At 70.7% G+C, this 56988-nt stretch carries 57 protein-coding genes, 1 tRNA gene and 1 riboswitch (1 of these 59 running past the window's edge); of the genes, 45 read left to right on the forward strand and 13 right to left on the reverse strand.

The genetic code is table 11. The annotated features are described in order from the left end of the window. A partial coding sequence (locus MWU75_RS13405) for a hypothetical protein (RefSeq protein WP_247091584.1) occupies positions 1 to 1284 on the reverse strand: 1284 nt, incomplete at its 3' end. A 414-nt stretch (positions 1285 to 1698) separates the two neighbouring features. Next, positions 1699 to 2079 (reverse strand): DUF2784 domain-containing protein, encoded by a 381-nt coding sequence (locus MWU75_RS13410; protein WP_247091586.1) that lies wholly within the window; start codon positions 2077 to 2079, stop codon positions 1699 to 1701. 165 nt (positions 2080 to 2244) lie between these two features. On the opposite strand from MWU75_RS13410, the gene lgt reads away from it, so the two are divergent. Further along, on the forward strand, positions 2245 to 3300 hold the full coding sequence (gene lgt / locus MWU75_RS13415; protein ID WP_247091885.1) for a prolipoprotein diacylglyceryl transferase: 1056 nt from the start codon (positions 2245 to 2247) through the stop codon (positions 3298 to 3300). Here the strand turns inward: lgt and MWU75_RS13420 are convergent. Then, positions 3256 to 3873 (reverse strand): hypothetical protein, encoded by a 618-nt coding sequence (locus MWU75_RS13420; RefSeq protein WP_247091588.1) that lies wholly within the window; start codon positions 3871 to 3873, stop codon positions 3256 to 3258. The genes lgt and MWU75_RS13420 overlap by 45 nt on opposite strands. Before the next feature lie 12 nt (positions 3874 to 3885). On the opposite strand from MWU75_RS13420, the gene xerD reads away from it, so the two are divergent. The 10 genes from xerD (at position 3886) to MWU75_RS13470 (ending at position 12352) form a co-directional block, all read left to right on the forward strand. Then, the gene (gene xerD, locus MWU75_RS13425) at positions 3886 to 4869 is read left to right on the forward strand and encodes a site-specific tyrosine recombinase XerD (protein WP_247091590.1); all 984 of its coding nucleotides are present in this window, start codon (positions 3886 to 3888) and stop codon (positions 4867 to 4869) included. Positions 4870 to 5069: 200 nt separating this feature from the next. Then, on the forward strand, positions 5070 to 5885 hold the full coding sequence (locus MWU75_RS13430) for an AAA family ATPase (RefSeq protein ID WP_247091887.1): 816 nt from the start codon (positions 5070 to 5072) through the stop codon (positions 5883 to 5885). A gap of 86 nt (positions 5886 to 5971) precedes the next feature. Continuing rightward, on the forward strand, positions 5972 to 6865 hold the full coding sequence (locus tag MWU75_RS13435) for a ScpA family protein (protein WP_247091592.1): 894 nt from the start codon (positions 5972 to 5974) through the stop codon (positions 6863 to 6865). Then, on the forward strand, positions 6858 to 7538 hold the full coding sequence (scpB, locus tag MWU75_RS13440) for an SMC-Scp complex subunit ScpB (protein ID WP_247091601.1): 681 nt from the start codon (positions 6858 to 6860) through the stop codon (positions 7536 to 7538). The genes MWU75_RS13435 and scpB overlap by 8 nt, the downstream gene beginning before the upstream one ends. Continuing rightward, complete coding sequence (locus MWU75_RS13445; RefSeq protein WP_247091604.1) at positions 7535 to 8578, forward strand: pseudouridine synthase; 1044 nt, start codon at positions 7535 to 7537, stop codon at positions 8576 to 8578. The genes scpB and MWU75_RS13445 overlap by 4 nt, the downstream gene beginning before the upstream one ends. 40 nt (positions 8579 to 8618) lie before the next feature. Continuing rightward, on the forward strand, positions 8619 to 9347 hold the full coding sequence (cmk, locus tag MWU75_RS13450; protein WP_247091607.1) for a (d)CMP kinase: 729 nt from the start codon (positions 8619 to 8621) through the stop codon (positions 9345 to 9347). Then, entirely contained in the window at positions 9344 to 10213 is an 870-nt protein-coding gene (locus tag MWU75_RS13455; protein ID WP_247091610.1) for a sulfurtransferase, read from the forward strand. The genes cmk and MWU75_RS13455 overlap by 4 nt, the downstream gene beginning before the upstream one ends. Next, a complete protein-coding gene (locus MWU75_RS13460; protein WP_247091612.1) occupies positions 10213 to 10695 on the forward strand; it encodes a SufE family protein in 483 nt (160 codons plus the stop codon). Before MWU75_RS13455 ends, MWU75_RS13460 begins: the two co-directional genes overlap by 1 nt. Positions 10696 to 10697: 2 nt before the next feature. Next, complete coding sequence (der, locus tag MWU75_RS13465) at positions 10698 to 12155, forward strand: ribosome biogenesis GTPase Der (RefSeq protein ID WP_348647769.1); 1458 nt, start codon at positions 10698 to 10700, stop codon at positions 12153 to 12155. Positions 12156 to 12275: 120 nt separating this feature from the next. Continuing rightward, positions 12276 to 12352 (forward strand) — tRNA-Pro (locus MWU75_RS13470). 77 nt (positions 12353 to 12429) lie between these two features. Here the strand turns inward: MWU75_RS13470 and MWU75_RS13475 are convergent. Further along, positions 12430 to 12918 (reverse strand): VOC family protein, encoded by a 489-nt coding sequence (locus MWU75_RS13475; protein ID WP_247091617.1) that lies wholly within the window; start codon positions 12916 to 12918, stop codon positions 12430 to 12432. Between the two features lie 137 nt (positions 12919 to 13055). Here MWU75_RS13475 and MWU75_RS13480 point away from each other — a divergent pair, with 137 nt between their 5' ends. The 11 genes from MWU75_RS13480 to MWU75_RS13530 all read left to right on the forward strand — a co-directional run bounded on the left by MWU75_RS13480 (position 13056) and on the right by MWU75_RS13530 (position 23401). Next, a complete protein-coding gene (locus MWU75_RS13480) occupies positions 13056 to 13664 on the forward strand; it encodes a CDP-alcohol phosphatidyltransferase family protein (RefSeq protein ID WP_247091620.1) in 609 nt (202 codons plus the stop codon). Beyond that, complete coding sequence (locus MWU75_RS13485; RefSeq protein WP_247091623.1) at positions 13661 to 14527, forward strand: DUF881 domain-containing protein; 867 nt, start codon at positions 13661 to 13663, stop codon at positions 14525 to 14527. The genes MWU75_RS13480 and MWU75_RS13485 overlap by 4 nt, the downstream gene beginning before the upstream one ends. After that, positions 14524 to 14856, forward strand: coding sequence for a small basic family protein (locus tag MWU75_RS13490; protein ID WP_247091626.1), 333 nt, complete (start codon positions 14524 to 14526; stop codon positions 14854 to 14856). The genes MWU75_RS13485 and MWU75_RS13490 overlap by 4 nt, the downstream gene beginning before the upstream one ends. Before the next feature lie 2 nt (positions 14857 to 14858). Next, positions 14859 to 15893 (forward strand): DUF881 domain-containing protein, encoded by a 1035-nt coding sequence (locus tag MWU75_RS13495; protein ID WP_247091628.1) that lies wholly within the window; start codon positions 14859 to 14861, stop codon positions 15891 to 15893. Positions 15894 to 15938: 45 nt separating this feature from the next. Further along, positions 15939 to 16328: a glycine cleavage system protein GcvH gene (gene gcvH / locus MWU75_RS13500; protein ID WP_247091630.1), complete on the forward strand. Its 390-nt coding sequence runs from the start codon at positions 15939 to 15941 to the stop codon at positions 16326 to 16328. A gap of 93 nt (positions 16329 to 16421) precedes the next feature. After that, positions 16422 to 16808 (forward strand): FHA domain-containing protein, encoded by a 387-nt coding sequence (locus tag MWU75_RS13505; protein WP_281497251.1) that lies wholly within the window; start codon positions 16422 to 16424, stop codon positions 16806 to 16808. Continuing rightward, positions 16805 to 17530, forward strand: a complete 726-nt coding sequence (locus MWU75_RS13510) for a MerR family transcriptional regulator (protein ID WP_247091631.1) — start codon at positions 16805 to 16807, stop codon at positions 17528 to 17530. Before MWU75_RS13505 ends, MWU75_RS13510 begins: the two co-directional genes overlap by 4 nt. A gap of 10 nt (positions 17531 to 17540) precedes the next feature. Next, positions 17541 to 18035, forward strand: a complete 495-nt coding sequence (locus MWU75_RS13515) for a bifunctional nuclease family protein (protein WP_247091633.1) — start codon at positions 17541 to 17543, stop codon at positions 18033 to 18035. 59 nt (positions 18036 to 18094) lie between these two features. After that, entirely contained in the window at positions 18095 to 18667 is a 573-nt protein-coding gene (locus tag MWU75_RS13520) for a MerR family transcriptional regulator (RefSeq protein ID WP_348647772.1), read from the forward strand. A gap of 123 nt (positions 18668 to 18790) precedes the next feature. Next, positions 18791 to 18881: riboswitch (glycine riboswitch) on the forward strand. Positions 18882 to 18932: 51 nt separating this feature from the next. Beyond that, complete coding sequence (gcvP, locus tag MWU75_RS13525) at positions 18933 to 21743, forward strand: aminomethyl-transferring glycine dehydrogenase (protein ID WP_247091635.1); 2811 nt, start codon at positions 18933 to 18935, stop codon at positions 21741 to 21743. Between the two features lie 101 nt (positions 21744 to 21844). Further along, a complete protein-coding gene (locus MWU75_RS13530) occupies positions 21845 to 23401 on the forward strand; it encodes a glutamate--cysteine ligase (protein ID WP_247091637.1) in 1557 nt (518 codons plus the stop codon). Here the strand turns inward: MWU75_RS13530 and MWU75_RS13535 are convergent. Then, positions 23391 to 23972 carry a histidine phosphatase family protein gene (locus MWU75_RS13535; RefSeq protein WP_247091639.1) on the reverse strand — a complete coding sequence of 194 codons (582 nt, stop codon included), beginning with the start codon at positions 23970 to 23972 and terminating at the stop codon, positions 23391 to 23393. The two genes, MWU75_RS13530 and MWU75_RS13535, sit on opposite strands and share 11 nt — an antisense overlap. Positions 23973 to 23990: 18 nt before the next feature. Between MWU75_RS13535 and MWU75_RS13540 the strand changes: the two genes are divergently transcribed. From MWU75_RS13540 to MWU75_RS13575, 8 genes are all read left to right on the forward strand, one after another. Continuing rightward, positions 23991 to 24413 (forward strand): OsmC family protein, encoded by a 423-nt coding sequence (locus tag MWU75_RS13540; protein ID WP_247091641.1) that lies wholly within the window; start codon positions 23991 to 23993, stop codon positions 24411 to 24413. Then, positions 24410 to 25648, forward strand: coding sequence for an APC family permease (locus tag MWU75_RS13545; RefSeq protein WP_247091643.1), 1239 nt, complete (start codon positions 24410 to 24412; stop codon positions 25646 to 25648). Before MWU75_RS13540 ends, MWU75_RS13545 begins: the two co-directional genes overlap by 4 nt. 43 nt (positions 25649 to 25691) lie before the next feature. Next, positions 25692 to 26624 carry a GNAT family N-acetyltransferase gene (locus tag MWU75_RS13550; RefSeq protein ID WP_247091646.1) on the forward strand — a complete coding sequence of 311 codons (933 nt, stop codon included), beginning with the start codon at positions 25692 to 25694 and terminating at the stop codon, positions 26622 to 26624. Between the two features lie 102 nt (positions 26625 to 26726). Beyond that, positions 26727 to 27347, forward strand: a complete 621-nt coding sequence (locus tag MWU75_RS13555) for an L-threonylcarbamoyladenylate synthase (RefSeq protein ID WP_247091649.1) — start codon at positions 26727 to 26729, stop codon at positions 27345 to 27347. A gap of 58 nt (positions 27348 to 27405) precedes the next feature. Then, entirely contained in the window at positions 27406 to 28773 is a 1368-nt protein-coding gene (locus MWU75_RS13560) for a hypothetical protein (RefSeq protein WP_247091651.1), read from the forward strand. Positions 28774 to 28775: 2 nt separating this feature from the next. Next, the gene (locus MWU75_RS13565; RefSeq protein WP_247091654.1) at positions 28776 to 30092 is read left to right on the forward strand and encodes a hypothetical protein; all 1317 of its coding nucleotides are present in this window, start codon (positions 28776 to 28778) and stop codon (positions 30090 to 30092) included. After that, a complete protein-coding gene (locus MWU75_RS13570) occupies positions 30089 to 31639 on the forward strand; it encodes a CHAT domain-containing protein (protein WP_247091656.1) in 1551 nt (516 codons plus the stop codon). The genes MWU75_RS13565 and MWU75_RS13570 overlap by 4 nt, the downstream gene beginning before the upstream one ends. Next, positions 31636 to 33045, forward strand: a complete 1410-nt coding sequence (locus MWU75_RS13575) for a hypothetical protein (RefSeq protein ID WP_247091658.1) — start codon at positions 31636 to 31638, stop codon at positions 33043 to 33045. Before MWU75_RS13570 ends, MWU75_RS13575 begins: the two co-directional genes overlap by 4 nt. Positions 33046 to 33070: 25 nt before the next feature. On the opposite strand, the gene MWU75_RS13580 is transcribed toward MWU75_RS13575, so the two are convergent. The 4 genes from MWU75_RS13580 to MWU75_RS13595 are packed head-to-tail and all read right to left on the reverse strand — an operon-like array spanning position 33071 to position 37835. Continuing rightward, entirely contained in the window at positions 33071 to 35794 is a 2724-nt protein-coding gene (locus MWU75_RS13580) for a multicopper oxidase domain-containing protein (RefSeq protein WP_247091661.1), read from the reverse strand. Next, the gene (locus MWU75_RS13585) at positions 35791 to 36909 is read right to left on the reverse strand and encodes a hypothetical protein (RefSeq protein ID WP_247091663.1); all 1119 of its coding nucleotides are present in this window, start codon (positions 36907 to 36909) and stop codon (positions 35791 to 35793) included. Before MWU75_RS13585 ends, MWU75_RS13580 begins: the two co-directional genes overlap by 4 nt. Before the next feature lie 14 nt (positions 36910 to 36923). After that, positions 36924 to 37487, reverse strand: coding sequence for a hemerythrin domain-containing protein (locus MWU75_RS20000; protein ID WP_281497242.1), 564 nt, complete (start codon positions 37485 to 37487; stop codon positions 36924 to 36926). Positions 37488 to 37547: 60 nt separating this feature from the next. After that, positions 37548 to 37835, reverse strand: coding sequence for a DUF2249 domain-containing protein (locus tag MWU75_RS13595; protein ID WP_247091666.1), 288 nt, complete (start codon positions 37833 to 37835; stop codon positions 37548 to 37550). A gap of 55 nt (positions 37836 to 37890) precedes the next feature. Here MWU75_RS13595 and MWU75_RS13600 point away from each other — a divergent pair, with 55 nt between their 5' ends. From MWU75_RS13600 to MWU75_RS13655, 12 genes are all read left to right on the forward strand, one after another. After that, positions 37891 to 38661, forward strand: a complete 771-nt coding sequence (locus MWU75_RS13600; RefSeq protein WP_247091669.1) for a helix-turn-helix domain-containing protein — start codon at positions 37891 to 37893, stop codon at positions 38659 to 38661. Between the two features lie 90 nt (positions 38662 to 38751). Further along, positions 38752 to 39993: a NarK/NasA family nitrate transporter gene (locus tag MWU75_RS13605; RefSeq protein ID WP_247091671.1), complete on the forward strand. Its 1242-nt coding sequence runs from the start codon at positions 38752 to 38754 to the stop codon at positions 39991 to 39993. Positions 39994 to 40126: 133 nt separating this feature from the next. Further along, on the forward strand, positions 40127 to 41398 hold the full coding sequence (locus MWU75_RS13610; RefSeq protein WP_247091674.1) for an MFS transporter: 1272 nt from the start codon (positions 40127 to 40129) through the stop codon (positions 41396 to 41398). 235 nt (positions 41399 to 41633) lie between these two features. Beyond that, positions 41634 to 42476 carry a helix-turn-helix domain-containing protein gene (locus MWU75_RS13615; RefSeq protein ID WP_247091676.1) on the forward strand — a complete coding sequence of 281 codons (843 nt, stop codon included), beginning with the start codon at positions 41634 to 41636 and terminating at the stop codon, positions 42474 to 42476. Beyond that, positions 42473 to 46186 carry a nitrate reductase subunit alpha gene (locus tag MWU75_RS13620; protein WP_247091678.1) on the forward strand — a complete coding sequence of 1238 codons (3714 nt, stop codon included), beginning with the start codon at positions 42473 to 42475 and terminating at the stop codon, positions 46184 to 46186. The genes MWU75_RS13615 and MWU75_RS13620 overlap by 4 nt, the downstream gene beginning before the upstream one ends. A 71-nt stretch (positions 46187 to 46257) precedes the next feature. Continuing rightward, the gene (gene narH / locus MWU75_RS13625; RefSeq protein WP_247091680.1) at positions 46258 to 48009 is read left to right on the forward strand and encodes a nitrate reductase subunit beta; all 1752 of its coding nucleotides are present in this window, start codon (positions 46258 to 46260) and stop codon (positions 48007 to 48009) included. Continuing rightward, positions 48009 to 48791 (forward strand): nitrate reductase molybdenum cofactor assembly chaperone, encoded by a 783-nt coding sequence (gene narJ, locus MWU75_RS13630; protein ID WP_247091683.1) that lies wholly within the window; start codon positions 48009 to 48011, stop codon positions 48789 to 48791. The genes narH and narJ overlap by 1 nt, the downstream gene beginning before the upstream one ends. Further along, a complete protein-coding gene (gene narI / locus MWU75_RS13635) occupies positions 48788 to 49543 on the forward strand; it encodes a respiratory nitrate reductase subunit gamma (protein WP_247091685.1) in 756 nt (251 codons plus the stop codon). Before narJ ends, narI begins: the two co-directional genes overlap by 4 nt. Further along, positions 49536 to 50687, forward strand: a complete 1152-nt coding sequence (gene moeB, locus MWU75_RS13640) for a molybdopterin-synthase adenylyltransferase MoeB (protein WP_247091688.1) — start codon at positions 49536 to 49538, stop codon at positions 50685 to 50687. Before narI ends, moeB begins: the two co-directional genes overlap by 8 nt. Positions 50688 to 50697: 10 nt before the next feature. Beyond that, positions 50698 to 51429 carry an NTP transferase domain-containing protein gene (locus tag MWU75_RS13645; RefSeq protein ID WP_247091690.1) on the forward strand — a complete coding sequence of 244 codons (732 nt, stop codon included), beginning with the start codon at positions 50698 to 50700 and terminating at the stop codon, positions 51427 to 51429. Between the two features lie 50 nt (positions 51430 to 51479). Further along, positions 51480 to 51719 (forward strand): MoaD/ThiS family protein, encoded by a 240-nt coding sequence (locus tag MWU75_RS13650; protein WP_247091693.1) that lies wholly within the window; start codon positions 51480 to 51482, stop codon positions 51717 to 51719. 28 nt (positions 51720 to 51747) lie between these two features. Further along, positions 51748 to 52260 carry a GNAT family N-acetyltransferase gene (locus MWU75_RS13655; protein ID WP_247091696.1) on the forward strand — a complete coding sequence of 171 codons (513 nt, stop codon included), beginning with the start codon at positions 51748 to 51750 and terminating at the stop codon, positions 52258 to 52260. 36 nt (positions 52261 to 52296) lie between these two features. Here the strand turns inward: MWU75_RS13655 and MWU75_RS13660 are convergent, their stop codons facing one another. Next, the gene (locus MWU75_RS13660) at positions 52297 to 52788 is read right to left on the reverse strand and encodes a hypothetical protein (RefSeq protein WP_247091697.1); all 492 of its coding nucleotides are present in this window, start codon (positions 52786 to 52788) and stop codon (positions 52297 to 52299) included. Between the two features lie 94 nt (positions 52789 to 52882). Between MWU75_RS13660 and MWU75_RS13665 the strand changes: the two genes are divergently transcribed. Continuing rightward, entirely contained in the window at positions 52883 to 53653 is a 771-nt protein-coding gene (locus tag MWU75_RS13665; RefSeq protein ID WP_247091700.1) for a DUF5995 family protein, read from the forward strand. A gap of 50 nt (positions 53654 to 53703) precedes the next feature. On the opposite strand, the gene MWU75_RS13670 is transcribed toward MWU75_RS13665, so the two are convergent. After that, positions 53704 to 54831 carry a methyltransferase domain-containing protein gene (locus MWU75_RS13670; RefSeq protein WP_247091891.1) on the reverse strand — a complete coding sequence of 376 codons (1128 nt, stop codon included), beginning with the start codon at positions 54829 to 54831 and terminating at the stop codon, positions 53704 to 53706. A 51-nt stretch (positions 54832 to 54882) separates the two neighbouring features. Between MWU75_RS13670 and MWU75_RS13675 the strand changes: the two genes are divergently transcribed. Then, complete coding sequence (locus MWU75_RS13675; RefSeq protein WP_247091703.1) at positions 54883 to 55695, forward strand: alpha/beta fold hydrolase; 813 nt, start codon at positions 54883 to 54885, stop codon at positions 55693 to 55695. Here MWU75_RS13675 and MWU75_RS13680 read toward each other — a convergent pair. Together MWU75_RS13680 and MWU75_RS13685 are read right to left on the reverse strand one after the other, a co-directional pair. After that, complete coding sequence (locus MWU75_RS13680; protein WP_247091706.1) at positions 55692 to 56093, reverse strand: GNAT family N-acetyltransferase; 402 nt, start codon at positions 56091 to 56093, stop codon at positions 55692 to 55694. The genes MWU75_RS13675 and MWU75_RS13680 overlap by 4 nt on opposite strands. A 10-nt stretch (positions 56094 to 56103) precedes the next feature. Beyond that, positions 56104 to 56451, reverse strand: coding sequence for a single-stranded DNA-binding protein (locus MWU75_RS13685; RefSeq protein WP_247091709.1), 348 nt, complete (start codon positions 56449 to 56451; stop codon positions 56104 to 56106). Positions 56452 to 56569: 118 nt separating this feature from the next. Between MWU75_RS13685 and glsA the strand changes: the two genes are divergently transcribed. Beyond that, positions 56570 to 56988, forward strand: partial view of a glutaminase A gene (gene glsA / locus MWU75_RS13690; RefSeq protein WP_247091712.1) — the 5' end (the start) only. Its footprint extends 547 nt past the window's final position; only the first 419 of its 966 coding nucleotides appear in the window; it begins with the start codon at positions 56570 to 56572; its stop codon lies beyond the right edge, outside the window.

Below are 56988 nucleotides of genomic sequence, written 5' to 3' on the forward strand. Positions count from 1 at the left end.
GGTGGCGGTGTCGGTGGGGAGGGTGTCGGTGTCGGTGGGTGGGGGGTTGGTGCGGTGGCCGATGAGGGTGTCGTAGGGGACGACGACGTGGATCTGTGCCTCGGGGAGCCCGTTGAGGACCTTGGTCAGTTGGGCGGACTGCTCGATGGTGATCAGGTCGGGGTCCTCGGGCAGGGTCAGGGTGTCCAGGGTGCCGTGCATCAGCAGGGCGATGCCGACCTTGGAGCGCAGCTCGCGGATCAGCTCGGGGGCGCCAGCGGCCCGTGCTGACTTGGCGGCCTGCCCGATGCGGTCGGCGATCGCGGCGGCCTGCAGGGACGTGCAGCCGATGCTGATCTCGGCGGTGCCGTCGGCGTCCGCCCGTACTCGTAGGTCCTGGTTGGCCCGGGCCCGGTCGGCGGCCGCCTGCTTGGCGTCCTCGTCGGCGGCGGTGTATTTGGCGACCTCCCGGTCCAGGGCCCGGTTGAACTTCCCGGTCCGCCATGGCTCGCCGGTGAAGTCACCGTCGGAGTCCAGCCGGTCGGTGACGCTGGCTGCGGGGTCCTGGCCGAACAGGCCGTTGGCGATGGCGGCGGTGTCCTCGTGGGGCAGGGGCCCGGCGGCCCGGTAGAACCGGCGGGCCGTGGCCCAGGAGGACTCCCCGGTCTCCAGGGAGGACAGGACCGGTGCCAGCGTGGTGGTCGGGGAGGTGGCCAACCCGACCAGGTCCTTGATCTCCGAGGCATACCAGCCCAGGGCCGCTTCCAGCTCGTGCCGGGTCTGGGACTTGGCCGCCCTGGTCCACTTCTGCGCCTGCGCGGAGGTCAGCTCCTCGGGGTCGCTGACGCCCTTCTGGCCCAGCAGCAGTTGGGCCCGGCCCGCGGTCAGGTCCCGCACCGCCCTGACCAGGACCCCGTCGAGCTGCCGGGACACCGTGGTCACCGACTCCACCACACCCAGCAGCTCCTGGGACCGAGCCAGCACCGCAGCCTGGCTGCCGGCGTCGCTGGACTGGCTGCCGGCGTCGCTGGACTGGTCCGGGGTGGCCAACGTCGCGCAGGCCAGGGTCACCTGCGTCAACGGACCGGCCAGGTCACCGACCCCGAGGGCGGCCATCGCTGCCTGCAACGCCTCGACCTTCTCGGTGTGCTCATCACCCAGCTCGACGACAACCACCGGGACGGTCGCCTCGGGGTGGTGCACCCGCATCCGCACCGGCGCCGGCGGCATCACCCCGGTCCGCTCGTAGGACGCTGCGCGGGAGGCGACCTGAGCCTTCAGCTCGGCGAGCACGTCGGCGGGCACCAATTCTTCCAACCGGGTCTCCCACGCACTGGACGCCTGGACCGTCGGTCCGCAGGGCGATGAAGAAGGCGACCCTGGTGCCTGTGTCTGGGCCGACTTCGCCTGCGGTGCCATCCCTACCCCTCCTCCCCGAGTCCCCGTTGACGACAACTTCCCTGATGCCAACCAACCTAGCACACATGTTCGACAAGCCGTCCGGTTTATCCACACCCGGCGTGTCGGTCCCACCCCGGCCACAGACCGCGGTGACGGGCATGATTGCCTGGCTGACGACATACTCCCAGCAGCCACCGACAGTGCATGGGGACATGGCCCGGAGGACTGTGGACACCGCGCTCAGCGTGACGAGATCACGTGGGGCCGGCCGGGGAGTTGGGATGCTGCTCGGACGAGAGGGGGAGTGGGAGGAGTGCCTCAGCGCAGGAGCAGACCGGTCCACGAGGCCAGCAGGATTGCCAGGACGACGAACGGCATCCGTGGCTTCCACGAGGTCGGGTAGAGCACGCCCGTGAAGTAGTGGTCGATATAGCCGGTCTCGGACAGGCGAGGCCATCCGCCGCGGACGCGAGCCCGGTTCTCCCAGTCGGTCAGCGGGCACGGCAGGTCGCGCAGCTGCCCGGCGACGGCCCAGACGACGGCCGGCAGGTGCAGCCACAGCACCCAGGGCTGCCACCAGGCGATGAAGCCACCGAACACCACGAGCAGCGAGAAGGCGAGGTGCAGGATGGTCGTGCCGACGGCCAGGACGCGGTGCGGCAGTGATGCGGCACGGTTGAGCGTCGGGCTGTCGGTCACGGTCCCAAGAATAGTTGGGGAACGGTCCGGATCGTTGGGGATTGGGCCACGTCGCTGAGGGGACCGACATCGCGCTCAACGAGCGTGGGAGGAGTCCCAGACCTCGTGATGTGCGGGGTGGGTTCGGTCCGGGGCGGCCGTTCCCGCATGATGGTCCCCGTGATCATGTCGATCCCCAGCCCCAGCATCAGCGAGTTCACCCTCGGGCCGCTGACCATCCACATCTATGCGCTGTGCCTCATGGCGGGCATGATCGTCGCCTGGTGGTTGGGCCGCAAGCGGTGGATCGCGCGCGGCGGCCTGGGGGAGACCTTTGAGTCGATCGCCATCGTGGCCATCCCGTCGGGCATCATCGGCGCCCGGATCTACCACGTGGCCACGCACTGGGAGGACTACTTCGGCGAGGGCCGCGACCCGATCAGCGCGCTCTACATCTGGGAGGGCGGGATCGCGATCTTCGGCGCGGTCATCGGTGGTGCGCTCGGGGCGGCCTACGTCGCCTGGCGACGCGGCGCGAGGCTCTCCGTCTTCGCCGATTCCCTGGCCCCCGGGCTGATCTTTGCCCAGGCGGTTGGCAGGTTGGGCAACTGGTTCAACCAGGAGCTCTTCGGCGGGCCGGACGACGGCCCGCTCGGAGTGGAGATCGACCCAGAGCACAGACCCCCGGAGTACCGAGATGTCGAGACCTTCCAGCCGACCTTCCTCTACGAGCTCACCTGGAACGTGGCGGGAGGCTTCCTGCTGCTGTGGCTCGACCGGAAGTTCAAGTTCGGGTGGGGCAAGCTGATCGCCCTCTACATGGTTGTCTACGGCACGGGACGGTTCTTCATCGAGGGCATCCGGACCGACTTCAGCTATATGGTCGGGCCGTTCCGGACCAACCAGGTGACCGCCCTGGTCTTCATCATCGTCGGTCTGGTCCTGTTCGCCGTTCTGCAGTCGCTGTTCAAGGGCAGGGAGCCCTGGGTCGAGCGGGCCGGGGTCGGTGGACCCGACTACGTCGCGGACGAGGACGACAGCGGCACGGCTGAGAGCGAGGACGAGGACGACAGCGGCACGGCTGAGAGCGAGGACGAGGACGACAGCGGCACGGCGGAGAGCGTGGACGAGGACGACAACGGCACGGCGCAGGACGTGGACGACAACAATACGGCGGAGAGCGCGGACGCCACCGGGTCAGACTCGGCTGACGGGCGCAGCGCGGAGCCCAAGGCGCCGTAGCTCCAGGGCGGCCAATGCGGAGACCTGTTCCTGGTCACCGCTGCGCCACCCACCCAAGGGGTCCTCACCGACCTTGGCCAACCGGGCCGGCTTCTGGGTCACCAGGGCGCGGAGTGCCAGGAGCTCCGCGCTGCCGGGGGCGTCTCGGAACGCGGCCATGGCAGCAGACCGTCGCGCGGAGGCCACCCGGACCAGCAGGTAGACCCCCAAGACGAGGACGATCGGCACGCCAGCGGTGAGCAGACCCACCAGCGTCGCCACCCGATGAACGGCCGACTCCAGGCTGTCCCCGGCGGAGACCAGGGCACCGCCGGCGTTGGCCACCCCGGTGAACGGAGCCTCCAGCCGATCACCCACCAAGGGCGTGTCACCGATGTTGCCTGCGATCTCGGTCATCCGGTCCTGCACCCCGGACCCCGCGGAGCGCAGCGAGTCGGCGGGACGGCTGAGCGCGTTCACCAGCCCGAAGCCCCACCGGCCGACGAGCACCCAGAGGATCACCCAGCCGAGGACGATCAGGTCGGCGATGATCTGACGGGTGCGTCGGGACCGGGTTTCGGCATACCACTGCATGAGAATGACGGTATGTCCCCAGCCCCCGCCGCCCCAGCACCGGACCGCCTGAGTCGCGCGGTGCGCGGCTGGCTGGACCACCTGCGGGTGGAACGGGGCGCCTCGGTGCACACCCTGAAGGCCTACGAGCGCGACCTGGGGCGGTATCTGAGCTTCCTGCGCGGGCGGGGCATCACCGCACCGGAGGGTGTGTCCGAGCAGGCGGTCACCGACTTCCTGGCGCACCTGCGGACCGGGCACGGGGAGCGCAAGCCGCTGGCCCCCTCCTCGGCGGCCCGGGCGCTGGTCGCGGTGAGGGGCTTCCACAAGTTCCTCGCCGCCGAGGGTGACGTGCCGAACGACCCCGCGCAGGTGGTGGCGCCCCCTACGCCGGCCCGTCGGCTGCCCAAGGCGATCAGCATCGGGGAGGTCGAGCGGTTGCTCGACGCTGCCGCAGTGGGGGACACCCCGGCGAGCCTCCGCGACCGGGCGCTGCTCGAGGTGCTCTACGGCTCGGGAGCGAGGGTCAGCGAGGCCATCGGTCTGGACGTCGACGACATCGACCTGGGGGACGGGGCAGCAGGGCAGTATGACGAGGGCACGCCAGGTGCGGTCGTGCGCCTCTTCGGCAAGGGCAACAAGGAGCGGATCGTCCCCCTGGGCCGGTACGCGACGGCGGCGCTGGATGCGTGGTTGGTGAGGGGCAGGCCCACGTTCGCAGCCAAGGGGAAGGGCACCGCGGCCGTCTTCCTCAACCAGCGGGGTGGGCGACTGTCGCGGCAGAGCGCGTGGAACGTCATACAGCAGGCCGCAGAGCGGGCCGATCTGTCGGGTCACGTGAGCCCGCACACGCTCAGGCACTCCTTCGCCACCCATCTGCTGGACGGGGGAGCGGACGTGCGGGTCGTGCAGGAGCTCCTCGGGCACGCCTCGGTGACGACCACCCAGATCTACACGCTCGTCACGGCCCAGCACCTGCGCGAGGTCTATGCCCAGGCCCATCCCCGCGCGCGATGACACGACACCGTTGGTCAGCGGCAGCGACTCCCGTTAAGGTCGGAGCGATCGGCGGGACGCCGACCACGGACCCAGAGGGCGGAGTGAGCGTGACATCCGAGGCGACGAGGCAGGACGCGACGGCGGCCAGCGCGGCCCACGACCGGCTGCCCGGCACCGAGACCGCCGGGAGCGGGCAGCTGGGCCCGACCGGCCGCGTGATGCCGGACTTCCCCACGCCGCCGCCCCTGGACCGGCACGGGCCGGCCCGGGTGATCGCCATGTGCAACCAGAAGGGCGGGGTCGGCAAGACCACCACCACCATCAACCTGGGCGCCTCCCTGGCGGAGTACGGCCGCAAGGTGCTGCTGGTGGACTTCGACCCGCAGGGCGCACTGTCTGTGGGTCTGGGGATCCCGACCCACCAGCTGGACACCACGGTCTACAACCTGCTCGTCGAGCGGGGCCACGACGTCCGGGACGTCATCCAGTCCACCCGGGTCGAGGGCCTCGACGTGCTCCCCGCCAACATCGACCTGTCCGCGGCCGAGGTGCAGCTGGTCGGTGAGGTGGCCCGCGAGCAGATCCTGGCCAGGGTGTTGCGCCCGGTCCTCGACGACTATGACGTGGTCCTCATCGACTGCCAGCCCTCCCTGGGTCTGCTCACGGTCAACGCCCTGACCGCCGCGCACGGGGTCGTGGTGCCGCTGGAGTGCGAGTTCTTCGCCATGCGTGGTGTCGCGCTGCTCATCGAGACCATCGACAAGATCACCGACCGGCTCAATCCTGCCCTGACCCTGGACGGGATCCTGGCGACGATGTATGACGGACGCACCCTGCACTCCAAGGAGGTCGTGCGCAGCGTCGTGGACCACTTCGAGGACAAGGTCTTTCACACGGTGATCAGCCGCACCATCAAGTTCCCGGACGCCACGCTGGCGGCCGAGCCGATCACCTCCTACGCCAGCACGCACAGCGGTGCCGAGGCCTACCGCCAGCTGGCGCGGGAGCTCATCTCGCGCGGTGGCGCGCCCTGACCTTGGAGACCACTCTGGCGGAGCCCGGGAGCGGGGCCGAGGACACCGCCACCGCCACAAGCGGGCCCGAGGACACCGCCACCGTCATGAGCGGGCCTGAGGACACCGCCACCGTCACCCCCGGGGGTGTGCTCACCCGCCGCGGTCCGACGCCCTTCGAGGTGCACCTGGACGTCTTCCAGGGGCCCTTCGAGCTCCTGCTCGGCCTCATCGCCAAGCACAAGCTCGACGTCACCGAGATCGCGCTGGCCAAGATCACCGACGAGTTCGTGGCGCACATCCGGGCCGCGCAGCAGGCCGACAACGAGTGGGACCTCTCGCAGGCCTCGGAGTTCCTGCTCATCGCCGCGACCCTGCTCGACCTGAAGGCCGCCCGCCTGCTCCCGAACCGGCGCGAGGATGACGACGAGGACCTGGAGCTCATCGAGGCCAGGGACCTGCTCTTCGCCCGGCTGCTGCAGTATCGCGCGTTCAAGGAGGTGGCCGCGGCCTTCTCCGCGCGGATGGACACCGTCGGCCGCATCTTCCCGCGTGACGTGGCGCTGGAGGACGAGTTCACCAAGCTGCTGCCCGAGCTGGTCATGAACATCACACCCGAGCAGCTCGCGATGTTCGCGGCCCGGGCGATGACCCCCAAACCCCCGCCCACCGTCGGCCTCACGCACCTGCACGCCCCCCAAGTCTCCGTGCGGGAGCAGGCGGCCATCGTGGTCGACCGGCTCCGCCACCGCGGCACCACGAGCTTCCGGGACCTGGTGGCCGACGCCGACACCACCCTGGTGGTCGTGGCGCGGTTCCTCGCCCTCCTCGAGCTCTTCCGTGAGTCACTGCTCTCACTGGAGCAGGAGGATGCGCTGGGCGAGCTGACGGTGCGGTGGACCGGGAGCGCCACCGGCGCGGTCGAGGTCAGTGACGAGTTCGACGAGGGCGACGAGGACGACGCGCCGGAGTCCGACACCCAGGAGGTGCCCGATGAGTGAGCCCCACAACGAACCCCAGGATGAACGGCAGGACGAGACCCACGACGGTCCGGAGGACGAGTCGACCCCGGTGGAGGACGGGCCGGCCGAGCAGGTCGCCTTCGACATCAACGACTTCCCCGGTGGTGCCCGGTCGGCGATCGAGGCCGTCCTGATGGTGATCGATGAACCGGTCGAGGAAACCGTCCTCGCCTCGGCGCTGGAGCTGCCGGTGGAGGACGTCACCACGATCCTGGAGGAGCTGGCGGAGGAGTATGCCGTCAGCGAGCGTGGGTTCATGCTGCGCAGGTTGGGCGGTCGTTGGCGGATCTACACCAAGCCGGCCTATGCACCCGTCGTCGAGAAGTTCCTCATGGGCGGTCAGCAGGCGCGACTCACGCAGGCTTCCCTGGAGACCCTGGCGGTGATCGCCTACCGGCAGCCGATCTCGCGCTCCCGGGTCAGTGCGGTGCGCGGTGTCAACGTGGACGGTGTGGTCCGGACCCTGATCTCACGCGGCCTCATCCACGAGGTCGTGGTCGACGGCGAGCCCGGTGCTGCCGCGCTCTACGGCACGACGGACCTGTTCCTGCAGCGGATGGGGCTGGACAGCCTGGACGACCTGCCCGAGCTGGCGCCCTACCTGCCACCGGTGGACATCATCGAGGAACTCGCAGCGGAAGGACACGCATGAACCCGCCCCAGCAACGAGGAGGCTCCGGAGGGCAGAGGGGCGGCGGTTCCGGCGGTGGCCGGAGCGGCGGCCAGGGTGGCCAGGGTGGCCGTGGAAGTGGCCGTAGCGGTTCCGGCGCAAACCGGAGTGGTGGCCAGGGCGGTTGGGGTGGCCAGGATCGGGGCGGTCGTCCGGGCAGCGGCGGCAAGCGCCGCCACAAGGCCCGAGGTGCCGGCCGAGCGGTCGGGCCGGACGCGGGTCCCAGCCGCAAGATCGCCCCGACGCGCCGCGCGACGCCACCACCGGTCGACGACTCCGGCGCTGACGTCCACACCCCTGACGGCGTCCGCCTGCAGAAGCTGCTGGCCTCTGCGGGCATCGGCAGTCGCCGCGCCTGCGAGTTGCTCATCAGCCAGGGACGGGTCGAGGTCGACGGTCACGTCGTCACCGAGCTCGGAGTGCGGGTCGACCCGGTGGCCCAGACCATCCACGTCGACGGCACCCGCGTGGTGCTGGATGACAGCCGGGTCTACCTCGCGTTCAACAAGCCGCTCGGGGTGGTCTCCACGATGAGCGACGAGCTGGGGCGGCCCTCCATCGCCGACTACCTCCCGCCGCGCAACGAGCGGCTGTTCCACGTGGGGCGGCTGGACGCCGACACCGAGGGGCTGCTCCTGCTCACCAACGACGGCGAGCTCTCGCACCGGCTGCAGCACCCGGCGTACGAGGTGCCCAAGACCTATATCGCCCGCGTCCCGGGCCCGGTGCCCCGCGAGCTCGGCAAGACCCTGCGGGCCGGGGTGGAGCTGGAGGACGGCGTCGTCGCGGTCGACTCGTTCAAACTGATCGACTCGGCACCCGGCAAGGCGATCGTCGAGCTGGTCCTGCACGAGGGGAAGAAGCACGTGGTCCGCCGGCTGCTGGCGGAGGTCGGCCACCCGGTCGAGGCACTCTCGCGGGTGCAGGTCGGCCCGATCCTGCTCGGCCAGCTGCGGTCCGGACGCACTCGGGCACTGACGGCCGAGGAGGTCGGTGCGCTCTACCGTGCTGCGGGCCTGTAGGGCTCCAGGTCCGGTGGTCCCGAGCGGTTAGGCTTGCCCGGTGCCTGAGAATCCCATCACCATCGCCATCGACGGGCCCAGTGGATCAGGCAAGTCGAGCGTGTCCAAGCAGGTCGCCCGCCGACTGGGGCTGTCGTACCTCGACACGGGGGCGATGTACCGCGCGCTGACCTGGTGGTGCCTGCAGCAGGGGATCGACCTCACCGACAGCCAGGAGGTCGCCGAGCAGGCGCGAACCTTCCCGCTCGAGATCGGCACGGACCCCGACGCGCCCACCGTGCACGTGGGTGGCACCGACGTGGCCGCGGCGATCCGCGAGACCGCCGTGAGCGAGCAGGTCTCGCACATCGCCACCAACCTCGAGGTGCGTGCCACGATGCGTGACCAGCAGCGCCAGCTCATTGCCGACGCCCGCCACGCCGGGTCCGGCATCGTCGTCGAGGGCCGGGACATCACCACGGTCATCGCGCCCGACGCCGAGCACCGGTTCCTGATCACCGCCTCCGAGGAGGCCCGGCTGGCCCGCCGCGCGAGGGAGCTGTTCTCCAGCGACGACGTGCAAGCCATCGAGGCCACGCACGACCAGATCGTCCGCAGGGACGCCGCCGACTCGACCGTCTCGGCGTTCTTCGAGCCGGCCCCCGGAGTGGTGGGAATCGACACCTCAGACCTGACGTTCGAACAGTCAGTGGCAGCAGTGCTCGACGCCGTGCACGCCGCACCTGCCCACCCACCTGTCCACACCCCTGACGACGGAGGCACCCGATGACCACCCAGACCGACCCGCAGAGCAAGCTCGCGGCATACTCCCACCCTGAGCGGTTGGTGAGCACGCAGTGGCTGGCCGAGCACCTGGGTGCGGACAACCTCGTGGTGCTGGAGTCCAACGAGGACGTGCTCCTCTATGACACCGGGCACATCCCCGGCGCGCTCAAGCTCGACTGGCACCTGGACCTCAACGACCAGCTGACCCGCGACTACGTCGACGGCGAGCAGTTCGCGCGGGTGATGGGGGAGCGCGGCATCGGCCGGGACACGACCGTCGTCCTCTACGGCGACAAGAGCAACTGGTGGGCCACCTACGCCCTGTGGGTGATGTCCCTGTTCGGCCACGAGGACGTCCGCATCCTCGACGGTGGCCGCGCCGCCTGGATCGCCGAGGGCCGCGAGCTGACCACCGACGTGCCGCAGGTGAGCCCGGTCGACTACCCCGTCGTCGAGCGTGACGACCGCACCATCCGCGCCTTCAAGCAGGACGTGCTCGAGCACCTGGGCCGGCCGATGGTCGACGTGCGGTCGCCCGGCGAGTTCTCCGGTGAGCTCCTGGCGATCCCGGACTACCCGCAGGAGGGCGCGATGCGGGGCGGGCACATCCCCGGCGCGAAGTCGGTGCCGTGGGGCAGGGCGGCCAACGAGGACGGCACCTTCAAGTCCCGCGAGGAGCTCGAGGAGATCTACCTCGGCGAGCAGGGTCTGGAGCCCTCCGACGACGTCGTCGCCTACTGCCGGATCGGCGAGCGGTCCAGCCACACCTGGTTCGTCCTGACGCATCTGCTCGGCTTCGAGCGGGTCCGCAACTACGACGGGTCGTGGACCGAGTGGGGCAACGCGGTCGGCGTGCCGGTGGAGCGCTGATGGCGGCACAGTTCTCCGCGTCCACCCGTACCGACGACCTGCCCGCGGCGATGGCCGAGCTGGCGGGGGAGTTCCACGCGCTGGAGCAGAAGGACCGCCTCCAGCTGCTCCTCGAGCTCGCCGGCGACCTCCCCGACCTGCCCGAGCAGTATGCCGGTCGGCTGGATGAGATGGAACGTGTCGACGAGTGCCAGTCGCCTGTGTTCCTGGCTGTCGAGGTCGAGGATGACCCGTCCCGGACGGCGCACATCTTCCTGTCGGCGCCGCCCGAGGCGCCCACCACGCGCGGCTTCGCGGGCATCCTGCACGAGAGCCTCGACGGGTTGCCGGCCGAGGAGATCCTGGCCGTCCCGGACGAGGCCCCCTACCGGTTCGGGCTGGCCGAGGCCGTGTCGCCGCTGCGGATGCGCGGGATGGTCGGCATGCTGGGGCGTATCAAGCGTCAGGTGCGGGCCCGCACCACCCTTGACGAGAGGCAGTGACCGTGTCCGAGATCACCGGTGAGGCCAACCCCTCCCTCGAGGAGGCGCTGCGCGCCGGTCTCGACGAGTTCGACCTGAGCGAGGAGGACCTCGCGCTCGTCGAGGGCCGTCGCCGCCAGGCCGAGGAGGACCTCGAGGCCGAGACCCGGCCGGTCGTCGCCGTCGTGGGACGTCCGAACGTCGGCAAGTCGACGCTCGTCAACCGGATCCTGGGTCGCCGGGAGGCGGTCGTCGAGGACGTCCCTGGTGTGACCCGGGACCGGGTCGCCTACGACGCCGAGTGGTCCGGCCGCCGCTTCACCCTGGTCGACACCGGCGGCTGGGAGGTGGACGCCAGCGGCATCCACCTGCGGGTCGCCGAGCAGGCCGAGGTGGCGGTCGAGCTGTGTGACGTCGTGATGTTCGTCGTCGATGCGACGGTCGGCGCGACGGACACCGACGAGAGCGTGGTGCGGCTGCTGCGCCGCTCCGGCAAGCCCGTGGTGCTCGTGGCGAACAAGGTCGACGACCAGCGGGTCGAGATGGAGGCGGCAGCGCTGTGGTCGCTGGGTTTGGGCCAGCCGTGGCCGGTCTCGGCGCTGCACGGCCGCGGCAGTGGTGACGTGCTGGACGCGGTGCTGGAGCACCTGCCGGAGAGGTCGGCGGTCTCCGGGGCCTATCCGCGGGGAGGCCCCCGGCGCGTCGCACTGCTCGGGAGACCCAACGTCGGCAAGTCCTCGCTGCTCAACAAGCTGGCCGGCGAGGACCGCGCGGTCGTCGACAACATGGCGGGCACCACCCGCGACCCGGTGGATGAGCTGATCGAGCTCGACGGCAAGCAGTGGCGCTTCGTGGACACCGCCGGGATCCGCCGGCGCGTGCACCAGACCCGCGGCGCAGACTTCTACGCCTCGCTGCGCACGCAGACCGCGCTGGAGAAGGCCGAGGTCGCGATGGTGCTGCTCGACGCCTCCGACAAGATCGCCGAGCAGGACATCCGGGTCATCCAACAGGTCATCGACGCGGGCCGGGCCCTGGTCATCGCCTACAACAAGTGGGACGAGGTCGACGAGGAGCGCCAGCACTTCCTGGAGCGGGAGATCGAGCGCGACCTCGTGCAGATCACCTGGGCGCCCCGCGTGAACATCTCCGCGCTGACCGGCCGGCACACCAACCGTCTGGTGCCGGCCCTGGAGAAGGCCCTGGCCTCCTGGGACAACCGGATCTCCACGTCCAAGCTCAACGCCTTCCTCGGCGAGATCGTCGCCGCGCACCCGCACCCGGTGCGTGGCGGCAAGCAACCACGGATCCTGTTCGCCACCCAGGCGGACACCCGTCCACCTCGCTTTGTGGTCTTTGCCAGCGGTTTCATCGAGCACGGCTACCGGCGCTTCCTGGAGCGCCGTCTGCGCGAGGAGTTCGGGTTCGAGGGCACCCCGATCGAGATCTCGGTGCGGGTGCGGGAGAAGCGCCGGCGCTGACCGCGGCTCCGTAGCGGTGGGTACCGAGCGGGTCCGGCACGTGTGCGACGTCCGACACGATCCCCGGATTCTTCGCGCAGAGCAGGGATGGGATAAAGTTCAGGTCGCTCACGAGCACCTCGGGCTGTGGCGCAGTTTGGTAGCGCACTGCACTGGGGGTGCAGGGGTCGCAGGTTCAAATCCTGTCAGCCCGACCACGAGATGCCACGAGCGTCCGCCGCAGCCGGATCCACACCCGTGGGTCCGGCTGTCGCGGTCCTACCGGGCGCCCAGGTCAGCGGGAGCCAGCCGCGTCCATGGCCGCCTTGATCTCCGCGACATCGATGCGGGACTGTTTGAGCATCGCCTCCATCGCGGCCTTGGCGCGCTCCGGGACCGGGTCGGCGAACAGGTCGTCCATCTCGGCTGGGTAGATCTGCCAGGACAACCCGAACTTGTCCTTCAGCCACCCGCACGGGCCGAATTCACCGCCGTCGCCGAGGGCCTCCCAGTAGGTGTCTGACTCCTCCTGCGAGTCGCAGGGAAGGACGATGGAGATCGCCTCGTTGAAGGTGAACTGCGGGCCTCCGTTCAGCGCCTGGTAGGGCTGGCCGTTCAGCTCGAAGTCCACCGTCATGACGCTACCCACGGGGTTCGGCCCGGGGGTCTCCACCACGTAGGGCGTGACCTTGGTGATGCGGGAGTTGGGGACGACGGAGGTGTAGAAGGTGGCGGCCTCCTCGCCCTGGGTGTCGAACCACAGGCACGTGACGATCTGACGCATGATGTTCGCCTCTCTGGGGCAGGGCACCCGGATGGCGCCGCTCTTGTACAGACCCCGGCCTGTCGGCATACTCATCGGTCCGGGTGGCGGCCCGGTCGGTGCCGGATCTGGGACCACGGGACCGTAGGCTGTTCCCCGTGAGCAGCGCGCAGGGTGACGGGGGTCGCCGCGGGGGTGTGTGGAATGTGCCCAACGTGCTCTCCATGCTGCGCCTGGCCGGGGTGCCGATCTTCCTCTGGGCCATCCTGACCCACCACGACCTGCTGGCGCTTTTGGTGCTGATGGGGTCAGGGGTCACCGACTACCTCGACGGCAAGATCGCCCGCCACTACGGCCTGATCACCAAGCTCGGGCAGTACCTCGACCCGATCGCCGACCGGCTCTACATCGCCTCCACCCTGTTCGGCCTCGCCTGGCGGGAGATCATCCCGTGGTGGCTGGTCCTGGCGCTGCTGGCCCGGGACGCGTTCATCCTGGCGATGTATCCCACCGTGCGTGCCTACAAGCTGCCCGTGCCGCCCGTCCACTACATCGGGAAGGCAGCGACCTTCAACCTGCTGTATGCCTTCCCGCTGCTGCTCCTGGGCCAGTTCTCAGGTTGGCTGGGGGCGGTCGCACTGCCGGTCGGGTGGGCTTTTGCCTGGTGGGGGACGGGCCTGTACTGGCTCGGGGCGATCCTGTATGCCTGGCAGGTGGGCGTTATGGTGTCTCGACGACGGCGACAGTGGCAGGCGGTGCAGGCGTGAAGTTCCTACGCAGCCGGACCTCCGACGACCCCGAGCGCGACCCGGCAGCGTCCATGGCCCTGCTGCAGGAGGTGATGGACCCGCCCCTGGATCCCGGCTACACCTCGTGGTCCGACGCCCGCGAGAAGGCTGGGCTCCCGCGGAGCACAGGCGGACGTACGGTGCTGATGCTGGTCGCCGCCATCATCTTCGGTTTCCTGCTCTCCGTCGCGGCCCAGACCCTGCGGACCCCAGACCCGGTCGCCGCCGCGACCCGCCAGCAGCTCCAGGAACGCATCGAGATGGCCTCACAGGTCGGCGATGACCGCGCGGCCCAGATCGAGATCCTCCGCGCCGAGATCGCCGACCTCCAGAAGGCCGTGGCCCAACCGCGGACGGGGCAGGACCAGCGCCTGTCGGCGGCGCAGCGGGCAGGGGCCACCGCGGTGATGGGCGAGGGTGTCGTGCTGACTCTGAACGACCCACCGCTGACGGCAGACAGCGAGGACGGCGAGCGGGTGCTCGCGCGGGACCTGCAGGTGATCGTCAACGGGCTGTGGGCCAACGGCGCCGAGGCGATCTCCATCAACGAACAACGGCTGACCGCCACGTCCACGATCCGCTTCGCCGGCGAGGCGATCGTCGTCGACCTCCGTGCCCTCGCCCGCCCCTACGAGGTGCGTGTGATCGGTCCGCAGGACCAGTTGCTGGACGAGTTGAGCACCGGGGCCACGGGTGACTATCTCGGCGAGCTCCGGTCGCAGTTCCGGATCAGCGTGGAGGTTGCCCCGGACGACGAGGTCACCGTGCCGGCCGGCTCCCGCCTCAGCACCCGGGTCGCGCGGGTCCACGACGCCACATCAACCACGGAGGACTCGTCATGATCCCCCTCATCGGACTCGCCGCCGGCGTCATCCTGGGCCTCGTCCTCTCGCCCACGGTGCCACTGTGGCTGGAGCCCTACCTGCCGATCGCCGTGATCGCGGCACTCGATGCCGTGTTCGGCGGCATCCGGGCCGCCCTGGACGGTGCGTTCAACGACAAGGTGTTCGTGGTCTCCGTGCTCTCGAACGTCCTGGTCGCCGCGCTGATCGTCCTGCTCGGCAACCAGCTGGGCGTCGGGAGCCAGCTCTCGACCGGCGTGGTCGTGGTCCTGGGGCTGCGCATCTTCTCCAACGTCGCCGCCATCCGGCGGCACCTCATGGGGGCCTAGCCGTGGCCCCATCCCGCAGGAAGCGCAGGATCGCCAGTCGACCTGCCGGACCCCCAACGACAGCCGAGCAGCAGCCGGCGGAGGACCGGCTCCTGGCGGAGCAGGAGCCCGCACTGGCCGCCGAGGACCCGGGTGCGCCCGATGTGGAGCCCGCACTGGCCGCCGAGGACCCGGGTGCGGCCGAGCAGGAGCCCGCACTGGCCACCGAGGACCCGATGGAGGCGGAGCAGCAGGAGCCAGCGGCGACCGCCGAGAACCGTTTGGCGGAGCGACCGGAGGCCGAGCCCGGTGCCGGTGCCGGTGCCACCACGATGCCGGTCTCGACCCGGCACGCCTGGAGGCGACTGGGACGGCTCATCAAGCCGCGCATCAGCACCGGCAACCTCGTGGTGGCGCTCCTGACCATCGTCGTCGGGTTCGCCCTCGTGGCCCAGGTGCAGGCCGCGCAGGACGTTGGTCTGGAGGAGTTGCGTGAGACCGATCTGGTGGCGCTCCTGGACGACGTGAGCGCTCGTGCCGAGAGCCTGGAGGACGAGATCCGGTTGCTGGAGGCCGACCGCGAGGCGCTCCAGCAGGGCACCGGTGCCGAGGCTGCCGCTGCCGCGGAGGCGCGCCTGACCAGCCACCAGATCCTGGCCGGCACCGTCCCGGTCGAGGGGCCCGGGATCACGATGACGGTTTCGGCACCCGAGGGTGGTTTCACGCCCACGATGATGATCGACCTGCTGCAGGAACTGCGCAACGCCGGGGCCGAGGCGATCCAGATCGGTCCGGTCCGGGTCGTGGCCAGCAGCTGGATCGGCATCTCCGACGGCGTGCTGACCGTGGACGGGCAACTGGTGGCCGACCCGTTCCGCATCGTCGCGATCGGCGATCCGCACACCCTGTCCGGTGCGATGGCCATCCCGGGCGGCTTCACCGACAGCGTTCGCGGCATCAACGGGAACGTGCAGGTTGTCGAGGGTGAGCTCCTGGTCATCGATGCGTTGCACCAGGCCGAAGAGCCTCAGTACGCTCGGCCCGTGCCGTCAGAGTAGGGTCGGCGGCAACCGATCGTTTCGATGAGGAGACCGGAGACCCCCATGAGTGAGCTGCAGTACCCCGACGACCTGCGCTACACCTCCGACCACGAGTGGGTCAGGGACCAGGGAGAGGGCGTGGTCCGGGTCGGCATCACCTCCTACGCCCAGGACGCCCTCGGCGACGTGGTGTACGTGAGCCTGCCCGCGGTCGGCGACGAGATCAGCACCGGTGACGCCTGCGGCGAGGTGGAGTCCACCAAGTCGGTCAGCGACCTGTACGCGCCCTTGGCCGGTGAGGTCGCCGCCGTCAACGACGCGCTGGACGCCACTCCCGAGCTCATCAACTCCGACCCCTACGGCGAGGGCTGGATGTTCGAGGTGAAGGTCGCCGACACGGCCGAGCTGGACGGTCTGCTCACCGTCGAGGCTTACCGGGAGCAGACGAACTAGGCTTGGGGACGAACGAGGAGGTAGCTGGTGACCGAGCGAGAGCGTGAGCACTACGGGTCCGGCGTCGACCCGACCGCCAACCTGCCCCACGGACTGGAGGTGCCGCAGCCGGGCTACTCATTCGAGGAGGACGCGCCCCGGCTCTCCGAGGCCGACCAGCGCACCGTTGACGCCCTCCGCCCCGGCACCGCCCTGCTCATCGTGCTGCGCGGCCCCAATGCGGGCGCGCGGTTCCTGCTGGACGACGATGAGGTGAGCTCGGGCCGCCACCCGAGCAGCGACATCTTCCTCGACGATGTGACCGTCTCCCGTCGGCACGCGGTCTTCGCCCGCTCCGACCAGGGTTATGAGGTGCGCGACGTCGGGTCCCTCAACGGGACCTACGTCAACCGGGAGCGGATCGACAGCCAGGTCCTCGAGCAGGGTGACGAGGTGCAGATCGGCAAGTTCCGCCTGGTCTACTACCGCGGGCGGCAGTGACGCTGCACTCCATCGGGACGGTGCTGCGCGAGTTGCAGCAGGAGTTCCCAGAGCTCACCGTCTCCAAGATCCGGTTCCTCGAGACCGAGGGACTGGTGCTGCCGCAACGACGAGAGTCCGGCCAGCGGGCCTTCACCGACGACGACGTCGAACGGCTGCGCTTCGTGCTCCGAGCCCAGCGGGACCGGTTCTGGCCGCTGAAGGTGATCAAGACCGCCCTAGACGGGATGGACCTCGGGGTGAGTGCCGACCCCGAGTCCGAGACAGCAACTGCAGCTGCACCTGCCGGGGCCGCTCCGACCCGGCCCCAGGGCGCCAGGCTGCCCACGGCCGACCAGCTGCGCCGGCGCCGCGCGGTGCGGTTGAGCCCGGCCGAGCTGCGTGAGGCGGTCGGCATCGACGTCGCCGCCTACACCCAGCTCAAGGCGTTCGGGCTCATCCGGGTCGACTCGGCGGGACGGCACTCGGCCGACGACCTTGACATCGCCCGGGAGTGCACGGCTCTGGCCGAGTACGGCCTGGAGCCGCGGCACCTGCGCCTGTTCCGGGTCGCGGCGGATCGCGAGGTGGGACTGGCCCAGCAGATCCTGGAGCCGGTGCGCCGCCGACAGGCCCGGGGGGCCGGTGACGCTGACCCGGAGGAGCTCGAGACCGAGATCGTGGCCCGCACTCTGGCCCTGCACGTGGCCCTGGTCCGGGCGGGACTCGGACAGAGGCAGTAGCCTAGACGGGGTGAAGGAGTTGGACGTTCTGGGTGTGCGCGTCGAGATGCCGACCAACAACCCCATCGTGTTGCTCAGGGAGCGGGAGGGACACCGCTACCTGCCGATCTGGATCGCGGCCCCGGAGGCCACGGCGATCGCCTACGCGCAGCAGGGGGTGCAACCACCCAGGCCACTGACCCACGACCTGATGGTCACCCTGATCGAGGACCTGGGCCACCGTCTCGACGAGGTCCGGATCACCCGGATGCAGGACAACATCTTCTACGCCGTGCTCGTGCTGGACGGCACCACGGAGATCTCAGCCAGGCCCTCGGACGCGATCGCGCTGGCTCTCCGGGCTGCCACCCCGATCCTGGCGGCCGAGGAGGTGCTCGACGCCGCGGGGGTCGCCATGGCGGTCGAGGACGAGGACGAGGTCGAGCGGTTCCGTGAGTTCCTCGACCAGGTCTCCGCCGAGGATTTCGAGTCGGGCGAGGGCGACCCACCGCGTGGCGGTGATTGACCAGCGGGTCGCAAGGGCCTACCGTCGAATCACACCAACGTAGTCTAGGAGGGGTGCCAGTGGGCACTGGAGCCGAAGTGCGCGGTCCGCAGGATGCGGCAACGCCGGAGCAGGGGCTGCTGTTCACCTCCGACGTGCCCGCCCTGGAGGAGGGTGTCGGCTACCGCGGACCGACCGCGTGCGGCGCGGCGGGCGTCACCTATCGCCAGCTGGACTACTGGGCCCGCACCGGTCTGCTCGAGCCGTCGGTGCGCAACCCCAGTGGGTCGGGCACGCAGCGGCTCTACAGCTTTCGCGACATCCTCGTCCTCAAGATCATCAAGCGGCTCCTGGACACTGGCGTGTCCCTGCAGCAGATCCGGGTAGCCGTCACCCAGTTGCGCGAGCGCGGGGTCCAGGACCTGGCACACATCACGTTGATGAGCGACGGAGCGAGTGTCTACGAGTGCACCTCCGACGACCAGGTCATCGACCTCGTGCGCGGCGGCCAGGGCGTGTTCGGCATCGCGGTCGGCAGCGTGTGGCGCGAGGTCGAGGGGACGCTCGCCTCACTGCCCAGCGAGAAGGCGGAGACACCCGGCACGGGTGATGACGAGCTGGCCCAGCGCCGGCGCGCGCGCAAGACCAGCTAGTCCTTCTCGATCACGCACGGTGCGTCGCCGACCACGAGCAGTGCGTTGAGCCCGACGAATCAGGCGGCGGGCTACGTGCCGCAAGAGGATATCCGCGGCGAAGTCGCTAGACTGGCCGCGCTGTTGACACCCGCGTGAGAGACCTCACCTCGTTGGGGCGCCGAAGGGGCATTCTCCCCGCCAAGCTCTCAGGCGCAAGGAACGCGCGGTCGAGGCAACTCTGAACGGGACACCCGGACAGAGGGGGCCGACCTGAGGAGTCCTCTTGTCACTGTTGCCTGAGTTCGCCAGCCGGCACATCGGTCCCCGCGACACCGACATCACCACCATGCTGCAGACCCTCGGGTACGACTCCCTGGAGGCGCTCGTCGACGCGGCCGTGCCGGAGCGGATCCGCGCGGCTGCGCCGCTGGAGGTGCCGGCGGCCGAGTCTGAGCAGGCGGCGCTGGCCGAGCTGCGTGAGGTCGCGGCCCAGAACACGGTGGTCACCTCGATGATCGGCCTGGGCTACTACGGCACACAGACCCCGCCGGTCGTCAAGCGCAACGTCCTGGAGAACCCCGCCTGGTACACCGCCTACACCCCCTACCAGCCCGAGATCTCCCAGGGCAGGCTGGAGGCCCTGCTCAACTTCCAGACCGTCGTCTCCGACCTCACCGGCCTGCAGACGGCCGGTGCCTCGCTGCTCGACGAGGGCACCGCGGTGGCCGAGGCGATGACCTTGATGCGCCGAGCGTCCAAGGTCGCCGACGACGCGGTGCTGCTGGTCGATGAGCACCTGTTCCCGCAGAGCGCCGCGGTCCTGGCCACGCGTGCGCGCTCCCTGGACATCGAGCTGGTCACCGGTGACCTGTCCGACCCGGAGGCACTGGCAGACGGCAGGCCGGTCTTCGGTGCGGTCGTGCAGTACCCCGGCGCCGACGGGGAGATCCGGGACTGGTCCGCCCTGACCGAGGCGATCCACGCGGGCGGCGGGCTCGTCACGGTCGCAGCCGACCTCCTCGCCCTGACCGTGCTCCGGGCCCCGGGCGAGTGGGGGGCGGACGTCGCGGTCGGCTCCACCCAGCGCTTCGGGGTGCCCATGGCGTTCGGTGGCCCGCACGCCGGCTACATGAGCGTCCGCGAGGGTCTGGAGCGCACCCTGCCCGGGCGCCTCGTAGGCGTCAGCAAGGACGCGGCCGGTGCCCCGGCCTACCGCCTGGCCCTGCAGACCCGCGAGCAGCACATCCGCCGCGAGAAGGCCACCTCCAACATCTGCACCTCCCAGGTGCTGCTGGCCGTCATGGCCAGCATGTATGCCGTGTGGCACGGGCCCGAGGGCCTGCGCCGGATCGCCGAGCAGGTGCACGCCAAGGCGCGCTACGTCCGGGAGGCGCTGGCGGCTGGGGGAGTGGATGTCCTGACCGAGAACTTCTTCGACACCCTGACGGTGCGGGGCGACGCCTCGGTGGTCGCCAAGGCTCTCGAGGGGGGCGTCAACCTGTGGCAGGTCGACGACGACCACGTCCTGCTGAGCACGGACGAGGTGGTCACGACCGCCGACCTAGACACCGTGCTGGCAGCCTTCGGCGTCGAAGCGGCGGAGGCCCCCGAGGGCACCGCCTGGGACGAGGTGCACAACCGCACCAGCGACTACCTGACCCACCCGGTCTTCGCCACCCACCGCAGCGAGACCCAGATGCTGCGCTACATCACCTCCCTGGCGGACAAGGACTTCGCGCTGAACCGCGGCATGATCCCGCTCGGCTCCTGCACGATGAAGCTCAACGCCACCACCGAGATGGAGGCCATCACCTGGCCGGAGTTCGCCTCCCTGCACCCGTTCGCCCCGCACGACCAGACCGTCGGGTCGCGCCGGATCGTGGCCGAGCTGTCCCAGTGGCTGGCCGAGATCACCGGCTACGACCAGGTGAGCCTGCAGCCCAACGCCGGGTCCCAGGGGGAGTTCGCCGGGCTCCTGGCCATCCGGTCCTACCACCTGGCCAACGGCGACGACGCACGCACGGTCTGCCTGATCCCGGCCAGCGCCCACGGGACCAACGCGGCGAGCGCGGTGATGGCCGGCCTGAAGGTCGCGGTCGTGAGGACGGCGCCCGACGGCAGCATCGACATGGACGACCTACGGGCCAAGATCGACAAGCACCGGGCGGAACTGGCGGCCATCATGGTCACCTACCCCTCCACCCACGGCGTCTACGAGGAGACCATCACCGAGCTGTGCGAGCTGGTCCACGAGGCCGGTGGTCAGGTCTACGTCGACGGTGCGAACCTCAACGCGCTGATGGGCCTGGCCAAGCCTGGCGAGTTCGGCGGCGACGTCTCACACCTCAACCTCCACAAGACGTTCTGCATCCCGCACGGTGGTGGCGGCCCGGGCGTGGGTCCGGTCGCGGTCCGCGAGCACCTGGCGCCTCACCTGCCGAGTCACCCGCTGGACAACCAGGCGGGACCGGAGTCCGGGGTCGGGGCCATCGCCGCCGCTCCCTACGGCTCCGCAGGCATCCTGCCGATCTCGTGGGCCTACGTCCGGCTGATGGGTGGTGCCGGTCTGACGCGGTCGGCCGAGGTCGCAGTGCTCAACGCCAACTACATCGCCGCCCGCCTGGCGGACCACTACCCGGTCCTGTACTCCGGGAAGAACGGGCTGGTCGCCCACGAGTGCATCCTCGACCTGCGCGGCCTGACCAAGGAGACGGGGGTCACCGTCGACGACGTCGCCAAGCGCCTCATCGACTACGGCTTCCACGCCCCGACGATGAGCTTCCCGGTCGCCGGCACGCTGATGGTCGAGCCCACCGAGAGCGAGGACCTCGGGGAGCTGGACCGGTTCATCGACGCCATGATCGCGATCCGGGCCGAGATGGACGACGAGGCCTCCCGGGCGATGCTCGCCAACGCTCCGCACACCGCGGTGGAGCTGGCGGGGGAGTGGGGCCATCCCTACGACCGGATGTCAGCGGTCTTCCCGGGTGGCCCGGAGGCGAAGTACTGGCCGCCGGTCAAGCGCATCGACGGTGCGTTCGGCGACCGCAACCTGGTCTGCTCCTGCCCGCCGCCGGAGGCTTTCGAGGACTGATCCGACACGACCTACGCCCGCCGCGGACGACGCGGGTCCGTGTCAGGCGGCACAAAGCGTCGCCGTCTGACTAGTCTGTCTGCAACGTCAGGAGGCGCACTATGGGTCAGGAAGTCAGCTCAGCAGCGTTCACCCGCGAGGACCGGTTGGCCTACCGGCACAAGGTCCTGCAGTCCCTCGATGTCTTCGAGCACATGCTGGAGCAGAGCCGGTTCGACTTCACCCGACCCCAGATGGGCCTGGAGATCGAGCTCAACCTGGTCGACGGCAACCTCGACCCGGCGCTGATCAACGGCACGGTGCTCGCCGAGCTGGAGGGCTCGGAGTTCGACTTCCAGGCCGAGGTCGGCCGCTACAACATCGAGATGAACGTCGCGCCCCGGCCGATGGCGGGGGACCAGGCGGTGCGCCTGGAGCGCTGGCTCAACGAGTCGTTGCGCCGGGCCGGGGACGCCGCCCGGGGGCACGGCGCGCAGGTGGCGGCGGTCGGCATACTGCCCACCCTGATGCAGGACCTGTTCGACGGCGACTGGCTGAGCCTCGGGGTCCGCTACACCGCGCTCAACAACGCGATCCTGGCCGAGCGCGGCGAGGGGCTGGAGCTGGACATCGAGGGGCCGACGGGCGAGCGTGTCTCCGGCTACTTCGAGACGATCGGCCCGTTGTCCGGGTGCACCTCGGTCCAGCTCCACCAGCAGGTCACGCCGCAGGACTTCCCGCTCTACTGGAACGCCGCGTCGGCCATCACCGGGGTCCAGGTCGGCCTGGCGGCCAACTCGCCCTACCTGTTCGGCCGCCAGCTGTGGGCCGAGACCCGGATCCCGCTGTTCACCCAGATGGTGGACACACGCTCGATCGAGCTCAAGGCGCAGGGGGTGCGCCCGCGGGCCTACTTCGGGGACCGCTGGATCACCTCGATCTTCGACCTGTTCGAGGAGAACGTCCGCTGCTACCCCGCGCTGCTGCCCGAGCAGAGCCAGGAGGACCCGGTCGCGGTCTACAAGGCCGGCGAGGTGCCCGAGCTGGGCGAGCTCCGGCTGCACAACGGCACCGTCTACCGCTGGAACCGGCCGATCTACGACAACGTCCGGGGCGTGCCGCACCTGCGGGTCGAGAACCGCGTCCTACCCGCCGGACCGACGGTCATCGACATGGTGGCCAACGCCTGCTTCTACTACGGCCTGCTCGAGAAGCTCACCAGCAGCGGGCGCCCGATCTGGACCAAGATGCCCTTCGAGGATGCCGCCACCAACTTCGACGAGGCGGCCCGACACGGGATCTCCTCGGTGCTGAGCTGGCCGGGGGTCGGGCGGGTGCCGGTGACCGAACTGGTCGCCGAGCACCTGCTGCCGATGGCCGACGAGGGCCTGGCGGGCCTGGGTCTGCGCCGCGAGGTGCGCTCCCACTACCTGGACGTGCTCGCCGAGCGCTGCCGGTCGGCGCAGAACGGTTCGTCCTGGCAGGTCGCCTGCACCCAGCGTTTCGAGGCGGCCGGGGACGACCGCCCGACGGCGCTGAAGAAGATGTTCGCGCTCTACCTGGACCACATGGAGGCCAACGAGCCGGTCCACACCTGGCCGCTGCCCAAGGTCACCGCACCCGATCCCGAGACCGAGTCGGCGCCGACGAGTGGCCCGGCGGAGCCGGTCACGGCCTGAGGTTCCATCCCTCGATCACCGGGTCCTCCCGGTGGTGACCCAGTATGCCGATCGCGCCGGTCTCGAAGGTCAGGTGCGCCCCGAACCTGGGCTCGGTCCGCAGGAAGACCGCGGTCAGGATCCGCAGCGCCTGGCCGTGACCGAACAGGGCGACGTCCCCGTCATACTGCCCGACCGCGGCCAGCACCCGGCTGGCCCGCGCAGCGACCTCCTCGACCGTCTCCCCGGGCGTCGCGCCGGGTGTAACACCGTCGCGCCAGACCGACCAGTCCGTGCCGGTCTCCGCCCGGACCTGGGCGGTGCTGATGCCCTCGTAGGCACCGTAGTCCCACTCGGCCAGGTCGGGGTCGACCTCGTCGACGGTGACGCCGGCCAGCTCGGCGGTGCGGCTGGCGCGCTGCAGCGGCGAGGACCGGACGTGCACGAAGTCGAAGCGTGCCAGGAAGGGCGCCAGTGACTGGGCGCCGGCCTCTCCCTCGGGCAGCAGCGGCAGGTCGGTCAGGCCGGTGTGCTGGCCGGACTCGGACCACTCCGTCGCACCGTGGCGGACCAGGATCAGTCGAGGACTCACTCTGGCAGGCTAGTCCCTATGACCGCTGACAACCTGCGAAGCATCTCCCTGACCCGCACCGAGAAGGGCGCCTACGAGGCGGTGAACGCCCGCGGGGGGCGGCTGCCGTTCGGGGACGGCAGCTCCACCGACTTCACCCCCGTCGAGCTGCTGCTGGTGGCGATGGCGGGCTGCTCGGCGATCGACGTGGACTACCTGACCAGCCGGCTCGCCGAGCCCACCGGATTCGAGGTGACCGGCGAGTCCGAGAAGCTCAGCGACGAGCAGGGCAACCACCTGGGGGAGGTCCGGATCTCCTTCGACATCACCTTCCCCGAGGGGGAGGGCGGGGACGCGGCCCGCACCCGGCTGCCGGACGCGGTCGCCAGGTCCCGGGACCGGCTGTGCACCGTCTCCCGCACGGTCCAGCTGTCCGCCCCTGTCACCTATACCGTCAGGTGACCACCCTCACCCGGAGCCTCGGTCTGGGCGACGCCGTCGCCATCGGCCTGGGGTCGATGATCGGCGCCGGTCTCTTCGTCGTCTGGGGACCAGCCGCCCGGGCTGCGGGCTCCTGGCTGCTGCTGAGCCTGGTGCTGGCGGCTCTCGTCGCCGTCTGCAACGCGTGGTCCTCGGCAGCCCTCGCCGCGCGCTACCCGTCCGCGGGCGGCACCTATGTCTATGGCCGGGAGCGACTCGGGGACTTCGCGGGCTATCTCGCGGGGTGGGCCTTCGTGGTCGGCAAGCTGGCCTCGTGCGCCGCGATGGCGATGGCGATCGCCGCCTATGTCGCGCCCGGCCGGGAACGCGTTGCCGCTGCGGTCGCGGTGGTCGTCGCGACCGGACTCAACCTCACCGGGGTGCAGCGCTCGGCCCGGGTGTCCCGGGTGATCAGCACCCTCGTGATCGCCGTGCTGGCCGGGGTGATCGTGGCCGGAGCCCTCGGCGGTGAGGTCGTCTCCCGGCCAGCCGTGTTCGCCGACGACCTCAACGTCTACGGCGTGCTCCAGGGCGCCGGACTGATCTTCTTCGCCTTCGCCGGGTACGCCCGCATCGCCACCCTCGCCGAGGAGGTGGTGGAGCCGCGCAGCACGATCCCGCGCGCCGTGGCGATCACGGTCGCGGCCGTCCTGCTGCTGTATGCCGTGGTCGCGGTGCTCACCCTCGCGGTCCTGGGGCCGGAGCAGCTGGCCCGGGTCACCGACCCCGTCGCCGCAGCCACCGGCGTGGTCCTGTCCTCCCCGTGGGTCTGGGCCGTCCGCGCGGCAGCGGTGCTCGCCGCCTGTGGCGCCCTGCTCAACCTGGTGCTGGGTGTCTCCCGGACGGCCCTGGCGATGGGCCGCGACGGGCACCTCCCCGCCGTGGTCGCCCGCGTCAACGACAGGGGGGTGCCCCAGCACGCCGAGCTCGGCGTCGGCGCCGTCGTCCTGGTGCTGGTGCTCGTGGCGGACCTGCGGGGCGCCATCGGCTTCTCGAGCTTCGGGGTGCTGACCTACTACGCGATCGCCAACGCCAGCGCCCGGACCCTGCGCGACTGGCGCTGGGTCGCTGTGGTGCCGCTGGTGGGGCTGACCGGGTGCGTGGTGCTGGCCCTGACCCTGCCCTGGGCGTCGGTCCTGGGCGGCGTCGTGGTGCTGGTCGTCGGGATCCTCCTGTATGGCGTGACGAGGCGCCGCGACACCCCGGCGGTTCGCTGAAAACCGGTGGTCCCGTGCCCGGCGGCGAGCAACACTGTCGGTCATGACGACGTGGAGCCACCTGCGCCCGGAGGACGTGCCCGCCTGGGCAGAGCTGACCAACCTGCTCGCCCGGGTGGACCAGACCGAGGAGTTCTACGAGGCCGAGGACCTCGCGGAGGAGCTGACCGAGCACGGTTTCACCCCGGAGCTGGACTCGTGGGCGTTGTGGGAGGGCGACCGGCTCATCGGCTACGGCCAGCTGAGGTGCCGTGCCACGCACGACGGTCGGGTGAAGGCCTACCTGGGCGGCGGCATCCACCCCGACGTCCGGCGACGGGGTCTGGGCACCGAGCTGATGGACCGGATGGAGCCCCGCGGGCGGGAGCTGGCGGCTCAGGTGGCGCCCGGGGCACCGGTGACCTGGTCGGTCTCCGGTGGGGTCGAGGGCGCCTCGGTCCGGCCGATGCTCGAGCACCGGGGGTATGCGATCGTCCGCTACTGGAACGAGATGAGGCGGGTCCTCGACGGTTCGCCGGTCGAGGTGCCCGAGGTCGACGCGGTCCTGGTGTCACCGACTGACGAGCACCGGGAGGCCACCCGGCTGGCGCACAACGAGGCGTTCCGGGACCACTGGGGCTCCGGGCCGCAGTCCCCGGAGGACTGGGCCGACACCTGGGGCGCGCGATCCAACCGGATGGCGGCCTCCACGGTGGCGCTCGACCCGCAGGGGAGGGTGCTCGCCTACGTCCTGGCGGGGACCTGGGTCCCGGAGGAGCTCTATGTCAGCCGGGTGGGCACGGTGCCCGCCGCCCGGGGCCGGGGTCTGGCCCACGCGGCCCTGCTGCGCACGGTGAGCCTGGCCGAGGGGTTCGACTACGTGGCGCTCGACGTCGACTCAGCGAGCCCCACCGGTGCCACGCGGCTGTACGAGCGGGCGGGCTTCTCCCTGTCCAAGGTGACCTGCCTCTACCACCGGGACGCACCCGCCCCCTGACCCTGGGCTCCCGGCCGCGACGGGCAGGCGGCCTCGGGAGCCCACCACGCGGCATACTCCCGACCGGGAGGCACAGGGGCAACGGGCTGGTTAGGGTGACGCATGGCTACCTTCCTCGACATCCATCCCGTCGATCCGCAGCCCCGACTCGTCAACCGAGTGGTCGACACCCTCCGCGGGGGCGGACTGGTCGCCTATCCCACGGATGCCTGCTTCGCGCTCGGGGCCCAGCTCGGCAACCAGGAGGCCAAGGACCGGATCATCCGCATCCGAGCGCTCGACGACAAGCACCACTTCACCCTGGTGTGCGCGGACTTCGCCCAGCTCGGGCAGTTCGTGCACCTGGACAACGCCGTCTTCCGGGCGGTGAAGGCCGCGACGCCGGGTCCGTTCACCTTCATCCTGCCGGCCACCCCGGGGGTGCCCCGCAAGTTGCAGCACCCCAAGAAGAAGACCGTCGGTGTGCGGATCCCCGAGCACCGGATCACCCAGGCGATCCTGGCCGAGCTCGGTGAGCCGATGCTCTCCAGCACACTTCTGCTGCCGGGGGACGAGGAGCCCCTCGCGATGGGCTGGGAGATCAAGGAGCGTCTCGACGACCAGGTGGACATCGTCATCGACGGGGACGAGACCGGCAACGAGCCGACGACGGTCATCGACTTCTCCGACGGCTACCCGCAGGTGGTCCGTGAGGGCGCCGGGGACTCCACCGCCTTCGCCTGACCCCGGCCGATGTCATCCTGGAGGATGTAGACGCTCAGACGGGGCCTGAGTACGCTCGATGACGAGCGCACAGGTGCTCACTGCTTCTCCCGAGAGCCGAGGCACGATGGCTGCGATCAAGGGTCCCTGGAAGACCGTGGCAGGACCGGGTGGCACCACGGTCCCGTTCTACGTCATCCGTTTCGACAAGCGGGGCGTGTGCACCAGTCCCGCGAGCCTGGCGCATCTCGTGGACGCTGCCGCCGACGCCACCGACGTCTTCCTGTTCAGCCACGGCTGGAACAACGACTGGGCCGCCGCGACCCGTCGCTACGACCAGTTCATCACCCAGTTCACGCGCTCGCACGCCGCCCACTGGCACCCCGAGACGCGTCCGTTCCGGCCTGTCCTGGTCGGTGTCCACTGGCCGAGCACCGTGCTGGTCATGCAGGACGAGCAGGGCCCGGACATCGCCGCGGGCACCGCGTCCGACCAGGACCCCGAGGAGGCGGTGCCCGTCGACCTGCTGGCCGAGGACCTGACTCCCGACCAGGCCGCCCGGCTCTACGAGCTCGCCGAGCGGGAGGAGCTGCGTGGCCAGGACGCCCTGGACTTCGCCGCCCTGCTCGTGCCGGTGCTGACCGGCCGCGACGACGAGACCGGCACCGGGGAGGAGGTCACCCCTGACGCCGCCGACCTCGTCGCGCTGTGGAGCACCATCCCGGACGGTGACACAGACCCCCCGCCCGAACGCGGCGGCTTCGCCCCCGACGCCTCCGATGACACGACCGCCGGACCGCAGACCGCGGGCTGGCTCGACAAGCTGAACCCGCGCAACGTGATCAGGAGCGCCACCGTCCTGCTGATGAAGGACCGGGCCGGCCGCGTCGGGGCAGCCGGGGTGCGCACCATGCTCCACGGCATACTCGCCGCCTCCGAGGAGTCCCGGGTCCACCTGGTGGGCCACAGCTACGGAGCCAAAGTGGTGTTGTCGGCACTCGCCCACGGCTCCGCCCCGTCACGACAGGTGGAGTCGGTCCTGCTCCTGCAGCCGGCGACCTCGGCGAAGTGCTTCGCCGACGCGTCCGGAGGGAACCGTGCGGGAGGCTACCGTCCCGCGCTGGAGCGGTCGAAGCAGCCCATCATGACGACCTTCAGCCGCCACGACGCGCCACTCACGAAGCTCTTCCACTTCGCCGCCCGGCGAGCCTCGGACAAGCGGGAGGCCGTCATTGCCGGGGCGCCGTCGGAGTACGCCGCACTGGGTGGGTTCGGACCGCAGGACACCTCCTCGGTCACCGTCGTGGACGCCCGGACCGCGCCGCATCGCTACGACCTGCCCACCACCGAGGTGCTCGCCATCCGCGCGGACGACGTCATCAGCGGCCACGGTGACGTGCAGAACGCGGCGACGGCCTGGGCGCTGCTCTGCCAGGTCATGGAGTAGCCGTGGCCCAGCTGGTGCGCGCCGAGCACGACCTGCCGTCCCTGCGGATCGCCTACCGCGACGGGGGCCGGGTGGCGGTGTGCTTCTGGCTGGTGCGAGGCGGGGCGGAGCCGGAGCTGGTGGCCCAGTGCCCCGTCGCGGAGCTCGGGCCGGTCGACTTCCCCGACGAGGTCACGGTCACCGACGACCAGTTCAGTCTGCCCTCCGACGTGATGTACGAGCTGTCCCGGAGGATGTCGGATCTCGGCATGTCGGACTCGCCACCGGACAACGCGATCTGGTTGGAGCTGGTGAGCCCGCGCGGCTATCTGCACCTGATCCCGTGGGAGCAGCTCCTCCAGCCGCTGGGGCGCCCGCTGGTGCGCCTGCCGAACTACACGGTCCGGCCACAGGCCCAGTCGCCGACCATCGAGGTGGCGCTGTGCGCGAGCTCGACCGTGCTCGGCGGCGAGTTCGACCCGGCGGCCACCCTCGCGCGCCTCGCCCGCCTCTGGCTGACCATGTCGGGCAAGCGGACCCGCGTCCACCTGTTCTGCGACGGGTGGGCCCACGAGCAGGTCGCCGAGCTGGTCGAGGGGATGGACGGCGTGAAGCTGGCGGACCCGGCCCGGTGGGAGGAGGTCGCCTACCCCTCCTCGATGGTGAGCAACCCGTGGCTGGAGTGGATCGGAGGGGCCCTGGAGGGACTGGCCCTCGATGTCGTGCACCTGGTGGGCTACGGCTACCTGTCCGGCGGTCGCGGAGCCGTGGCGCTCGCCGCCACGCCCACGAGCCGTGCAGGAGAGCACGCCGAGTTTGTCGGCGCGGCCCAGCTCGCCCAGTTCGTGGCCGCCCGCGGGGCATGGACCTTCCTGGTCAGCGGTCCGCCGGACAACTACTCCGGTGCCGGGTTGCGGGATGTCGCGGACACGCTGGCGATCAACAGCCCCGGCATCAGCATCGCCCACGACCTGATGCAGGACCCCGACGTCGGCCAGCTCACCCGCGTGGTCGAGCTCGTCTTCGCGGGGAAGGAGTCGGTCACCGAGCCGCTGCCGGGTATCTGTGCCTGGGCCCACCCCAAGTTCGTGGAGTATCCCGAGGAGAACCTCATCACCCGCACCGGGCACTCGGCGATGGTCGGCGAGGCGACCCGCGAGGTGCTGGACGCCCCGGACACCCCCGCGTCGGTGGCCTCCGGCACCCGCTACCTGGAGTCCCTGCAGGCCCAGTGGAGCGCCAGTCAGGGCGGCGCGATCGACGCCGAGGCCGTGGCCGCGCTCCGGCGGGTGTCCGACGTGCTCGAGCGACGTTCGGTCGAGCTGAGGGATGAGTCATGAGCCGCATCGTCTTCAGCGTCGTGGGTCTGAGCACCTCAAGCGGCACCACCCTCGGGATCCAGCTCAAGGAACCCCCGGCTTTCGGCCGCCAGGCGGTCGAGCTCTCAGTGTCCGCGACGGACCCGACCTTCCAGGCGCTGCACGGCGTGCCGCCGGAGAACGCCGTCCGCGAGGCGGGCCGGGTGCTCTTCGACGCGCTCATCGCCAACAACCCCGACCTGCGCAAGCACATCGAGGCCGCCCTCCTGGTCCAACCTCCCAACCGGTTCCCGGTCTTCGTCGAGCTGACCACCGGCGGTGCGGAGGGCTTCCCGTGGGAGGCGCTGTGCACCCAGGACGGCGACTTCCTGGGTCTGGACGAGCGGTGGGCGGTCGGCCGCATCGTCGAGTCGATCAGTCCGCTGCCCGGCACGTGGTTGTTCGAGCCGCCGCTGCGGATCGCGGCGGTGCTCTCCTGCCTCGGGGTCCCGGGGGCACCGGAGTGGGGGGCGCTCCGGGCGGCGTGCGAGGCCTCCGAGGTGCCGGTCGAGCTGGTCGTCCTGGTCAGCGAGGACGCGTTGCACCAGGAGATCAGCGCCGCGGGCCTGGACTGGGTCACCGTCGAGTTCGTGCCCTCGACGGTGGTGGACATCGCCGCGCGGCTGCAGACCTTCAACGCCCACGTCCTGCACATGTTCTGCCACGGGTTGTCCACCGGGACCAGCCCCCACCTGCAGGTCGCGACCCGGGCCGACTGGCTGGAGGGGACCGCGAGCAGCCTGATGGTCGAGGCGCGCGATCTGCGCTCCTTCAACCCACCGATCGACAACCTGCCCTGGCTCGTCGTGCTCAACAGCTGTGAAACGGCCGCGGCCGGCGACCCGGAGTCGGCCCGCTCGGTCGCCCTCGACCTGATCGCCGAGGGCGGGGTCCCGGCGGTCGTGGGCATGCGCGAGCCCGTCCGCTCCGACGACGCCACGCTGTTCACCAGGGCCTTCTACGACCAGCTGCTCCCCGAGGTCAACCGGCTGCTCGACCCGGAGCGGTCGGCCGACCCGGTCGACTGGGCCCGGCTGGTGGTCAGCGCACGGGAGCAGATCGCCGAGCAGTACGAGCCGCTGGACGCCCAGCGGGGCACCAAGAAGGAGTGGACGTTGCCCGTGGTCTACAGCCGGCCCGCCAGCTTCCAGGTGCAGCCCGTTGCGCCGTCAGCACCGGTGCCGCCCGCGCCTGTGCCGCCCGCGCCCGACGGGCCACCGCCGCCGGACCCTGGGCAGGCACCGCCGGACGCCGTGCAGCCACCACCTCCGGCACCGGATCCCGCAGCCCCCGCACCCGGTCCCGGGGACCGCGTGCGCCCACCGCTCGACGGGCAGCCCGGAGCCGGGGGAGCGGAGCAGCCGCCGCCCGAGGCGGGGGAGTCGAGCCGCTCCCTGGCCCTGAGCGTTCGCGCACTCACCGGTCTGCGGGCTCAGGTGGAGGCCGCCGGCGACCCCGAGATGCTGGCCCACATCGATCAGGAGATCGCCCGCCTGCAGGCGCTCCTGGACGGTCGGCGGTCACCGTGAGCAGCGCGACGCCAGCCCCCACGCCGCTGCGTGATCTCTCCGTCCGCGCCAACGCGTTCACCGACGAGGGCCCGGCCACCGGGACCTTCGCCGACACCTTCGGCCGCTGGACCGTCGGCACCGCCGAGTTCGGGGTGCGTCAGCTGGTGCCGACGGCTGCCGACCCCACGGACTGGGCCAACCCCAGGATCGGCTGGGGGGTCATCCTGCCCGAGCCGGAGGGGCTGGAGCCCGCCGCCCTGCGGACGGCCGATGACGCACCCGAGCCGATCCGGGACCTTGTGCGAGCGCGGGGCGGCAAGGTGCTGCGCTACCGCCCGGGCACCTCGCTGGCCCAGTGGGTGCTGCGTGACTATGCCAGCGAGGGTGACCTCTTCACCGCTGCCTCGCCGCAGGGGATGGGGCCCAAGGAGCTGCCGCTCTACCTCCTGATCGCCGCGTCGCCGGCGGAGGTGCCCTGGCAGGTCCAGTACGCCCTCAACCCGGTCCGCCACGTCGGTCGCCTCGACCTGGACGAGGAGGGGCTGGGCAACTATGTCACCGCGCTCCAGTCCGGGTGGGCCGACTCCCAGGCGCAGTATGCCGCGCCGCTGGTCTGGTCGGTCGACCACGGTGGGGGCGACATCACCACGCTGATGAGGGAGGTCATCGGGGCGGCGCTGTGGGCCCAGCTCAAGGACGACGGCGACATGCCCGGCGCCCGGTTCATCGACGGGTCCGAGGCAGACGCCTCCGGGGCGGCGCTCGCGGCCGCCCTGGCCGAGCTGCGGCCCGCCCTCGTGGTCACCACCAGCCACGGCAAGACGGGCCCGCTCAGCGACCCGGAGGCGATGCAGCGCGAGCTGGGCTGGCTCGTGGATGGCTCACAGCAGGTCGTCGATCCGGCGACCCTGATCAAGGCATGGTCGCCCGACGGCGCGGTCTGGTTCGCGCAGGCGTGCTGCTCGGCGGGGGCCGACCAGCCCTCCGCCTACGAGGGACTCTTTGCCGCGTCCGGATCGGTCGGCCGGGTGCTCACCGAGGTCGCGCGCCTCGGGGCGCAGACCGCGCCGACCCCCCGGGCCCTGCTGGGAGCGACCAGGCCGCTGCGGGCCTTCATCGGTCAGGTCGAGCCGACCTTCAACTGGACGATGGAGTTCCCCTCCACCCGCCAGGACCTGACCTCCAGCCTGCGGCGCGCGGTCTACGACGGGATCTGCGGTGGCCAGCCCGTCGGCCTGGCCATGGCCGGCTACTACGACCCCATCGGCTCGCTGCTGGTCAACCACGGTCGCCAGCTGAGGGACTTCAACGACGGGGCGACCAACGCCCTCGACCTGGCGACCTACAGCAAGGCCACGGCCTACGACCGCGCCAGCACGGTGCTGCTCGGTGACCCGACCGCGGCGATCCCGCTGCCCGGCTGAGTCGGTCCCGCAGCCACCTGACGACTTACTCGGTCACCCGGAGGATCCCGTGCGCGCCGCGCTCGGCGTCGATCATCAGGTGGGACACCAGCGGGTAGTGACCCGCCTCCGGCATCTCCAGCTCGACGAAGCCTCCCTGGGCGGGCAGCAGCCCCAGCACCTGGCTGCCGCCCGTGGGATCGCCCTCCTCGTCGGGGCAACCCAGCACCCAGCGCCCCTCCTGGTAGACCGTGTCGAACTGCCCACCGACGACATGGAAGCTGCTGGGACGGTTGGGTCCGGAGTCGAGCACCCAGATGCGCACCCGCTCGCCGACCCTCGCCTCCAGCACGTGCTCGTCATACTGGTTGGCGATGCCGTTGAAGACCACCAGGTCGGGTTGCTCGGCGGCGATCTTGTCCGCGTTGACCTCGGTCGCCTCCTCCGCCGAGGTCGCGACAGAGTCGAGGTAGACCTCGGTCTGCACCAGGAGGAACTCCCGGTCCACCTCGGGCAGGTCGGGCGGGTCGATGATGACGGCGCCGGTCATCCCCGCGGCGATGTGGGAGGACATCGGCATGGTCGAGCAGTGATACATCCAGATGCCCGACCTCGTCGCGGTGAACCGGTAGACCAGGGACTCACCCGGCGGGATCGTGCGCATCGGCTCGTCCGGGGCCAGCGCCCCGGCGTGGAAGTCCAGGGAGTGACCCATCGTCCCGTCGTTGACCAGCGTGATCTCGAAGACGTCGCCGACCTTGCCGCGCAGGGTCGGGCCGGGTGCCTGGCCGTTGAAGGTCCACCGCTGCTGCCAGAGGCCGGGGGCGACCTCCAGCGGCACCTCCTGGGCGGTCAGCGTGATCCGGTGGGTGGTGGCGTCCGGGGCCGGCGCGAGCACGGGGTCGACGGGCAGTATGACGGGGGGCGGGTCGTCCGTGAGCAGCGGGCCGCTGCCGTGGTCGGTGTGGGACCCGCCGGTGCTGCTGCCAGCGGTGCCGTCCGCGGGTGCCTCCCCGGGGCCGGCGTCGTCGCCGGTGTCGGTCCCAGCGGCGGGCGTCCCGCCGGTGGTCTGCACGTCGAAGGTCATCCCGCTCTGGCGGTGGCCGACGATCGTGCACCAGCCCTCGAGCGGGCCGGTGACCACGTCGATGACGATCTCCGCGTGCTCCCCGTGCCCCAGCCGTGGCGTCTTCTGGCCGGCGATGGCCAGGTCGTGGGTGGTCGACGGGTCGTCGTTGACCAGGTCGATGACCAGCCGGTTGCCGAGCGGCACAGTGACCGTGTCGGGGGTGAAGGTCATCCCCGCGGCCGAGACCTCGACCCTCGTGGTCTCGCCCGTGGCCACGACCGAGGTGTCCTGGGGTGCCGCGCTCGTGGACGCCCCGATCCCGGCGGCGACCGGGTCCAGCCCCACGCCGACGGTGATCGCGACGAGCACGGCGGAGGCACCCGCCACGACCTGCGCGAGGGTCAGCGACGAGGACGGTCGATCGACCCGCGCCGAGCGGTCGATCGGCGGCAGTCCCCCCGCGAGCGCACGACGAGCCCGCACGGAGGTGATGATCCCCCTCACCATGAGGGGCAGGAACGAGGCCAGCGCCACGAGGACCAGGACCGACACGACGACGCGCACGAGGCTGGGCACCGGTGCCAGGCAGACGACCAGGCCGACATTGATGATCACCAGCCGCAGCGCGGCGAGGGTGTTGAAGACGGCCTGACCCGCTCGCACGACCGACGGGCCACCACCGAGCGCCGTGGGCATCAGGTAGGACAGGGCACCGGGGAGCACCTGGGCGGCGAAGCCCACCACGAAGATCGAGGCCAGGAGTCCGACGCGGTCACTGACGCCGCCTCGGGCCACGAGGACCGTCGTGGTGACGAGGCCGACGGAGAGCCACCCCAGGGCGCACGCCACGGAGGCGGTGGCGAACTCGCTCGGCGGCCGGCGACGGGCCGGCGCCCACAGGGCCCGTCCCCACCAGACCAGCCCCGCGGCATACAGGACCAGACCCGAGACGGTGACCGGACGGAGCCCGGCGAGCGCCCCGCTGTTGACGACGACCAGCGCCGCGACCAGCACGGGCAGCGCCTGCCGGGCCAGGGACTCGGCCCGGGGGTCCATCGGCGTGCGCAGCATCGTCGGCCACAGGGTGACCAGCGTGCCGGTGACCGTCAGCCCGACCCAGGCGAGCAGGTTGGTCATCATGTGTGCGGTGAGCAGGCGGTCGTGCCAGGTCTGGCTCAGGCCGAGGGCCAGCGCCGCACCGAAGGCGATGCCGACGGGGAGGCTGACTGCGGCCACCAGGTAGTAGCGGATCGTGATGCGGAAGCGACCGGGGAGAGCGTTCCGCAGGCGGCGCCAGAGCATCAGGCCGTGCCAGACGACGGCGGCCGAGACGAGCACGGCGCCGAGCACGACGAGCCACCACTGGGCCGTCGGCACGCCCACCATGACCAGTGCCGTGCCAACGAACAGCAGGGCCAGGCGCAGGCTCTGCCGTGACCTCGGGTCGAGCGCCTCGGGCGTCTTGAGCAGGGCCTGGGCGAAGTGGGTGCTCCACACGAAGATCGAGTGGGTCAGCGCCCCGAGCAGCACCAGGTGCACCATCAGCCAGGTGGCGTCGGGGACCCACTGATGGATCAGTGCGACGCCGACGGCCATCACCATCCACCACAGCGCCGGGTAGTCGCGCAGCGCCCAGCGGCCGCGGGCCTGTGCCCGCTCCGGGCGCTTCGTCGTGGGGGCGGAGGACGGGGCGGGGTTCATGAGGTGGCCACCAGATAGACGGCGGTGAGCACCAGGAGCAGCACCGCGACGATGGTCAGGACGGAGCCGACCTGATAGACGAGGGGGTCCCCGCCGCCGAGCAGGTTGCCGGTGACGCGGATCAGCAGCCCGGTGTGCAGCACCGCCAAGGGTGCCCACAGGACGAGACGGTAGGGGAGCCGGACCGACAGGACCGCCGGAAGGATGACGGGCGCGTGGGCCATCACCATAGAGATCGCGAACCCGAGGAAGGTGGCGTGAACGACGGTGTCGTAGGCCGCGGGATGGTTGGCCAGCGGGCCGCCGCCCGCGTCGGGGACCGCCCCGAGAGCCCACAGGGCACCGGCCAGCCCCAGCCAGCCGTAGCCGAGCAGCAGCGCCGCGGAACTGAACCGCGGCAACCCGCTGGAGTGGATGAGGCGCCGGGCGACGTCGTGCACGGACAGCCAGGCGGTGATCGCCAGGAGGCCGAGGCCGAACACCGGCCCGCCCAACGTCGGCCACAGCAGGCTGAGCGTCACCCCGACAGTGAGCAGGCCGGACAGGGCAAGGAGCTGCTCACCCGCTCCGGAGGGCATCGCGAGCCGGGCCAGCTCGGCACGCTCGGCGGCGATGGTCAGCACCAGGAAGGCCACCAGCCAGGGCAGGACGACGGCCACGTCGGTGTGGCCCCAGAGGGCGGCGCCGCAGCCGGCGAGTATGGCGCCGAGCAGCTGCACCAGGACCGTCACCTCCTGGGCGCGTCGCCAGAGCGCGGCGTAGACGGCGGTCAGGGCCAGGCACCCCACCACCAGCAGGACCTGCCCGACGACGAGGGGAGCCGGGGAGAGCAGGGCGATCCCGCCCAGGCCCAGGCAGGCGGGCGCGAGCAGACCCCACCGCCGCCGCAGCGCGACCGCGCGCTCAAGGGCGATGACCGTGCCGAGGAAGCCGAGCACCATGAGGATCCCGTGCAGGTCGGCCAGGCGGGCCAGGGACACCGGGGCCGGGAGCCCGAGCAGCAGCAGGCTGGCATCGAGCCCCGCGAGCAGGCACACGCCACCCCCGGCCAGCAACAGGAAGCGGCCCGGGCGGGCCAGGCGTGGCGCAGGCGTGGCGGGGGGAGCCGTGGTCACGGGTGGGGCTTGGGTCATGGGTGCGGGTGGCCCGCCCCGTGGGGGTCGTGGGAGTGGTCGTGCCCGTGGTCGTGGTGGTGACCGTCGTCGTGGCCGTGCTCCTCGGGGCGCAGGAGGTGGCCGCGGCCGTCGGTCACCGGTGCCTCCGCGGCCGGCGTCGTCGCGTCGACCCGCTCCCACTCCGGCCCGTCCAGCGACATGGCGGCCGCGGGGAACAGGCCGTTGTCCTCCTTGTCGATGTGCGTCCGGAGTGCCTTCTCGAACTCCGGCGCACGGGCAAGGTCACCGGCCGCGACGATCTCGAGCAGCTCGTCCAGCGTGCTGTGCTCCCCGCACAGCACGTCGATGTGGTCGGTGAACTCCTCCTGCTCTCGCATGACACTGAATAGGCCGACCTCTTCGGCGTGCGTGTGCGGGTTGAGCAGGCGTGCCACGACCTTCGCCGTCTCCCTCACCTCCGCGGTGTCACCGGTGGCGGCCGCTCGCACCATCGCCCCGGTGGCGTTGATGATCTCGTCGTGCTCGGCCATGAACCGGCCGACGACGGTGATGGACTGGCACCCGCAGTACGAGCACATGGTGGCGCTCCTTCGTCAGTGGCGAGGGTGGGGGAGTGGCCCCGTGGGACCGAGGCTAGTTCAGCGACTGCGCGTCAGGCGGAGCGTCCACGCCTCCGGGCCGGGCACCAGATACTCCACGTCGATCGCGCCGTTCTCCCGGTCAGCGATCTGGGCCAGCAGCGGCTTGGGGTCGTGGGGAGCCACCAGGTCCAGCGCACCGCCGACCCGGATGGCGGACAGCGCGCCGAACACGGTCGCGTGGCGGATCGCGTGGGGGACGGCCCGGACGTCGAGCTCGGGCACCTGCGCATCGTGCTCACCGCACGCGCAGCCGGACACGTCCTGGACGGGGATCTCGCTGGTCATGATGGGGGGTCTCCTCGGTTTGCGGATCGGATGTCCCAATTATTACACTCCTGATGTGGATAAATCGACGCGGCTTGGCCCGGCGCCCTGGCGACCGTCGGGAGAGACGGACCAGTCGCCCGCCGAGCGGGTGCTCGCCGCCCTGGCGGAGCAGGTCCGGCCGATCACCACCGCCGACCTCGTGGGCGTGTTGGGGCTCCACGCCAACACGGTGCGCGCCCACCTCCAGGACCTGGTCGGGGCGGGGCTGGTCGCCATGGAGACCGTGCCGCCCGTCGGGCGCGGCAGGCCCGCGCACCGCTACCGGATCACCGACGAGGGCCGGGCGGCCCCGCGAGTCAGCGACCCCACGTTCACCGAGTACCGCGGCCTGACCACGGCCTTCGCCACCTACCTCGCCTCCCGCTCGGCGGACCCGTCCGAGGAGTCCCGGCAGATCGGCCGCGCCTGGGGGGCCCAGCTCGCGGCCGCGCAGCCCCGGACAACCGCGTCACCCCAGACCGACTCGCCGTCTTCCGGACCCAGCTCCCAGGACGCGGCGTCGATCGACCTGGTGGTCCGGCTCCTGGCGCGCCTGGGGTTCACGCCGGTGTCGCCGGAGCAGACCGAGGCTGTGGCCGACGAGGGGATCGCCCTGCGGACCTGCCCACTGCTGGAGCTGGCCGAGGAGATGCCGCACGTGATCTGCCAGGTGCACCAAGGTCTGGTAGAGGGGGCGCTCGACCAGTACGGTTCTGGTAGCACCGAGGTCGAGTTGCGTGCGTTCAGCGAACCCGGCGCCTGCCGGCTGCACCTGCGTGACGGGCAGGGGACGGGCCGCAGTTGAGCGCAGCCACGGCCGACCCTCACCGGCGCTGACGTGTTTGCAGGACCAGCAGAGTTTCCTCAGTTTCCGCACACGACACGAAGGAGCGCGATGTCCGCGTCACCGGGCACCACGGAGCACAAACCCACGACCACCGCCAGCCGCACGGCCTGGACCATGCTGATCATGGCGACGATCGGCTTCGCCGTGAACTTCTGGGCCTGGGCGCTCCTGAGCCCGCTCGGGCCCCTGTGGCGAGAGGAGGGCACGCTCGGCGACATCACGGAGGGGGACGTGGCCCTGCTCGTCGCCGTCCCGGTCATCGTCGGTTCCCTGGGCCGGATCCCGGTTGGTGGCCTCACCGACAAGTACGGCGGGCGGGTGATGTTCCCGATCGTCTCCCTGGCGACCATCGTCCCGGTGCTCGTCATCGGTTTCGGGGGGCAGTCCTCACTCACCGCGCTCCTGATCACCGGCTTCTTCCTGGGCATCGGCGGCACGGCGTTCGCCATCGGTGTCCCCTTCGTCAACGCCTGGTTCCCGCCCAGCCAGCGGGGACTGGCGATCGGCATCTTCGGCGCCGGCATGGGTGGCACCGCCATCAGTGCCCTGACCACCGTGCCGCTCTACGAGGCCAGCGAGACCCTCCCGTTCCTGCTGACCGCCGTCGGCCTGGCGGTCTTCGCCGTCGCCGCATGGTTCATCATGCGCGACGCGCCGGGACGGACGGTGCCGCCGGGGTCGCTGGTCAGCCGGGTGGTGGCCAACTCCAAGCTGTCCATCACCTGGTTGCTGGCCTTCCTCTACGCCGTGGCCTTCGGTGGCTATGTCGCCTTCTCGGTCTACCTGCCCTCCTACCTGAAGATCACCTACGACCTTGATCCGGGCGACGCGTCGAACCGGATGGCGGGATTCGTGGTCGTCGCCGTCATCTTCCGGCCGATCGGAGGGTGGCTCGCGGACAAGTTCGGGGCCATCTACGTGCTCGCCGCCTGCTTCGTCGCGGTCGCGATCGGCGCGACGATCGCCTCGTTCACCCCGATCCTGGAGCACGTCGGCACCTTCGCCTTCCTGGGTATGGCTGCCGCGCTGGGGGCTGGCAGCGGTGCCACGTTCGCCCTCATCGCCAAGGTCACCGAACCGGCCAGGGTGGGTGGCGTGACCGGCATCGTGGGTGCGTGCGGCGGACTCGGCGGGTTCCTGCCGCCGCTGCTGATGGGCTACATCTACGGCCGCACGGACTCCTACGCCCTGGGCCTGCTGCTCCTGGCGGCCACCGCCCTCGTGGCGCTGGCCCTCACGATCACGGTCATCCGGCGCAAGGCAGAGGAGCAGGCGGCCCTGGAGGCCTGAGCGCGCCCCGTCACCCTTCCGGCGTGCCCCTGCGTGAACGGTCCAAGGGCGGGCGGTTGGCGACCGCGGACGAGGCCTCCTTCGCCGACCCGGCCCTCGGCATCCGGGCTGCAGGAGGTGGCAGCATGTCCCGGTGCGCCGCGTCCTGCTCGACATCACCCCGCTGCGGGAGTCCCGTCCCTATCGCTACCTCTACCTCGGCACCGTCACCTCGGGCATCGGCGCCCAGCTCGCCACCACCGCCATCGCCCTGCAGATCTACGACCTGACCGGATCGTCCTTCGCCGTCGGCCTCGTGGGGCTCTACGCGCTGGTGCCGATCGTGGTGCTCGGGCTCTACGGCGGGGCCGTGCTGGACACCCACGACCGCCGCACCGTGGCCCTGGTGGGCGGAGTCCTCCTCTGGGTGACCGGCGGACTCAACGTCCTCCAGGCGGTGCTGGGCAACACCGAGGTGTGGGTGCTCTACGCACTCGTGGCCCTGCACAGCGCCGGCTTCGCGGTCATCGGGCCGGCACGGTCCTCGATCTACCCCCGCATCCTGCCGCTGGAGCAGCTGCCGGCCGCGAACGCCCTCAACGTCACCTCGATGAACATCTCGATGACGGTCGGCCCGCTCCTGGCGGGCGTCATCGTGCAGTTCGGCGGCTACGTCACGGCCTACTCCCTGGACGTCATCCTCTTCACCGCCGCGATGCTGGGGATCTGGACCCTGCCGCCGATCCGACCGGAGCAGAGCGGGCCGGCGAAGGTCCCGGGGTTGTCCAGCGTCCTCGACGGCCTGACGTTCCTGGCCACCCGACCCAACGTGCGGATGACCTTCCTGGCGGACTTCTGCGCGATGATCCTCGCCCAGCCTCGCGCCCTCTTCCCGGCCATCGCGATTGTTGCCCTGGCCGGCGGCGCGGCCACCGTCGGCATCCTCGCCGCCGCGCTGGCCGTGGGCGCAGTCGTCGCGATGCTCTTCTCCGGACCCCTCGGCACCGTCATCCACCAGGGACGGGCGGTGGTGTGGTCCGTGGTGGCCTGGGGCGCCTGCATCGTGCTGGTCGGCCTGGCGGTGCTCGGGTCGGGCCGCCTCTTCGGCCCTGGGACGGCCCTCGTGCTGGCCTGCCTGGGGCTGGCCGCGGCCGGCGCGGCCGACTCGGTCTCCTCGGTCTTCCGCAACACCATCCTCCAGTCGGCCACGCCCGATCATCTGCGCGGTCGGCTGCAGGGGATCTTCGTCGTCGTGGTGGCCGGCGGACCCCGGCTCGGCGAGCTGCTCTCCGGCACCGTGGCCGGGGCCTGGACCGAGTGGGGTGCCCTGGTCCTGGGAGGCGTGGCCTGCATCATCGCGATGCTGCTGCTGGCGCGGGCCCAACGCGGCTTCCTCGCCTACGACGCCCGCGACCCGCAGCCATAGGCATCTTTCAGCCATAGGCACGCCTCCCGCCCTCTCCGCTAAACCCTCCATTTGTGGGAAGCGTCCTCCGTCGATGAGAACGTTTTAGGGCATGAGGACGTGCCCTAATCTACGGCCTGCTTTCCAGGGAAACCGCAGGTCAAGACACTCGCGAGTCCCGGTGTCGCGGAGGGACACAACGCGCTAGGGTGTCACCTGGAGACGTTCCGTTAAATGTCCGTCGGAAGGGTTGGTCGTGGCCAGGCACGGAGTGCGTGACGGGCTGGACCTGCTGCGCTCCGACGTGCGCCGGGCGCTGTACGAGCACCTCGCCGACCTACCGGTGGATCCCGAGGAGACCTCGGCCCGGGCGCGGGGACTGAGCGCCCAGGAGCTCGCGGACATCGTCGGCCTGCACCTGACGACGGTGCGCTTCCACCTCGACCAGCTGGTCGCCGCCGACCTGCTCACCTCCGTCCAGGCAGCTCCGGCGGGGGCTGGGCGTCCCCGCAAGCTCTATGCCGTGCCCGGCCAGCGACTCAGCGCCCCCAGCGACCCCGAGGCGCTCCAGGCCTATGCCGCACTGTCGGAGATTGTCGGCCGCACTGTCGCACCCGAGCGGGTCACCGGTCAGGCGGACGTGCCGGACCACCTCGTCATCCAGTCCGGCGACTCCGGCCCCCTGGATCAGACGCCCGCCGTCCTGGAACAGTCCGGCAGACAGTGGGCCCGCGACCACGTGTCCCGGCTGGCCACGCGGGTGGGGGAGCGCACGCCTGCGACGACCCCGGGCGCCTGGCTGGGCAAGGTCGGCGCGGTCATCGACCTCCTCGTCGGCTGGGGCCACGCACCGGCGGTGCGCACCGCGGCCGGCGCCCGCGAGGTCGACATCGTCCTGCGTGACTGCCCCTTCCTGGCCCTGGCCAGGGACAACCCGCAGATGGTCTGCGGGGTGCACCGGGGTCTCCTGCGCGGCGCGCTCGACGCGCTCGGCGAGGAGAGCGCCGAGCTGGACCTGCAACCCCTCGTGGACCAACGCACGTGCAGGGCACACCTGAGCATCACCACCCCGTTTCCCGATCGTGGAGAGCAGACATGACCGACACCGCAGCACGTCCGCGCACCAGCGAAGAGGTCGGCCTGGACGGCCCGCTGTCCTCGGCGCTGGTGGGAACCCGCCGGTTCTTCACCCGCGGCAAGGTCTCGGAGGACCAGCGCACGCTGTCCCTCGAGGGTGGCCGTCAGGGTGACTCGTTCTATCGAGACCGGTGGAGCCACGACAAGGTCGTCCGCTCGACCCACGGCGTCAACTGCACGGGCTCCTGCTCGTGGAAGGTCTACGTCAAGGACGGCATCATCACCTGGGAGGCCCAGCAGACGGACTACCCGTCGACCGGCGGGGACCGGCCGGAGTACGAACCCCGCGGCTGCCCGCGCGGCGCCGCGTTCTCCTGGTACACCTACAGCCCCACGCGTGTGCGCTACCCCTACGTCCGCGGCGCGCTGCTGGAGATGTTCCGGGAGGCCAAGGCGGAGTATGGCGACCCGGTCGTCGCGTGGGCCAGCATCGTCCAGGACGAGGAGAAGGCCAGGCGCTACAAGGCGGGCAGGGGGAGGGGCGGCCTGGTCCGCGCGACCTGGGAGGAAGCGGTCGAGCTGCTCGCGGCGGCTCACGTCTACACCATCAAGCGCTGGGGCCCGGACCGCATCGCCGGGTTCTCCCCGATCCCGGCGATGTCCCAGGTCAGCTACGTCTCGGGGGCACGGTTCAACGAGCTCATCGGAGCTCCCATGCTCTCCTTCTACGACTGGTATGCCGATCTGCCCAACGCCTCGCCGCAGATGTGGGGCGACCAGACCGACGTGCCTGAGTCGGGCGACTGGTGGGACGCGGCGTACCTCATCATGTGGGGCTCCAACGTCCCGCTGACCCGCACCCCGGACGCCCACTGGATGACCGAGGCCCGCTACCGGGGCCAGAAGGTCGTGGCGGTGGCACCCGACTACGCCGAGAACGTCAAGTTCGCCGACGAGTGGGTCGCCCCCGCTCCCGGCACCGACGCCGCCCTCGCGATGGGCATGGGTCACGTCATCCTCAAGGAGTTCTTCGTCGACCAGCAGGCCGACTTCTTCGCCGACTACACCAAGAAGTTCACCGACCTGCCCTATCTCGTCAGTCTCGTCGAGCGAGAGGACGGCACGTTCGAGCCCGGCAAGTTCCTCGTGGCCGGTGACCTCGAGGGCCACCCCGAGGCGGGCTCCGAGAACGCGATGTGGAAGACGGCCGTGCTGGACAGCCGCACGGACGACGTGGCCATCCCGCAGGGTTCCATCGGGCACCGGTTCGGTCCCGAGGGGGAGGGCCGGTGGAACCTCGAGCTCGGTGACATCGACCCCGCCCTGACCCTGTTCGGCCGCACCGAGGAGTCCGTGCCGGTCCGACTGCCCCGTTTCGACACCGGTGACCAGGTCGCCTACGAGCAGCGCGGGGTCCCGGTGCGTCGCATCGGCGGTCACGTTCTCACGACCGTGCTGGACCTGATGCTGGCACACTACGGCGTGGGTCGGCCCGGCCTGCCGGGGGCGTGGCCCGATGACCTGGAGGACCCGACGGTGCCGGCCACCCCGGGCTGGGCGGAGGCGATCACCTCGGTGCCCTCGCACCAGATCGCCCGGCTGGCCCGTGAGTTCGCCCAGAACGCGATCGACACCACCGGTCGCGGCATGATCCTGATGGGCGCCGGGACCAACCACTGGTACCACTCCGACCAGATCTACCGCGCCATGCTGGTGCTGACCACGATCACCGGCTGCCAGGGGCGCAACGGCGGCGGCTGGGCCCACTACGTCGGGCAGGAGAAGGTGCGCCCGCTCATGGGCTTCCAGCACATGGCCTTCGCGCTGGACTGGGTGCGCCCGCCGCGGCACATGAATCAGACGGCCTACTGGTACGTCAACACCAGCCAGTACCGCTACGACACCTTCACCACCGACGACGTCGGAGCCGGCACCGGTGCCTTCCAGGGCCGCTCCATGATGGACGTCCTGACCCAGGCGGTCCGCCTCGGGTGGGTGCCGTCCTACCCGCAGTTCGACCGGTCCAGCCTCGCCCTGGCCGACGAGGCCGCCGAGGCCGGCACCGACGTCAAGGAGTATGTCGTGCAGCAGCTCAAGGAGGGCTCGCTGCGGTTTGCCGTCGAGGACCCGGAGGCGGAGGAGAACTGGCCGCGGGTGCTGACCCTCTGGCGGGCCAACCTGTTCGGCTCCTCGGCCAAGGGCAACGAGTACTTCCTCAAGCACCTGCTCGGGACGACCAACGCCGTGAAGGCGGCCGAGGCCCCCGAGGAGAAGCGACCGCGCGAGGTGGCCTGGCCGGAGACGGCGCCCGAGGGCAAGCTCGACCTGTTGATGACCATCGACTTCCGGATGACGAGCTCCACGCTGCTGTCCGACGTCGTGCTGCCGGCGGCGACCTGGTACGAGAAGCACGACATCAACACCACCGACATGCATCCCTACATCCACTCGTTCAACCCGGCCATCGCCCCGCCGTGGCAGAGCAAGAACGACTGGGACGCCTGGAAGGAGATCGCCAAGAAGTTCTCCGAGCTGGCGCAGGACCACCTGGGCACCCGGACCGACGTGGTGGCCAAGCCGCTGTGGCACGACACGCCCGAGGCGATGGCCACCGTGCACGGTGTCGTGCAGGACTGGAAGACCGGGGAGGTCGAGCCGGTCCCCGGCAGGACGATGGCCGCGCTGGTGGCGGTCGAGCGCGACTACACCCAGGTCTACGCCAAGATGACCGCGATCGGCCCGCTCCTGGAGAAGGTCGGGATGATCACCAAGGGCGTGAAGTACGACCCGACCGACTTCGTCGCACGGCTCCGGACCATCAACGGCACCGTCCACGGGGGAGTGGCCGACGGCCAGCCGCGGCTGGACACCGACGTGCACGTCGCCGAGGCGATCATGCACCTGGCCGGCACCACGAACGGTCACCTGGCCACCCAGGGCTTCAAGGACCTGGAGAAGCGCACCGGCATCCAGCTGCACGACCTGGCCGCCGAGCACGAGGGCAAGATCATCAGCTTCGCCGACACGCAGGCGGCTCCGGTGCCGGTCATCACCTCTCCGGAGTGGTCCGGCTCCGAGGCCGGCGGTCGGCGCTACGCCCCGTTCACGATCAACATCGAGCGCTCCAAGCCCTTCCACACCCTCACCGGCCGTCAGCAGTTCTACGTCGACCACGACTGGATGCTCGGCATGGGGGAGGCGCTGCCCACCTACCGACCGCCGCTGAACATGACCAAGCTGTTCGGCGAGCCCGAGATCGGCGCGACCGGTGAGCTCGGGGTCTCGGTGCGCTACCTGACCCCGCACAACAAGTGGTCGATCCACAGCGAGTACCAGGACAACCTGTTCATGCTGTCCCTGTCCCGCGGTGGGCAGTCCATCTGGATGTCCGACGTGGACGCCGAGAAGATCGGGGTGCTCGACAACGACTGGATCGAGGCGGTCAACCGCAACGGTGTCGTGGCGGCCCGGGCGATCGTCAGTCACCGGATGCCCGAGGGCACGGTCTTCATGCACCACGCCCAGGACCGCCTGATCGACGTGCCGCTGACCGAGACCGACAACAAGCGCGGCGGCATCCACAACAGCCTCACCAGGATCCTGATGAAGCCCAGCCACCTGATCGGGGGCTACGCCCAGCTGGCCTACTTCTTCAACTACATCGGGCCCACCGGCAACAACCGGGACGAGGTCACCACCATCCGCAAGCGCACCGCGCCGGTGACCTACTAGACCGCACACACGGAGGCTCCGCCCCCGTGGACCCCAAACTGCGCACAGACCCCGGACCAAGGAGTTTCTAGATGAGAGTCATGGCACAGATGGCCATGGTCATGAACCTGGACAAGTGCATCGGGTGCCACACCTGCTCGGTCACCTGCAAACAGGCCTGGACCAACCGCAGCGGCATGGAGTACGTCTGGTTCAACAACGTCGAGACGCGCCCCGGGCTGGGGTACCCGCGCGGCTACCAGGACCAGGAGGAGTGGAAGGGCGGCTGGGTGCGCACGCCGGCAGGGCGGCTCAAGCTGAAGGCCGGCGGGCGGCTGAACAAGCTGCTCAACATCTTCTCCAACCCCAAGATGCCCTCCATCCAGGACTACTACGAGCCCTGGACCTACGACTACGAGACGCTGCTCAACGCACCGGCCCAGGAGCACTTCCCGGTCGCCACGCCGCACTCGCTCATCTCCGGCGAGCAGATGAACGTCGAGTGGTCCGCCAACTGGGATGACGACCTCGGCGGGAGCAAGCAGCACGCGGCCAAGGACCCGATGATCAAGGGCATCGAGGACAAGGTCAAGATGGAGTTCGACGAGACCTTCATGTTCTACCTGCCGCGCATCTGCGAGCACTGCCTCAACCCCAGCTGCGCCGCGTCCTGCCCCTCCGGAGCGATCTACAAGCGCGAGGAGGACGGGATCGTCCTGGTCGACCAGGACAAGTGCCGTGGCTGGCGGATGTGCGTCACCGGCTGCCCCTACAAGAAGGTCTACTTCAACCACAAGACCGGCAAGGCCGAGAAGTGCACCTTCTGCTACCCCCGCATCGAGGTCGGGATCCCCACCGTCTGCGCGGAGACGTGCGTGGGCCGGCTGCGCTACATCGGGCTCATGCTGTACGACGCGGACAAGGTCCTCGAGGCCGCGTCGGTGGAGGACGACCATGACCTCTACGAGGCCCAGCGGTCGGTCTTCCTGGACCCCCACGACCCGGCCGTCCAGCGCGAGGCCGAGCGCGCCGGGATCCCGGGGGACTGGATCGAGGCGGCCAAGAGGTCGCCGGTCTGGCGGCTGATCAGCGAGTACAAGGTGGCCCTGCCGCTGCACCCGGAGTACCGCACGATGCCGATGGTCTGGTACATCCCGCCGCTGTCACCGGTCGTCGACGTGATCAAGGACACCGGCTACGACGCCGAGGACAGCCGCAACCTGTTCGCGGCGATCGACGCGCTGCGGATCCCCGTCGAGTACCTCGCCAACCTGTTCACGGCAGGTGACCCCGCCCCGGTCGACCTGGTCCTGCGCAAGCTGGCGGCGATGCGCTCCTACATGCGGGACATCAACCTGGGACGCGACCCACAGGCACACATCCCCGAGTCGGTCGGCATGACCGAAGAGGAGATGTATGAGATGTACCGCCTGCTGGCGATCGCCAAGTATGACGAGCGCTACGTCATCCCGACCGCCCACGGCGAGGAGGCCCACGCGCTCGAGGAGACGGCCACGGACTGCCCGGTCAGCGGCTACGACGACGAGCTGATGGAGCTCTCCGGCCCGTTCGGCGAGGGGTCCGGGCGCGGCGGCACCACGCCGGTCGCCGTCGAGAACTTCCGGATGCTGCAGCAGCGCCAGACCTCCGACGCCCTGCTGTCCGGGGGGTCCAAGAGGGGCCGGGTCAACCTCCTGAACTGGGACGGCAAGGGTGTGCCTGCCGGGATGTTCCCCGACAGCGGCAAGGACGCCTCGGTCCAGACCATCGACGAGGCGGCGCAGCTCGACGGACCTCACGCCCGGCCCGACAACACCGCCGGGTCGGACGGAAAGGTCACCTGATGCTGCCCTGGCGGCGCCACCGGCGCACCACCTCCCAGCTCGAGTCCCGGGTGCAGGCCGATGCCTGGCAGCTGTGCTCGCTGCTCCTGGACTACCCGGAGCCGGGGCTCCTGGAGCGCCTGCCGGTGCTGCGGGAGGTCACCGCTGGACTGCCCGAGCAGCTCTCGACCCCCCTGGGGCGGTTCCTCGACCACGTCGAGGGGACGGACCTGGGCCAGTTGCAGCAGGACTACGTCGACACCTTCGACGTGACCCGCAAGTGCGCCCTGCACCTGACGTACTTCCTGCACGGGGACACCCGCAACCGGGGGGTCGCGCTGGTCCAGTTCAAGCAGCTCTACCGGCAGCACGGTGTGGAGCTCTCTGATCACGACGCTGAGCTGCCCGACCATCTGGCTGTCGTCCTGGAGTTCGGCGCCACGGTCGCTCCGGAGGCCGCCTGGAAGCTGCTCAACGACCACCGGGTCGGCCTCGAGCTCCTCCGGCGCGCCCTCCTGCGGCGCGAGTCGCCGTGGGTCGACGTCGTCCAGGCGGTGCGGGTGACCCTGCCCGAGCTCCAGGGTGATGACAACGAGGCGTTGGCCCGGCTCATCGCCCAGGGCCCGCCGCAGGAGACGGTCGGCCTCGACGACCAGGCGCTGAACGCCCCTTACGCGATGGACCCGGCCCTGGACGAGCTCACCCGGGGAGCCCCGCCGCCCTCCGCCTGCGGCGACGCGGCCACGCCAGCCGACTCACGTCATACTCTCGGCCCGACTATCCCCGTAGGAGCCCCCCGATGAGCACCTTCCTCTGGGTGATCTTCCCCTATATCTGCCTGGCGATCTTCGTCGTCGGACACATCTGGCGCTACCGCTACGACAAGTTCGGGTGGACGACGCGCAGCTCCCAGCTCTACGAGAGCAAGCTGCTGCGGATCGGCAGCCCGCTGTTCCACTTCGGCATCCTGGGCGTGGCGGTCGGACACTTCATGGGGCTGATCATCCCGCAGAGCCTGACCGACCGGATCGGCATCAGCCACGAGATGTACCACATCATCGCCATGGCAGGCGGCATCCCGGCCGGCATCGCGGCCGTCGTCGGGCTGACCATCCTGATCTACCGCCGGCGCACCGTCGGGCCGGTCTTCTCGGCGACGACCGTCAACGACAAGGCGATGTATGCCGTGCTGGCCCTGGTGATCTTCCTGGGGATCTGGAACACCATCGCCGGGGGCATCTTCACGATCGGCGGCGAGTACAACTACCGCGACGGCGTCTCCCCGTGGTTCCGGTCGATCTTCTGGTTCCAGCCGGACGCCACGCTGATGGCCGGTGGCGGCGACGTCCCGGCCGCGCCGCTGGGCTTCCAGCTGCACGCGATCCTTGCGTTCCTGCTCTTCGCGATGTGGCCCTTCACCCGGTTGGTCCACGTCTTCAGCGCTCCGATCGGCTACTTCACGCGGCCCTACATCGTCTACCGCAGCCGGGACGCCCGGCCGGGCTCGGCGACCGGGACCCGCGCCCCCAAGCGAGGCTGGGAGAAGGTTGGCTGACCTGGTCGACCCCGTGGACGCCCTGTCTCCGGACCAGCTGAGCCGCTACTCCAGGCACCTGCTGCTGCCGGGCATCGGCCTCGAGGGGCAGAAGCGGCTGGTCAACGCCAGGGTGGCCATCGTCGGTGCGGGCGGGCTCGGGTCCCCGGCGCTGCTCTACCTGGCGGCCGCCGGCGTGGGCCACCTGACGGTCATCGACGACGACGAGGTCGACCTCACCAACCTACAGCGACAGGTGATCCACCGCGTCGAGGACCTGGGCAGCCCCAAGGTGGACAGCGCGATCCGCGCGGTCCGTGACCTCAACCCGACGGTGTCGGTGACGGGTGTGCGGGACCACCTCGACGAGGGCAACGCCCGGGAGGTCCTGGCTGGGCACCACCTCGTCCTCGACGGCAGCGACAACTTCGACACCCGATATGTGGTCAACGACGCGGCCGTCGCGCTGGGGATCCCGCTGGTGTGGGCCGCGGTGCTCCGGTTCGACGCCCAGATCACCACCTTCCTGCCGGCGGCGGTTGCGGGCGAGGCCGCGGTCCAACTGCGGGACCTGTTCCCCGTCCCGCCCCGCCCGGAGGACGTGCCGAGCTGTGCCGAGGCCGGCGTGCTCGGTGCGATGGTGGGCCAGGTCGGCTCGATCATGGCGGCGGAGGCGGTCAAGCTGATCACTGGCACCGGCGAGCCGCTGGTCGGGCGGGTGCTGCTGCTCGACGCCCTCACCCAGCGCACCCGGGAGGTCCCGCTCCGCCCGCGTGACGCCCCCGAACACGACCCCCAGGGCGCCGGGCGGGGCTGGATGCCCGAGGCGGGGGAGAGCCGCGAGGTCGTCGCGATCCCGGAGATGTCCCCCGAGGAGGTGCGCGACCAGGTGGACGGGCTCCAGGTCATCGACGTCCGGGAGCCGGGGGAGCACGCCCTGGGCACCGTCCCCGGGGCACGCACCGTGCCGGTCGGCGAGGTGCTCACCTGGGACGACCTGTCGCAGGTCCGGGACCAGCCGGTGGTGTTCTACTGCAAGGTGGGACCGCGTGCCGGGCGCGCGGCCCGGCACCTGGTGCACCTGGGCCACCCGGACGTGCGCGTGATGACCGGCGGGATCCTGGGCTGGATCGACCACGTCGACCCGACCCTCCCCAGGTACTGACAGGAGTTTCGTGGAGCCCCACACCCGTGCCGGCGGCCCCGACGGCGCGAGCACCCCTGACGGCCCGCCCCAGGACGTCCCCTCCCTCGACGTCCCACCCACGGAGGATGCGCACGACGTCATCGTCCTGGCGGGCGGCGGGGGGACGCGCCTCGGCGGCGTCGACAAGGCGTCTCTGGAGGTGGGGGGTCGACCGTTGCTGGACCGGGTCCTGGAGGGGACAGGCCGGGCCAGGCGGGTGGTCGTGGTGGGCGACACCACAGTGCCCGACGGGGTGCTGCGCACCGTCGAGGACCCACCCGGCGGAGGCCCCGTCGCCGGCATCGCCGCGGGGCTGCGCGCGCTGGCCACGACCACGGGCCCGACCGCAGGCCGGGCACCCGCCCGCCCGGTAGCCGCCCGCCCGGACTGGACCCTCGTGCTGGCGGTCGACCAGCCCGGGGCCGGTCAGGCGGTCACGGCTCTGCTCGCGGCAGCGGCCGGGGCCGGACCGACCACCGACCTCGTGTGCCCGCACGACGACGAGGGGCACCCGCAGTGGCTCCTCGCCGCCTACCGCACCTCGGCCCTGACGGCAGCGCTGCAGCCTCTCGGCACGGGACACGACATCTCGGTGCGACGCCTCGTGAGCGGGCTGACGGTGGCCGACGCAGCGGTCGTCGGTGTGGGAGACATCGACACGTGGGAGGACCACGCGGCCTGGCAGGCACGGCTCACCGACGGACGTGGTGGCCAGGAGTGATGGGCACTGTTGCGTCTGAGAGGATGGCCACTAGACCACAGGAGGCTCAGATGGCAACCGTTCGCTACTTCGCCGCAGCTGCTGAGGCAGCCGGGACGGAGCAGGAGCAGGTGAGCGCAGGCAACGTGCAGGAGCTGGTCAGCCAGCTCACCGCCTCGCACGGCACCACGCTCGCCGAGGTGCTGCGGCGCAGCTCGTTGCTGCACCAGGGACGTCATGTCTCGGACCCGGCGACCCGGCTCACCTCGGACTCGGTGGTCGACGTCCTGCCACCCTTCGCCGGCGGCTGAGGAGCCCTTGCCCCACACGATCCGGAGGTTGCGGCGTCCCGAGGCCCTCGAGCTCGCGCCCCGGCTGGCCGGGATCTACGGCCGTGCCATGAGACGCGAGGCCGAGCCGGTGGATCACTTCGAGTCCACGTTCCGGCGGTGTGTCGGGGAGTATGACGGCGCAACAGTCCTCGTCGCCTCGCGCGGCGAGGACACCGTGGGCTTCCTCTACGGCTTCGACCTGCAGCTCGGGCACTGGTGGCCCCAGCAGATCGAAGGTCCGGTGCGCGCCGCGGGTCATGGTCACTGGTTGACCGAAGCCTTCGAGCTGGTGGAGCTCCAGGTGACACCAGAGGCGCAGGGGCTGGGCGTCGGCTCGGCGCTGCTGAGCCGACAACTGTCCGAGATGCCCCACCAACGGGCGCTGCTCGCGACCGACCCCGACGGCCGGGCGCGCATGCTCTACCGGCGCATCGGGTTCCGCGACCTGGTGCCGGACTTCGTCTACGCGGGCACGTCGTATCGCGCCACGCTGATGGGTTGGGAGCGGCGGGCCTCCTGACCGCGCCGAGCGCGCGGCTCAGCCGTGCTCGTCGGCTCAGCCGTGCTCGTCCGCGAAGGCGGACCGCTCGATGTGCTCGATCGCCAGCTGGATGGTGCGGGCGGGGGAGTTGTGGTCGGCATGGCAGAACAGGCTGACCCGTGCGGGTCCGACCACCCAGTGCGACACCTCGCTCGGGGGGCGCCGCCGGTCATAGGCTTTCTCCGGAGGACCGTGCTGGTCCTCCAGCTCACCGGCGGCGTCCTCGTAGACCTGGAGCACGTCGCCGGCGGAGCCGTTGGCCAGGGCGTGGATGCCGACCAGCGAGCTGCGGAACTCGTGCACGATGAGGTAGTCCGCGGCGAGGTCCCGCTCGCCGGTGAGTCGAAACGCCTGCCCGGTGTGCCCGGGTGCCGTGTCGCCCCGGGAGAGCGCGAGACGGTCCAGGAACGCGTCGACGGACCCCTGACCATCGGGCCACTCCCCATCCAGGACGTCGTCCACCAGGTCATGGAGCATGGCTGCAGTAGGCAGACCCTTCGTGACCATGGTTCCCACCGTAGGACCGCTGGTGCGATGTCGCACGTCCGGACCGGCGTCTCGACCCCTTGCCGCCGACCGGCGATCGGTGGTCGAATCGTCCATGGGCTTCCTCGACCTCCTCGACCGGTTGCGCGGTGCCGTGGGGTTGCCGCCCCGCCGGCCCGCCACGACCCCGGTGCCGCCGCACCAGCTCCCCAGCGTCCCGGCCGTCGTCTCCGCACTCCGCGACCTCAGCGACGAGCTCGACCACGGCGATGGTGTCTGGCAGTTCAACCGGATGTACCTCCAGGTCACCGAGCTCGTCGAGCAGCGGCTCAACGAGGGCTACTTCGAGAACGACCGGTTCATGGAGCGCCTCGACATCGTCTTCGCCCATCTCTACCTGGACACGGTGCAGGCGGACGCGGAGGGCAGAGCCATCCCGGACTGCTGGGAGCCGGTCTTCGCGAGCCGATCGGTGCCGTTGGCGCCCATCCAGTTCGCCATCGCGGGGATGAACGCCCACATCAACCACGACCTGGCCGTGGCGGTGATCACCACCTGCGAGCAGCTCGGCCTGTCGCCGTCGAGCCGCGGGGTCCGCGCGGACTACCAGAAGGTCACCTCCCTCCTCGCGGAGGTGCACGAGGAGGTGCGCCAGTCCTTCCTGGACGGCCTGGTGCTGGCCGTGGATCAGGAGCTCACGCCGCTGCTGACACTGGTCGGGTCGTGGAGCATCGGACGGGCCCGGGACGCGGCGTGGGTCAACAGCGAGGTGCTCTGGCACCTGCGCGACACACCGCTCCTCCGCGAGGAGTTCCGGGCGAGCCTGTGCCGGGCGGTCGGTCTGGCCGGCCGCACCCTGCTGGTCCAGGTGGCCGAGCCAGTATGACGTCGGGCACCCCGCCGAGACGCGTCCCCCGAGGACCTGGGCCGGGTGGGTCAGCCGGCACGGTGCAGCAGCGTGAGCACCTCCAGGTGAGGCGTCTGCGGGAACATGTCGAACAGGCGGGCCCGGACCGGGACCAGGGACGGCATGCGCGCCAGGTCACCCGCGAGCGAGTCGACGTTGCAGGAGGAGTAGAGCACGTGCTCCACGCCTGACTCCTCCAGCCATGCCGCCAGGTCGGTGCCGATGCCCCGGCGCGGAGGGTTGACGACGACGAGGTCCGGGGACGGCGAGGTCTGCAGGTGGGCTATCACGTCGCCGGCCACGAACCGGCTCGCGCCGGGCAGGTCGGCGGCGGCAGCGCGGGCGCTCTCCACCGCCTCGGGGGACACCTCCACGCCGAGCACGTCGCGGGCAGACGCGTCCGGCCGCTGCAGGGCATGCAGCGCAAAGCCCCCGACCCCGCAGTAGAGGTCCCACAACGACGGCGGGTCGACCTCGTCGATCCACTCCCGCGCCTGGCGGTAGAGCCCGGCCGCCACCGCGGTGTTGGTCTGGAAGAAGGAGCGCGCCCGCAGCCGCAGTCGGACGTCGTTCACCACCATCGGGAGCTCCTGGTCCTCGGTGAGCACGATCTCCTCCGGTCCCTCGAGGACCGCGGCGTGGGCCGGCTGCAGGTTCACCGACACGACCCGGGCGGTGGGCCACCGGTCCCGCAGGGCCGGGAGCCCGCGCCTGATCCGGCCGAGCTGACCGGGCGAGCGCAGCACGAACCGGACCATCAGCTCACCGGCGGGGGAGTGGGTGATGAGCACGTGCTTGAGCTCACCGCTGCGCCGCGGCACGTCATACGGCACCAGGCCGAGCTCCCCGACGAGCGCGGGCACCTGCTCGACCACCTCGGCCAGCCCGTCCTCGTACAGCCCGCAGTGCCGCAGGTCGACGCCCCGACCGCCGCGGTCCAGGATGCCGACGGTCGGCGCGCCGCGGTGACCGCCGACGACCAGCTTGGCCTTGTTGCGGAAACCCGCGGGTCGACTGGCGAACGGCTCCGCCCACCGGGGGCCGGGACCGAGGGCCGCCACGCACCGCGCCTGCTTGTCGGCCAGCTGCCCGGAGTATGCCGTGCCCATCAGCGTGCAGGACCGGCACCGACCTGCGTCGAAGTAGTCGCACTGCATGGTGTGGTCGGCGGGCACCAGCCCAGGGTAATCGCGGCATAGGCTGGCGGGGTGAGCCCGGACAGCATCGAGATCCACACCACCGCGGTAGGCCGTCCTCCCGAGGGGGAGGGGCGGACCCGCCGCATCGCCTTCCTGCACGGCCTGTTCGGGCAGGGCAAGAACTTCACCAGCATCGCCAAGGCGCTGCAGCCCGACTTCGCCTCGCTCCTGGTCGACCTGCCCAACCACGGCCGCTCGGCCTGGACGGAGCGGGTGGACTACGAGCAGATGGCTGACGCCGTGGCCGCGGAGCTGCGCCGCGACATCGCCGCAGACGGCCCGGTGCACCTGGTGGGGCACTCGATGGGTGGCAAGGTCGCGATGGCGCTGACCCTGCGCCACCCCGACCTGATCGACCGCCTCGTGGTCGTCGACATCGCCCCGGTCGCCAGCTCCGACATGAGCGAGTTCCGGCACCTGCTCGGCGCGCTCGACACCCTCGATCTCGCCGACCTGCCCAGCCGCACGGAGGCCGACGCCCGCCTGACCGAGCTGATCCCGAACCGGACGACCCGCGGCTTCCTGCTGCAGAACCTGCGCTCGGACGGCGACGGATGGCGCTGGCAGGCCAACCTGGACCTGCTGCTGCACGACCTGCCCTCGATCGGTGACTACGTCCCGTCGGGGGGACCGTTCGACAACCCGGTCCTGTGGGTGGCGGGGGAGCGGTCGCCCTACATCACCGAGGATGCCGAGCCCGCCATGCGGGAGCTGTTCCCGCGCACCGTCCTGGTCACCATCAAGGGCGCCGGTCACTGGGTGCACTCCGAGAAGCCGGAGGCCTTCACCTCGGCGCTGCGCGTCTTCCTGTCCGCGGCCTAGCGGATGGCCGCCGGGAAGCGGAGCCCGGCCCCGCCGAACGTGGTGAACCCGAGCCGCTCGTAGTAGGGGAACAGCTCGGTGTCGCAGCACAGGTCGACGGCATACATCCCGTCCAGCTGCGCGACGATGCGGCGGACCAGCTCGGCGCCGATGCCCTGCCCCTGGTGGTCGGGGTGCACCTCGAGCCAGGGGATGAACGCGTTGAGTACCCCGTCGGAGATCGCGTTGACGTAGCCGACGACCCGCTCCTCCCGCACCGCCCACACTCTGCGGTGGCTTCCGGCCATCACCTCCATGAGCTTCTCGGCGGTCGGGGCCACGGGCCACCCGACGAAGAAGCCCTCGATCATCTCGGCGCGGATGCGGTCGTTCGTGGTGAGGTACTCGACGGGGATCACGGCGTTGATCCTACGGACGGTGCCGACGCACCCTGCGGGCCTCCACCTCATAGCGCGAGACCCGGCCTCCCGGGCCGGCGAAGAAGCGGCGGCGCAGGCTGCCCTCGACCTCCACGGTGTCGTCCTCCTGGAGGCGCAGCGCGCTGGCTCTGCTGCGGGCGCTCCAGCAGGCGATGTCGATGGCGTCCACCTGGGTGCGGGTGTCGCCGCGTTGCCTCGGCCGGGTCACGACGACGCGGAACTGGACGAGCTCGTCCCCGCTCGGCATGGTGCGGGTCTCCGGGGCCGAGCTGACCCGTCCGACCAGGAGCACGGTGTTGACGTGCTCGCCGGGACCGTTCTGCGTGACTGCGTTCATGCGCACACCCTGGGACGGGGTGTGAGACGGCGGTAGGTGTCTGACCGCGGCTGTGGACAGCTCGGTCCGATCGAGGTGCCCTGGGGACAGGATCCGCCGGTCCTGACACAGTGGGGGCATGACCGAGCCACGTGTCCAGGACGAGCTCACCGAGGTGCTGGAGGAGGCGCGCGAGATCGGCTGGGGCGACCCGGCCGACTACCTGCGTGACATCCAGCGACGGGACCTCGACGCCCTCGCGGCGGCCGTCTGCAGGACGGACGGCGAGGTCGTGGGCGTGGGCGACCACGACCGGCTGCTCGCACTGCAGTCGGTGTCCAAGGCCTTCACCTATGCCGTGGCCCTCCAGGAGTGTGGGTTGGACCGGGTGCTGGACCACATCGGCGTGGAGCCGACGGGGGAGGCCTTCAACGAGCTGTCGCAGCACGAGGACGGGCGGCCGTTCAACCCCCTCATCAACGCGGGCGCGATCATGGCGCAGGCGCTGATCCCCGGGGACAGCCAGCAGGACCGGGATGCGCTCCTGCTGGACCGCTA

It is taken from the genome of Ornithinimicrobium sp. F0845 (assembly GCF_023015765.1).
Lineage (GTDB): Bacteria > Actinomycetota > Actinomycetes > Actinomycetales > Dermatophilaceae > Ornithinicoccus.

Excerpts from the sequence above, each read along its gene's own strand:
- lgt (WP_247091885.1), top strand. The coding sequence starts at position 2,245 with ATGTCGATCCCCAGCCCCAGCATCAGCGAGTTCACCCTCGGGCCGCTG.
- MWU75_RS13420 (WP_247091588.1), bottom strand. The coding sequence starts at position 3,873 with ATGCAGTGGTATGCCGAAACCCGGTCCCGACGCACCCGTCAGATCATC.
- xerD (WP_247091590.1), top strand. The coding sequence starts at position 3,886 with ATGTCCCCAGCCCCCGCCGCCCCAGCACCGGACCGCCTGAGTCGCGCG.
- MWU75_RS13430 (WP_247091887.1), top strand. The coding sequence starts at position 5,070 with ATGCCGGACTTCCCCACGCCGCCGCCCCTGGACCGGCACGGGCCGGCC.
- MWU75_RS13435 (WP_247091592.1), top strand. The coding sequence starts at position 5,972 with ATGAGCGGGCCTGAGGACACCGCCACCGTCACCCCCGGGGGTGTGCTC.
- scpB (WP_247091601.1), top strand. The coding sequence starts at position 6,858 with ATGAGTGAGCCCCACAACGAACCCCAGGATGAACGGCAGGACGAGACC.
- MWU75_RS13445 (WP_247091604.1), top strand. The coding sequence starts at position 7,535 with ATGAACCCGCCCCAGCAACGAGGAGGCTCCGGAGGGCAGAGGGGCGGC.
- MWU75_RS13455 (WP_247091610.1), top strand. The coding sequence starts at position 9,344 with ATGACCACCCAGACCGACCCGCAGAGCAAGCTCGCGGCATACTCCCAC.
- MWU75_RS13460 (WP_247091612.1), top strand. The coding sequence starts at position 10,213 with ATGGCGGCACAGTTCTCCGCGTCCACCCGTACCGACGACCTGCCCGCG.
- MWU75_RS13475 (WP_247091617.1), bottom strand. The coding sequence starts at position 12,918 with ATGCGTCAGATCGTCACGTGCCTGTGGTTCGACACCCAGGGCGAGGAG.
- MWU75_RS13490 (WP_247091626.1), top strand. The coding sequence starts at position 14,524 with ATGATCCCCCTCATCGGACTCGCCGCCGGCGTCATCCTGGGCCTCGTC.
- gcvH (WP_247091630.1), top strand. The coding sequence starts at position 15,939 with ATGAGTGAGCTGCAGTACCCCGACGACCTGCGCTACACCTCCGACCAC.
- MWU75_RS13530 (WP_247091637.1), top strand. The coding sequence starts at position 21,845 with ATGGGTCAGGAAGTCAGCTCAGCAGCGTTCACCCGCGAGGACCGGTTG.
- MWU75_RS13540 (WP_247091641.1), top strand. The coding sequence starts at position 23,991 with ATGACCGCTGACAACCTGCGAAGCATCTCCCTGACCCGCACCGAGAAG.
- MWU75_RS13550 (WP_247091646.1), top strand. The coding sequence starts at position 25,692 with ATGACGACGTGGAGCCACCTGCGCCCGGAGGACGTGCCCGCCTGGGCA.
- MWU75_RS13555 (WP_247091649.1), top strand. The coding sequence starts at position 26,727 with ATGGCTACCTTCCTCGACATCCATCCCGTCGATCCGCAGCCCCGACTC.
- MWU75_RS13560 (WP_247091651.1), top strand. The coding sequence starts at position 27,406 with ATGACGAGCGCACAGGTGCTCACTGCTTCTCCCGAGAGCCGAGGCACG.
- MWU75_RS13570 (WP_247091656.1), top strand. The coding sequence starts at position 30,089 with ATGAGCCGCATCGTCTTCAGCGTCGTGGGTCTGAGCACCTCAAGCGGC.
- MWU75_RS13580 (WP_247091661.1), bottom strand. The coding sequence starts at position 35,794 with ATGAACCCCGCCCCGTCCTCCGCCCCCACGACGAAGCGCCCGGAGCGG.
- MWU75_RS20000 (WP_281497242.1), bottom strand. The coding sequence starts at position 37,487 with ATGTGCTCGTACTGCGGGTGCCAGTCCATCACCGTCGTCGGCCGGTTC.
- MWU75_RS13595 (WP_247091666.1), bottom strand. The coding sequence starts at position 37,835 with ATGACCAGCGAGATCCCCGTCCAGGACGTGTCCGGCTGCGCGTGCGGT.
- MWU75_RS13605 (WP_247091671.1), top strand. The coding sequence starts at position 38,752 with ATGTCCGCGTCACCGGGCACCACGGAGCACAAACCCACGACCACCGCC.
- MWU75_RS13620 (WP_247091678.1), top strand. The coding sequence starts at position 42,473 with ATGACCGACACCGCAGCACGTCCGCGCACCAGCGAAGAGGTCGGCCTG.
- narH (WP_247091680.1), top strand. The coding sequence starts at position 46,258 with ATGAGAGTCATGGCACAGATGGCCATGGTCATGAACCTGGACAAGTGC.
- narJ (WP_247091683.1), top strand. The coding sequence starts at position 48,009 with ATGCTGCCCTGGCGGCGCCACCGGCGCACCACCTCCCAGCTCGAGTCC.
- narI (WP_247091685.1), top strand. The coding sequence starts at position 48,788 with ATGAGCACCTTCCTCTGGGTGATCTTCCCCTATATCTGCCTGGCGATC.
- MWU75_RS13650 (WP_247091693.1), top strand. The coding sequence starts at position 51,480 with ATGGCAACCGTTCGCTACTTCGCCGCAGCTGCTGAGGCAGCCGGGACG.
- MWU75_RS13660 (WP_247091697.1), bottom strand. The coding sequence starts at position 52,788 with ATGGTCACGAAGGGTCTGCCTACTGCAGCCATGCTCCATGACCTGGTG.
- MWU75_RS13665 (WP_247091700.1), top strand. The coding sequence starts at position 52,883 with ATGGGCTTCCTCGACCTCCTCGACCGGTTGCGCGGTGCCGTGGGGTTG.
- MWU75_RS13670 (WP_247091891.1), bottom strand. The coding sequence starts at position 54,831 with ATGCAGTGCGACTACTTCGACGCAGGTCGGTGCCGGTCCTGCACGCTG.
- MWU75_RS13685 (WP_247091709.1), bottom strand. The coding sequence starts at position 56,451 with ATGAACGCAGTCACGCAGAACGGTCCCGGCGAGCACGTCAACACCGTG.